General features: G+C 60.0%; 49 protein-coding genes, 1 tRNA gene and 3 pseudogenes (1 of these 53 running past the window's edge). 16 read left to right on the forward strand and 37 right to left on the reverse strand.

Annotated elements, in window-relative coordinates; translation table 11 throughout:
- Window positions 1-323, forward strand: a pseudogene (locus tag P0D89_RS01415) (hypothetical protein); the annotation flags it as partial.
- A gap of 329 nt (window positions 324-652) precedes the next feature.
- On the opposite strand, the gene P0D89_RS01420 reads toward P0D89_RS01415, so the two are convergent.
- The 6 genes and pseudogenes from P0D89_RS01420 to P0D89_RS01445 form a co-directional block, all read right to left on the reverse strand.
- Window positions 653-2,320 (reverse strand): DUF262 domain-containing protein, encoded by a 1,668-nt coding sequence (locus P0D89_RS01420; protein ID WP_408376043.1) that lies wholly within the window; start codon window positions 2,318-2,320, stop codon window positions 653-655.
- 257 nt (window positions 2,321-2,577) lie between these two features.
- Window positions 2,578-5,643, reverse strand: a complete 3,066-nt coding sequence (locus P0D89_RS01425) for a BPTD_3080 family restriction endonuclease (protein WP_408376044.1) — start codon at window positions 5,641-5,643, stop codon at window positions 2,578-2,580.
- A gap of 37 nt (window positions 5,644-5,680) precedes the next feature.
- Window positions 5,681-8,749, reverse strand: a complete 3,069-nt coding sequence (locus tag P0D89_RS01430) for a site-specific DNA-methyltransferase (protein ID WP_408376045.1) — start codon at window positions 8,747-8,749, stop codon at window positions 5,681-5,683.
- A gap of 155 nt (window positions 8,750-8,904) precedes the next feature.
- Window positions 8,905-9,477 (reverse strand): annotated as a pseudogene (locus P0D89_RS01435) (recombinase family protein); the annotation flags it as partial.
- Between the two features lie 430 nt (window positions 9,478-9,907).
- Entirely contained in the window at window positions 9,908-10,162 is a 255-nt protein-coding gene (locus tag P0D89_RS01440) for a helix-turn-helix domain-containing protein (RefSeq protein ID WP_408376046.1), read from the reverse strand.
- A 380-nt stretch (window positions 10,163-10,542) separates the two neighbouring features.
- Window positions 10,543-11,493 carry a hypothetical protein gene (locus P0D89_RS01445; RefSeq protein ID WP_408376047.1) on the reverse strand — a complete coding sequence of 317 codons (951 nt, stop codon included), beginning with the start codon at window positions 11,491-11,493 and terminating at the stop codon, window positions 10,543-10,545.
- A 479-nt stretch (window positions 11,494-11,972) separates the two neighbouring features.
- On the opposite strand from P0D89_RS01445, the gene P0D89_RS01450 reads away from it, so the two are divergent.
- The 4 genes and pseudogenes from P0D89_RS01450 to P0D89_RS01465 all read left to right on the forward strand — a co-directional run bounded on the left by P0D89_RS01450 (window position 11,973) and on the right by P0D89_RS01465 (window position 16,251).
- Window positions 11,973-12,530, forward strand: coding sequence for a DarT ssDNA thymidine ADP-ribosyltransferase family protein (locus P0D89_RS01450; RefSeq protein WP_408376048.1), 558 nt, complete (start codon window positions 11,973-11,975; stop codon window positions 12,528-12,530).
- Between the two features lie 169 nt (window positions 12,531-12,699).
- Window positions 12,700-13,861: pseudogene (locus P0D89_RS01455) on the forward strand (IS30 family transposase).
- 274 nt (window positions 13,862-14,135) lie between these two features.
- A complete protein-coding gene (locus P0D89_RS01460; protein ID WP_408376049.1) occupies window positions 14,136-15,179 on the forward strand; it encodes a Swt1 family HEPN domain-containing protein in 1,044 nt (347 codons plus the stop codon).
- Between the two features lie 160 nt (window positions 15,180-15,339).
- A complete protein-coding gene (locus P0D89_RS01465) occupies window positions 15,340-16,251 on the forward strand; it encodes a hypothetical protein (protein WP_408376050.1) in 912 nt (303 codons plus the stop codon).
- 709 nt (window positions 16,252-16,960) lie between these two features.
- Here the strand turns inward: P0D89_RS01465 and P0D89_RS01470 are convergent.
- The 12 genes from P0D89_RS01470 to P0D89_RS01525 all read right to left on the reverse strand — a co-directional run bounded on the left by P0D89_RS01470 (window position 16,961) and on the right by P0D89_RS01525 (window position 30,114).
- Complete coding sequence (locus P0D89_RS01470; RefSeq protein WP_408376051.1) at window positions 16,961-18,244, reverse strand: hypothetical protein; 1,284 nt, start codon at window positions 18,242-18,244, stop codon at window positions 16,961-16,963.
- Between the two features lie 238 nt (window positions 18,245-18,482).
- Window positions 18,483-18,818, reverse strand: a complete 336-nt coding sequence (locus P0D89_RS01475) for a site-specific integrase (RefSeq protein WP_408376052.1) — start codon at window positions 18,816-18,818, stop codon at window positions 18,483-18,485.
- Between the two features lie 233 nt (window positions 18,819-19,051).
- Window positions 19,052-21,277, reverse strand: a complete 2,226-nt coding sequence (locus P0D89_RS01480) for a hypothetical protein (protein WP_408376053.1) — start codon at window positions 21,275-21,277, stop codon at window positions 19,052-19,054.
- Between the two features lie 366 nt (window positions 21,278-21,643).
- Window positions 21,644-21,901: a hypothetical protein gene (locus tag P0D89_RS01485; protein WP_408376054.1), complete on the reverse strand. Its 258-nt coding sequence runs from the start codon at window positions 21,899-21,901 to the stop codon at window positions 21,644-21,646.
- A gap of 44 nt (window positions 21,902-21,945) precedes the next feature.
- Window positions 21,946-22,266, reverse strand: a complete 321-nt coding sequence (locus P0D89_RS01490; RefSeq protein WP_408376055.1) for a hypothetical protein — start codon at window positions 22,264-22,266, stop codon at window positions 21,946-21,948.
- A gap of 295 nt (window positions 22,267-22,561) precedes the next feature.
- Window positions 22,562-22,870, reverse strand: coding sequence for a hypothetical protein (locus tag P0D89_RS01495; RefSeq protein WP_408376056.1), 309 nt, complete (start codon window positions 22,868-22,870; stop codon window positions 22,562-22,564).
- 9 nt (window positions 22,871-22,879) lie between these two features.
- A complete protein-coding gene (locus tag P0D89_RS01500; RefSeq protein ID WP_408376057.1) occupies window positions 22,880-23,125 on the reverse strand; it encodes a hypothetical protein in 246 nt (81 codons plus the stop codon).
- Window positions 23,126-23,933: 808 nt separating this feature from the next.
- On the reverse strand, window positions 23,934-24,500 hold the full coding sequence (locus P0D89_RS01505; RefSeq protein ID WP_408376058.1) for a recombinase family protein: 567 nt from the start codon (window positions 24,498-24,500) through the stop codon (window positions 23,934-23,936).
- Window positions 24,501-26,002: 1,502 nt separating this feature from the next.
- Entirely contained in the window at window positions 26,003-26,341 is a 339-nt protein-coding gene (locus tag P0D89_RS01510; protein WP_408376059.1) for a hypothetical protein, read from the reverse strand.
- 145 nt (window positions 26,342-26,486) lie between these two features.
- Window positions 26,487-28,730, reverse strand: coding sequence for an AAA family ATPase (locus P0D89_RS01515; RefSeq protein WP_408376060.1), 2,244 nt, complete (start codon window positions 28,728-28,730; stop codon window positions 26,487-26,489).
- Between the two features lie 218 nt (window positions 28,731-28,948).
- Window positions 28,949-29,230, reverse strand: coding sequence for a helix-turn-helix transcriptional regulator (locus P0D89_RS01520; protein WP_408376061.1), 282 nt, complete (start codon window positions 29,228-29,230; stop codon window positions 28,949-28,951).
- Between the two features lie 149 nt (window positions 29,231-29,379).
- Entirely contained in the window at window positions 29,380-30,114 is a 735-nt protein-coding gene (locus P0D89_RS01525) for a hypothetical protein (protein ID WP_408376062.1), read from the reverse strand.
- Window positions 30,115-30,316: 202 nt separating this feature from the next.
- Between P0D89_RS01525 and P0D89_RS01530 the strand changes: the two genes are divergently transcribed.
- Entirely contained in the window at window positions 30,317-30,499 is a 183-nt protein-coding gene (locus P0D89_RS01530) for a hypothetical protein (RefSeq protein ID WP_408376063.1), read from the forward strand.
- A gap of 80 nt (window positions 30,500-30,579) precedes the next feature.
- On the opposite strand, the gene P0D89_RS01535 is transcribed toward P0D89_RS01530, so the two are convergent.
- The 7 genes from P0D89_RS01535 to P0D89_RS01565 form a co-directional block, all read right to left on the reverse strand.
- Entirely contained in the window at window positions 30,580-31,803 is a 1,224-nt protein-coding gene (locus P0D89_RS01535; protein WP_408376064.1) for a tyrosine-type recombinase/integrase, read from the reverse strand.
- Window positions 31,804-31,805: 2 nt separating this feature from the next.
- Window positions 31,806-32,240: an Arm DNA-binding domain-containing protein gene (locus P0D89_RS01540; RefSeq protein ID WP_408376065.1), complete on the reverse strand. Its 435-nt coding sequence runs from the start codon at window positions 32,238-32,240 to the stop codon at window positions 31,806-31,808.
- Window positions 32,241-32,429: 189 nt separating this feature from the next.
- Window positions 32,430-32,505: transfer RNA gene (locus tag P0D89_RS01545), tRNA-Ala, on the reverse strand.
- 64 nt (window positions 32,506-32,569) lie between these two features.
- Window positions 32,570-32,920 carry a c-type cytochrome gene (locus P0D89_RS01550; RefSeq protein WP_408356699.1) on the reverse strand — a complete coding sequence of 117 codons (351 nt, stop codon included), beginning with the start codon at window positions 32,918-32,920 and terminating at the stop codon, window positions 32,570-32,572.
- Window positions 32,917-33,708, reverse strand: a complete 792-nt coding sequence (locus P0D89_RS01555) for a BON domain-containing protein (RefSeq protein ID WP_408356697.1) — start codon at window positions 33,706-33,708, stop codon at window positions 32,917-32,919. The genes P0D89_RS01550 and P0D89_RS01555 overlap by 4 nt, the downstream gene beginning before the upstream one ends.
- 26 nt (window positions 33,709-33,734) lie before the next feature.
- Window positions 33,735-34,322 carry a phosphoheptose isomerase gene (locus P0D89_RS01560; protein WP_408356695.1) on the reverse strand — a complete coding sequence of 196 codons (588 nt, stop codon included), beginning with the start codon at window positions 34,320-34,322 and terminating at the stop codon, window positions 33,735-33,737.
- A 216-nt stretch (window positions 34,323-34,538) separates the two neighbouring features.
- Complete coding sequence (locus P0D89_RS01565; RefSeq protein ID WP_408356693.1) at window positions 34,539-34,982, reverse strand: YraN family protein; 444 nt, start codon at window positions 34,980-34,982, stop codon at window positions 34,539-34,541.
- 361 nt (window positions 34,983-35,343) lie between these two features.
- Between P0D89_RS01565 and rsmI the strand changes: the two genes are divergently transcribed.
- The gene (gene rsmI, locus P0D89_RS01570) at window positions 35,344-36,222 is read left to right on the forward strand and encodes a 16S rRNA (cytidine(1402)-2'-O)-methyltransferase (RefSeq protein WP_408356691.1); all 879 of its coding nucleotides are present in this window, start codon (window positions 35,344-35,346) and stop codon (window positions 36,220-36,222) included.
- 137 nt (window positions 36,223-36,359) lie between these two features.
- On the opposite strand, the gene P0D89_RS01575 is transcribed toward rsmI, so the two are convergent.
- Window positions 36,360-36,962, reverse strand: coding sequence for a septal ring lytic transglycosylase RlpA family protein (locus P0D89_RS01575; protein WP_408356689.1), 603 nt, complete (start codon window positions 36,960-36,962; stop codon window positions 36,360-36,362).
- A 636-nt stretch (window positions 36,963-37,598) separates the two neighbouring features.
- On the opposite strand from P0D89_RS01575, the gene P0D89_RS01580 reads away from it, so the two are divergent.
- The 3 genes from P0D89_RS01580 (at window position 37,599) to P0D89_RS01590 (ending at window position 39,418) form a co-directional block, all read left to right on the forward strand.
- On the forward strand, window positions 37,599-38,243 hold the full coding sequence (locus P0D89_RS01580) for an MBL fold metallo-hydrolase (RefSeq protein WP_408356687.1): 645 nt from the start codon (window positions 37,599-37,601) through the stop codon (window positions 38,241-38,243).
- Window positions 38,240-38,869 (forward strand): 3'-5' exonuclease family protein, encoded by a 630-nt coding sequence (locus tag P0D89_RS01585; RefSeq protein WP_408356685.1) that lies wholly within the window; start codon window positions 38,240-38,242, stop codon window positions 38,867-38,869. Before P0D89_RS01580 ends, P0D89_RS01585 begins: the two co-directional genes overlap by 4 nt.
- 90 nt (window positions 38,870-38,959) lie before the next feature.
- Entirely contained in the window at window positions 38,960-39,418 is a 459-nt protein-coding gene (locus P0D89_RS01590; RefSeq protein ID WP_012431468.1) for an Lrp/AsnC family transcriptional regulator, read from the forward strand.
- A gap of 126 nt (window positions 39,419-39,544) precedes the next feature.
- Here the strand turns inward: P0D89_RS01590 and P0D89_RS01595 are convergent, their stop codons facing one another.
- The 3 genes from P0D89_RS01595 to P0D89_RS01605 all read right to left on the reverse strand — a co-directional run bounded on the left by P0D89_RS01595 (window position 39,545) and on the right by P0D89_RS01605 (window position 42,450).
- Complete coding sequence (locus P0D89_RS01595; protein WP_408356683.1) at window positions 39,545-40,801, reverse strand: cation diffusion facilitator family transporter; 1,257 nt, start codon at window positions 40,799-40,801, stop codon at window positions 39,545-39,547.
- 290 nt (window positions 40,802-41,091) lie between these two features.
- Window positions 41,092-41,394: an H-NS histone family protein gene (locus P0D89_RS01600; RefSeq protein WP_408356681.1), complete on the reverse strand. Its 303-nt coding sequence runs from the start codon at window positions 41,392-41,394 to the stop codon at window positions 41,092-41,094.
- Window positions 41,395-41,787: 393 nt separating this feature from the next.
- Complete coding sequence (locus P0D89_RS01605; protein WP_408356679.1) at window positions 41,788-42,450, reverse strand: HugZ family pyridoxamine 5'-phosphate oxidase; 663 nt, start codon at window positions 42,448-42,450, stop codon at window positions 41,788-41,790.
- A 197-nt stretch (window positions 42,451-42,647) separates the two neighbouring features.
- On the opposite strand from P0D89_RS01605, the gene P0D89_RS01610 reads away from it, so the two are divergent.
- Entirely contained in the window at window positions 42,648-43,862 is a 1,215-nt protein-coding gene (locus P0D89_RS01610; protein WP_408356677.1) for an MFS transporter, read from the forward strand.
- A 561-nt stretch (window positions 43,863-44,423) separates the two neighbouring features.
- Here the strand turns inward: P0D89_RS01610 and P0D89_RS01615 are convergent.
- Complete coding sequence (locus P0D89_RS01615; RefSeq protein ID WP_408356675.1) at window positions 44,424-45,569, reverse strand: branched-chain amino acid ABC transporter substrate-binding protein; 1,146 nt, start codon at window positions 45,567-45,569, stop codon at window positions 44,424-44,426.
- A gap of 435 nt (window positions 45,570-46,004) precedes the next feature.
- Window positions 46,005-47,108 carry an NAD(P)H-dependent flavin oxidoreductase gene (locus tag P0D89_RS01620; protein WP_408356673.1) on the reverse strand — a complete coding sequence of 368 codons (1,104 nt, stop codon included), beginning with the start codon at window positions 47,106-47,108 and terminating at the stop codon, window positions 46,005-46,007.
- Between the two features lie 275 nt (window positions 47,109-47,383).
- On the opposite strand from P0D89_RS01620, the gene P0D89_RS01625 reads away from it, so the two are divergent.
- Both P0D89_RS01625 and P0D89_RS01630 read left to right on the forward strand, forming a co-directional pair.
- Complete coding sequence (locus P0D89_RS01625; protein WP_408356671.1) at window positions 47,384-48,082, forward strand: dienelactone hydrolase family protein; 699 nt, start codon at window positions 47,384-47,386, stop codon at window positions 48,080-48,082.
- A 260-nt stretch (window positions 48,083-48,342) separates the two neighbouring features.
- Entirely contained in the window at window positions 48,343-49,863 is a 1,521-nt protein-coding gene (locus P0D89_RS01630) for an amidase (RefSeq protein WP_408356669.1), read from the forward strand.
- 314 nt (window positions 49,864-50,177) lie between these two features.
- On the opposite strand, the gene P0D89_RS01635 is transcribed toward P0D89_RS01630, so the two are convergent.
- The 5 genes from P0D89_RS01635 to P0D89_RS01655 all read right to left on the reverse strand — a co-directional run bounded on the left by P0D89_RS01635 (window position 50,178) and on the right by P0D89_RS01655 (window position 53,732).
- Complete coding sequence (locus tag P0D89_RS01635; protein WP_408356667.1) at window positions 50,178-50,489, reverse strand: high-potential iron-sulfur protein; 312 nt, start codon at window positions 50,487-50,489, stop codon at window positions 50,178-50,180.
- Between the two features lie 133 nt (window positions 50,490-50,622).
- The gene (locus tag P0D89_RS01640) at window positions 50,623-51,729 is read right to left on the reverse strand and encodes an NAD(P)/FAD-dependent oxidoreductase (protein WP_408356665.1); all 1,107 of its coding nucleotides are present in this window, start codon (window positions 51,727-51,729) and stop codon (window positions 50,623-50,625) included.
- 334 nt (window positions 51,730-52,063) lie between these two features.
- On the reverse strand, window positions 52,064-52,195 hold the full coding sequence (locus P0D89_RS01645) for a hypothetical protein (protein ID WP_408356663.1): 132 nt from the start codon (window positions 52,193-52,195) through the stop codon (window positions 52,064-52,066).
- Between the two features lie 102 nt (window positions 52,196-52,297).
- Complete coding sequence (locus P0D89_RS01650) at window positions 52,298-52,501, reverse strand: hypothetical protein (protein WP_408356661.1); 204 nt, start codon at window positions 52,499-52,501, stop codon at window positions 52,298-52,300.
- A gap of 253 nt (window positions 52,502-52,754) precedes the next feature.
- The gene (locus tag P0D89_RS01655) at window positions 52,755-53,732 is read right to left on the reverse strand and encodes an AAA family ATPase (RefSeq protein WP_408356659.1); all 978 of its coding nucleotides are present in this window, start codon (window positions 53,730-53,732) and stop codon (window positions 52,755-52,757) included.
- A 265-nt stretch (window positions 53,733-53,997) separates the two neighbouring features.
- On the opposite strand from P0D89_RS01655, the gene P0D89_RS01660 reads away from it, so the two are divergent.
- Both P0D89_RS01660 and P0D89_RS01665 read left to right on the forward strand, forming a co-directional pair.
- Complete coding sequence (locus tag P0D89_RS01660; RefSeq protein ID WP_408356657.1) at window positions 53,998-54,501, forward strand: hypothetical protein; 504 nt, start codon at window positions 53,998-54,000, stop codon at window positions 54,499-54,501.
- Between the two features lie 86 nt (window positions 54,502-54,587).
- Window positions 54,588-55,385 (forward strand): endonuclease/exonuclease/phosphatase family protein, encoded by a 798-nt coding sequence (locus P0D89_RS01665; protein WP_408356655.1) that lies wholly within the window; start codon window positions 54,588-54,590, stop codon window positions 55,383-55,385.
- 124 nt (window positions 55,386-55,509) lie between these two features.
- Here the strand turns inward: P0D89_RS01665 and P0D89_RS01670 are convergent, their stop codons facing one another.
- The gene (locus tag P0D89_RS01670) at window positions 55,510-56,490 is read right to left on the reverse strand and encodes an aldose 1-epimerase (protein ID WP_408356768.1); all 981 of its coding nucleotides are present in this window, start codon (window positions 56,488-56,490) and stop codon (window positions 55,510-55,512) included.
- A 576-nt stretch (window positions 56,491-57,066) separates the two neighbouring features.
- On the opposite strand from P0D89_RS01670, the gene P0D89_RS01675 reads away from it, so the two are divergent.
- Window positions 57,067-57,671, forward strand: the 5' portion of a protein-coding gene (locus P0D89_RS01675; RefSeq protein WP_408356766.1) for a LacI family DNA-binding transcriptional regulator. 448 nt of this gene lie beyond the right edge of the window; the window shows 605 of its 1,053 coding nt (coding positions 1-605); it begins with the start codon at window positions 57,067-57,069; the stop codon falls past the right edge of the window.

The following is a 57,671-nucleotide window of genomic DNA, read 5'->3' on the forward strand; positions in this document are numbered from 1 at the left end:
GATTTCATCGCTTTCTCCACAAGGATGATTATCAACCTTATGGCGTCCGTTTTTCGGGGACCAGATCACATGGGCAGCAGTTGAATGAGGCGGTGGCGTTTTTTCGGGTTTTGGGTGGTGGCGGGATGGGGGTGGAAGGTTTGGCCGCGCGTGGGGAGGTGCCGCAGCGGGACGTTGCGGGAGTGCCGGCTCCGGGTCGACGGGTGGTGAAGGCGAAGGTTGCCGCGCCGGTGGCTGTTGGTGCGGCTGCCGCAGTTGCGGGTGCGGGTGCGGGTGCGGGTGCGGGTGCGGGTGCGGGTGCGGGTGGGATAAGTTTTGAGTGAAGGGGCTCGTGGCGGAGGCGCTGTGTTTGTTGAGGAGGCGCTGGGGGCTTTGGGGTAGATGAGCTCGCCTTGGTGACGTTGGCTTACCTGGCTAGAAACGCAAAAACCGGCTATGAGCCGGTTTTTGCGTTTGAAGAAATCGTGAGGAGGACTATCGAACTGCCCGAGCAAATGCCCGCGCACTATGACTTTCTTATTTCATTCGTCGAACGTTGCCCCCAAAGTTGCCCCCGCTAACAACCACTGCTGCCGCAGTGTTACCTCGATCAGGGGCAAATCTCATGGATACTGGCACCCACGCCTTCTTGCAGCCGTAAGCACTTGCACCCTCACTCGCGATTCCAGCGTAGCACGGCGCGCTCGGCCAAGTTCTTTCCGCGGACTTCAATCTCGAGCTCGCCCCATTTTGCTTCCGAAAGAAGCGCGCGACTCAACTCGAAGTGGGTGTTTTGAAGCATAGCCTTTTTTTCTTCAAACGGGCTGTTTGCAAGCTCCGAGTTGTATCCAGTCAGCGTCAAATTACCGATCGTGTCTAACCATTTTTCGTGGATGGTCTCGTGATCTGGACCAAGCTCCCGTTTCCATTCGGCTGACAAGGTCTGGGGCATAATATGCTCGATCGTTGCTGTGCTTGTATCAACGGGTTCTTTATGTTCGTGGGACTCTTCAAGAGCGACGAGCATGTAGCGAGCGATCCTGCGGCGTGGATAGATTCGCTGGACCAAAAGGGCTTCGGAGAATTCTTGATCGGTTGGCCAACGGCTTCCACGTGAACCCTGGGCCAATTTATCGCGCAACCAGAGATTTAGGTTGCTATCGGGGAGATTCAGGCAGAGCTCTAGAGTAATCTTGTTCAGCCCGTTGGTTGGAACACCGCAGATCAGACGGCGGACGTAGTACGATTCCAACATGTCCAGACAATGGATGAGTTCATCCGTCGTCAACGTCTCCTGCTCCAATCCTCGATATAGACGAACCAACAGCGGGTAGAAAACGGTTGAATCGAGCTCCTGAATTCCCATCAGCCTCTTCGCGATCCGTTCATTTTTTTCCTCAATCGGTTTGAGGAATTTCTCATAAGCGAGCGCCGCTAATTTCATTTCTCCGAGCTTCTTCCGCACGTCCCCCACGTCCTTGAGTTTCTCAAACTCTGCCTTAGACGCAGTGTATATATCACCCTTTCGGACGTTGCGTCCATGACGCATGCCAAAATGCCGGAGAAACTCAGTCATTGAAGAGTTTAAGCTCGTCTCCATTGGTCGCCATAAGTCCTCATAGGCCACCTCCTGCTCTCCACCAACTGAAGTCGAGTGCTGAAATCGCATCAAGGCATAGTTCCTGACCAGATCGGCCTGGTTCAATGGCTTGCCCTTATGGTTAAGGCTTTCGAAAATCAAATAGGGGTCGTCCGCTTCGCCCAAATTAATCATCACGGCTTGGAGCGATTGCTGAACGGTCTGAAGGACCTGAGAAGGCACTATGGGTTGCTCCTCGAGATCAACTCCCTTTAATTGCTTCACAAAATAGCGGTATGCCTGTACGACCCGTGACTCCTCGTGGGTCGATAAGTCCTTTTGGTGAATTAGCGCGTTATAGGCAATTCGGTCCGCCTGCGTCGGCACCAGCTTCAAGTCGTCCGGTGCTTGATAATGACGGTTAAGCAGCAAATCCCCAATGATTCCCGCGGTTGCTTGATCATCCGTAGTCGTGGCCACCGTACGGATCGCGGCGAGCAGAATAGACAACGTGGTCAACCGCTGCTGTCCATCGATCACAAGATGCTTGGTGACGCCCACGGGTACCGACTTTACCGGTACCGTCACGATAGCTCCCATAAAATGGGACGACCGGTCGCCCTCCTCGTATTGCGCCATCAGGTCATCCCACAGGATGTTCCAGTCCTTCGTTTCCCAAGAATAAGGGCGCTGGAAAAGAGGGATAATTCCTTGTTTCGAGCCGTCAAAGTACTGAATGATGTGAACCGGCGCTGCTTCCATGGCTTTTATTTAGCAAAGAGTTTTTGAGGATCGCGCAAAGGTGCGGTCGGTGGCTATTCACTGTCTATCGGCATCCCGCACACAAACCTTAAGGATTCCGCCGCGTTAGGCGTCGAGGGGCCTTTCCCACGACCGGTCCAGACTATCTCGATTGTCGTGGCTTCCGTCATCGCTTCGGAGTGGGTTGTCGTTAGAAGGTTTGTATTCGCTCGCAAACAGAAGAGTCTGCATTATTAATGGTCGGCGTCGTCAAGTCATTAGGAAGCTGGCACGAGCGAACAACCGTCGAGCACTTCCTTTATCTTCGCCCCTAGCTGTTGCGGGTCCCGACAAACGAGGAAAGACCAATGCCCCAACTGGCCCCAATGGTTGACAGCACTCACCCAGCGCCGTGCCGCCTGATGCTTGGCGCGATCCTTCTCTCGCTCTTCACCCTTAATTTCCAGCAACAGCGTTGTCCCGTTGATCAGCCGCACGATGAAATCAGGGAAATATGAATGGGCGATGCCGAGGTACTCATAGGGAATCGATAGTTCGAGGTGGTCGTTGCGCGCGTAGAAGGCGACAATGTTCTTTGCCTGCTCCAGTCTGAAGACCGCTGCCTGCTCCCATGAGTTGGTGTCTGCTACCACCTGGTTAATGTGGCTCCGAATTGCCGGCACGCAGGGACGTGTAGTCTTAAAATTCACCTCGCCGGTTGTGCCGATAGGCTTGTAGCGGTTCAGGCGCGGCATCAGCGGTGGTTCGCCATCGTCGGTATCGGGCTCGATCGCTGCCACCAGCCGCTCTACGATCCGCCGCACGTAGGTTTCGAGCCCGAGCTCACGGGGATCGCAGCCGCGAAAGTCCACCTTCTTTGTGACATATTCGTCGACGATTCGAAAGACCTGCGGGAACAGCTGATGACGACCTTGCAGGCGCAGCTTCGGTGTTGCCCCCTCAATGCCCTGTGTCAGCGCGCCGACAACGAGCCGAGCGATCTCGAACTTGATGGTTTGCAGATGGGTGCTGGCATAGTACGCCTCGCGATCCTGCGCCGCGGTGCTGAACCCCCCGGATACTGACGGATTGCCGACTTGGTAGCCGACCTGAGGTTTCACAAATACTGCGGTCGGGGTCGCGTCCGGCGCTAGCACCAGCTTCTCGATGGCATTGACTTTCGCCCGCACCGCATTCTTGCGTAGCGCGAACGCGTAGCCTTCCACAATGGGGAAGCGGATTTCGTAGTGCTTGCGCGCGTCCTCGGACCGCACATGGTTCTTCGGCTTGTCCTCCGGCGCCTTCGACGTAGTCGACCGTCCGCGGAATGGGATGACAGAAAAGGGCACGCCATAAATATCAACGTACTCTTCAGTGAACAGACCTGTCTCTGGGTCGATCGTGTAATCCATACGGCGCAGACCGCGGCCAACCACCTGCTCGCAAAGTAACTGGCTGCCGAAGGCGCGCAGGCCCAGAATATGGGTGACGTTGTTAGCATCCCACCCTTCAGTCAGCATCTGCACCGATACCACGCAGCGCACCTGTTCGCCAGGCTTGCCCGGTTTGCCTACCGTGTCGATGATGTGGCGCAACGCCACGGCCGCTTCCTTGCGCGAGGCCTTGGCATCGTCGGATTCGGCTTCCGCGAGGAGCTTGGAGTCGATGCGTAACGTGGGTCGGAAACCTTCGCGGTTCGAGAACAGCTCGGGGAACAGTTGGCCCGTGCCGAACACTGTCCTAGACTTCGCCTTCTTTCTCTTCTTGGAGGCCGCATCTTCTTCGTCGTCCTCCTCGTCCCCTTCATCGACGACCTCCACCGATTCTTCGCCAGAGATGTTCTTGTAGAACAGCTCAGCGATGTTGGTGTTATCGGCGACAATGATCATCACCGGCGGGACCTGCTCTTGGCCGGGCTTGGCTTCCTGCAGGTAGCTCGCGCGCTCCTTCCACTGGCTGGCAAGCGTGGTCAGCGCGTCCTGCGCTTCGCGCCACACCACCTCGGGCTTTGGTTTGCCGCCAGGTAGCTTCTCGCCAGGTTGAAGGTTTGAAACAATGGATTGCCACAGGCGAAAAAACTTCGGCTCTGGTCGACCCGTGGTATCGGAAACCGGCAACCGGGGAATCTTCACGATGCCGGATTCGATGGCATCCACCAGCCCGAAATCCGAGACGAGCCAAGGGAAAGGTGCACCCTCGATGTAGCCGCTACCGGCTAGGTAGAACGGCGTGGCCGAGAGGTCCACTACAAACTTGACTCCGCACGCGGTGTTAATCCGATCCAGTCCCGATACCCAGACTGTCGCCTCCTCGCGTTCAGACTTCTCCTCGGCTGAAAGCTTTTCGCCATCATCGACCGGCTTCGGGCGGTATGCGTGATGAGCTTCGTCGTTGAGCACCATAACTGGCGCACCGTCGTACAGATCCCCGAGTACGCGGCGAGCAAACGCGTCCGGGCTCTCCTCGCCCTTGTCCACTACAACGTAGCTCTTACCGCCTTCGGCGTGCGGGCTTTCCGGCGCAAACTTGTGCCAGTTGGTGATTAGCACCTTACCCTTCTGCAGTTCGGGAATCAGTTGGAAAGGAACAATGTCGAAGTTTCGGTAGTAGTTGTCCTCAATGTCCGTTCGCAGCACCTGCAGGCGCTCGAAGATCGTGAGGTTTGGGCATACCACAAGCGCCGCCTTGGGGAAACGGTCATCTCCGGGATTGCGACCGCGGTTGCAGAAGGCCCATGCGATCAGCATCGACATGACGACAGTTTTGCCACTGCCAGTGGCCATCTTGCAGCCGTAACGAATCAGCGCGGAAAGACCATTTTCATTTGGTATGTCCACTAGGGTCGGGAAGACCTTGGGCTCCCTCTCGAACACGAAGGAGGGCTGGCCGCCCGCCGTTAGAGTCCGATAATCCTCCAGTGAGAGCATTGCTTTGGCCCTGAAGCCCGCCGTGCCAGAAGCGAGTATCTCGTTCAGGTAGATGACCGTCTCGACGGCCTCACGCTGGCAAAAGAAAAGGCGCCGCGCCCGGTCCGATCTGGACCAGTGCGCCAGCAACTGCCGCGTCACTGGAGTCGCGTTCTGGTAATTCGTCTCGCGCCAGCGCCGCACATCCTCGCGCAGCAAATTTACCAACGGCAGATCGTCCCGTTCTTCCTCCGCGAGAAGCGACATCTGCGCCGAACCAGTACGCTGGGCCTTGAACCAGTAGGAAGCCGGGCGCCGCCCATTTTCTTCACGAGCTTCGCCGGTCCGAGTGTCATATACCCAATGCCGGGTGGGTTCCTCAAAGGGATTGCACAGGATCGGCTTGGCGACTGGCTGGATGGGGATTTCCTTCTCCACAGGACCCGGGGCATTCGTGTGTTTGCGCGCCATGGAATTAGTAGCCCCCCGCCATATCGTTCAACCGCATTACCCGCATGACTTCGTTTCCGCGCGGGTCGATAACCTTTACCGCTACTCGCATATGCGTGCCGGCAGCGAAAGGCAGTGACACCGTGCCAGACAGCGCCTCGAACGCTGACTCGTCCGCCACGAGCTTCAACGCCTTGGCCAGCTTTTCCCAAGCGTTTTTGTCCGGGAAGAACGCCTGAGTGATGCAGAACGTTCGTCCATCGAAGTCTGAGTCCACGAACCACGCCGCGACCTTGTCCACGTTGGTCGCGTTGAGGGTATTCTCTACCGGGTTGTATATGTCCACGCCTTCGAGGGTCACGGTGAACATACCGTCCGCATTCTTACCTAGCTGCACACGAGGGCTGCCGAATACCGTAAAGAGCTGTGCATTCGGGGCATCCTTCAGCAGGCTACCCATGTTCACATCTGGTCGGATGTGGGCGAGGTGGCAACGCACACGCGGGTTGGGGTCGTCCTGGATCGTCGCCTGCGCCGCCGCATCGAAGGACAAACCGGCGAACACCAGATTCTCGTAACCGCGTTTGGCGGCGTAGAACAGGGCGTTCTCTACCTGATATGCCGTCACAGGCCCGAACTCCGGCCCCACCGACACGGCCACCGTCTGGCTGTGGCCCTCGCCATCATGCCATTCGCCATCAGCGTGCAGGAACTCCTCGTTGCAGGGCGACAGACGCGCGAACTTCGCAACCTTGTTGTTGGGGAAACGCACGCCGTCCGCGGCGAGCAGGCGCAGCATCTTGTCGAGAAAGGCCTCAGTATTCTGTGGCGCTTCCGCCACGTCGAAGCTGTCCAGATCGCCTTCGTGTCCGTCGATGGGCGAGTCATCCATGAGACCCTGCTCGGCGGGCATGACGGCCTCCATCGTAAAGGGACCGGAAACGCGCACCACGTTCCGCTTTACCTTCGGCTTGTCGACGAGTTCTTCATTTTCGGCGTTAGCGGCAATGGCAGCGCTCACCTCGTCCATTTTCGCCCGCCACGCGGCGCGGTAGTCGGTCAAAACCGCCTGCAAGTCCTTCGGCCAGTCAGGGTCCACGTCGAAGGGCACTTCCCACTCGTACCAGCCGGCAAAGCTGGCATCCACCGTGAGCTTCACCTTGGCATCGCGGTTGGTCGGCGGCAGCAGCCAGCGTCGGCGGTCAGCCTCCGAAATCGCCTTTTTGCCCTCGGCCTTTTGCTTGGCGGCGAGTTTGGTGGCCAGCTTTTGCCGGGTACTAGTGCCAACCTTTGCGACAGCCGTATTTAGCGCCTTGAGCTTTTTGTCCAGCACCGACTGGTGCCGAGCGAAGAGGGCATCGAGTACCGTGTTCTGGACAATCGATTTCAACGTGATATGCGGCACCGTTTCACAATCGAGGGTCTTGGGTTCGCTGTTGCCATTCTTGAGCCACTGCCCATCGGGGTTACGCCGTCGATCGTCATCGTTCAGCGGGCGCAGCTCGAAGTAGTCAAACCTTGCTGTCATCAAACGCTGACGTGCGAGGGCGAGCGCCACGCGAGAGGTGTCCATCGTGATCCACCGCCGGCCCCACTGTTCGGCAACGTAGGCCGTAGTGCCGGAACCGCACGTAGGATCCAACACTAAGTCACCGGGATCGGTGGTCATCAGGACGCAACGTGCAATTACCTTGGGATTTGTTTGGACGACATAGATTTTGTCGGCGCCGTACCCTCCACTGGCCGTATCGGTCCACGCGTTCGAAATGGGGAAATACGGGAAGTCGTCCGTGAAGCGCCGGTAGGAGAGAGTCGTCCCGTAAAACTCGATGCGCTCGGCCCCTATCAGGCGGGGGAATCCGGCCGCCCCCGTCTTCCAACCGCCTTTACCTGGAACGAAATCGCGTCCTGCAAAGCCAACCGGCATCTGTGTCGTCTTGCTGCCCGAGGCAGAGGTAAGAGGTGATCGCCTGTAGACCTTACTTCCGGAAGCGAGCGGTACCTCGCCCGATTTCTCCTCCTCTTTCAGCTTCTGCGTAGCCCCATCGGCATTGACTTGGTAATCGTAATTGACCCACTCAAATCCCTCACGTGGCAGATACACTGGGCGAAATTTCACAGTTTCGCGATTTTTCGCCGCCCAGAGAAGGTAGTCATTTGTGTCACTCAGGAGATCGCCCGATTGGCCGGTCGTCTTGCGGAAACTGATCACTGCACAGAGGTTTTCTGCACCAAAAACCTCCTCCAATATTGCCCTCACTCGATGTAAGTTCTCATCCGAGATCTGTACGAAAATGCTGCCGCTATCAGTCAGCAATTCCTTCGCGACCATGAGCCGGTCGCGCAAGTAGGCTAGGTACGAGTGCACGCCAAGAGTCCAAGTGTCTCGGTAGGCCTTCACCATCTCAGGTTCGCGGGTGAGATCGGATTCCTTGTCCTTCACATCGCGCTTACCCACCTCGGACTGGAAGTTAGACGCAAACTTGATGCCGTAGGGCGGGTCCATGTAAATCATTTGTACCCTTCCGGCGAGGTTCTCGCGACGGGCGAGCGAAGCCATGCCCTGAAGACTGTCACCGAGGATCATGCGGTTCGCCCAGTCCACGTCGTGCTGATAGAACTGGACCGCCTCTCGATAACTGAGCTTCGGGTCAGCGAACAGTTCGCGCTGCACGTCTTGGCGAGCGGCAACTTTAACGATAGCTTGGGTAGCGATGCGCTCGTGGATATGAAGCGCGACCGGCTCCACCTCGAAAGCACGTTTCTCTCGCTTGCCCGCCCATTCAAGCCAAGGCTGGTAGGTACGCAGCGCCTCAGCAAGCTGCCCTGCTTCCTCGTCTGTCAACGCTCGCTTGCGCGCCGTGGCAACCAACTCGGGCAATTTGTCGGCGGTACCGTCGCTATCGAATCGCAGTACGGGCGTTCGATGCGGATCGTATGCGTACCGAATGCGCGCTTGGGGCTTGAGTTTTCCCTGTGCCGCCAAGCCTGCGGGAGGGACATTGGTTCGCTTCGCTCCGAACCGGTAATCGGCGATAGTTTCGCCTGGCTGCGCCGATTCAGTCACCTTCTTCTTCTTGCCTTGCAAGGCCATTTATTCTTCCTTGGCACAATGGAAATTCGTCGGATTTTACCGCCCCGCCTACTAAAGATACATGGGTATTTCGGTCGGCGCACCGACGAGTCTCACCGGCGTAACATTAACAAGCGTGTTCTTCAAGCGGGATTGAGCTAGTCCTCTTTGCACGGCTAAGCCCTATCCCGCACTCGCATGATGGTCTGCCGCGTTGTCTTGTAGTCGCGAGCGAGTTGCGACACCGATACACCTTGTGCGAGGCGCCCGCGGGCCTCAGCCTGTTGGGCTGGCGTAAGTGCGGGCTTGCGGCCCAATACCTTACCTTCTGCCTTCACGCGAGCCAATCCGCTTTGCGTCCTTTCGATCAGCAGGTCGCGTTCGAACTCCGCTACAGCGTTGAGGACGCCCATCGTCATCTTGCCTGCAGGGCTGGTCAGGTCTGCGCCACCCAACGCAAGGCAATGCACGCGTACGCCGATCTGCGCCAGTCGCTCCACGGTCTCCCGTACGTCCATCGCGTTGCGCCCAAGGCGGTCGAGCTTTGTCACGATCAGCACGTCGCCCGCTTCGAGTCTGTCGAGTAGCTTGATGAAGCCCGGACGTTGCGAAGCCGCTACGGATCCGCTGACGGATTCCTCCACGATGCGGCGTTTATCGAGGGCGAAGCCAGCAGCCTCAATTTCGCGGCGCTGATTCTCGGTCGTCTGGTCGTGTGTGCTGACGCGACAGTAAGCAAAGACTCTGGACGGCTCTCGACTCGGATACTATTGGGGCAGCAGCAAAGTTCGTAACTGCTTTAGTGCCTTTCGGCATTGCAGGACTCGCGGTCACGGCTATTGCACTCGTTGCGTTTCCGTTGGCGAAATCGTCATGGGGACGGTGGGGGGTCGTGTGTGCGATGATTGATCGCCGTCATCTTCGCCATCGACAAGTATGTCGTTAACGTGTACTGGGCTCGAATCGGGCTTCATGCGAACTGGGGTGGGGACGACATTGCATACACCGATGGCGAGTTCCCACGATACATCTCGCCCAAAGAAGGTCAACCGGTCTGCGACATCAATCACCTCGGTTCTATTGCCACGTGCTGGAACAACCGGCCAGCGACATCCGGAAAAGATTTGGGGCCGCTCGCTAGCCGAGGTGTATGTCTGCGCGCTCGCACAAAAGTGAGCCCTAGCTCTCACATCCGTCAGCAGCCTGCAAAACCTGTCCGGGTGGCACAAACACGCCGCGGCATACGCGCAAGAGGGTGTCGAACTCAAGCTTTGTTTTCCCCGATTCGATGTTCTCCCAGGCACTGGCGGGCTTGGCGAAGAAGTCTGCGAACTGCGCGCGGTGCATATTGCGTTGGACTCGCAACTCCCGGAGCAGGACGGCGCAGATGCTGAGGTACGTCGTAATTTTTGTTTCGTCGATGGGACCACGCAAGGACGCTCCATTCTCGTGGCCAGTCTTCGCGAAAGCGGCACAATCTCCGGTCGGGTTCGCGCGATGGGCGCCGCATATCGCATCAGCGCGGAACGGTGGTTGCAGTAACGATCGACCGGCTGGTTTGGAGCGCCCTGACTGGCCGCTTGAGGTCGAACTGCGCCGGACAACACACGCCGAGCGACGACGGCTCATTCACCCGTCCAGCATCGGGCCGTGATCGGCCAAGTCGGGACACTCGTTCGACGCGCCGTTCAGTCATTCAAAATGACTGCTCGACCCGGCAAGCGCTCATTCGATCGTCGAGAGCATGCAATGCGCATTGGCCGTGAAGGCCGCTCGATGTGCGGTCTCGCGACTACCACAGCAGTTTTCTTCGCCTATCCGAATAGGGGACGAGGTGTATACAGACTCCGCGCGGCACTGCTTGTCGCAATCAAGTCCACCTCGGGATAAACCTGCCTCAAAAACTTGCAGAAATTCGAGTGCATTGCCAGAAATGCCGGCATTTCCCGTTCCAACTCGGCGTAGGCGGCCACATCTTGCGGCTGTACAAAGTCCATCGGCATGGGAAAACGGATGGACATTCCATGAAGAGCTTCATCATATGGCGCTCTTCTGATCATGGCGGCTAAGTTTCTCAACGCGTCGATCCAAGTGTTAAGGACGCTGCTGAGATTGGCATCATTCAAATGGAATATTGGGCTAGTCACGACATCGTCGATATTATGTTGATGCTCAAGAAATGCCATTGCAACGTACTTAGGGGCGTAATCGAAGTATCGTTCAACTTCCACCAGGTCAACAACGTTCAGTAGTCGCGTGAGTTCTTTGATATCACGGTCGCGAGGCGTGGCAGCCGCAGTTACGACAGTGGGATAGAACTGCGGGTAGAGATTCTGAAGCGTCGCCTGATTTCGGCCAAGGTCGCGAGCGATGTCGCCCCAGAACAAAAGATCTATCGGGAACTTGTTAGTCTTTTGGCGCTCCGCTGACTTTGCTCGCACGTACTGCTGGATCGTTGCGTCAGTATCCGCTGTCGTCGCGATGTAAAGCGAATCGAGCGTAGGGGAAAATTTTTCAGCGTTGGCGATCTCAGTATCAATGGTTTTAGTCGAGACTCCTCCGACCGTGTTTTTGCATTGGATGCCCGCCAATCGACCAAGGTTATCGTTGCCGTAGACGTCTACTCCCTGCTGGGCTTGCCCGGGCCGGCCGTGCCGAGTTAGATTCGTAGGAGACCAGCGGTTTTCGCACGCCATCAGGCAGATCTTCTCGAACTCATCCCAGTCCGTCGGCTTTGGAAGGTGTACGGTTTGAATGGTTGGCATTTTCAGCAGGGTTGCTCAGTGAGTAAGTTTCCGTGCGAGAGTATATCTAGTTGCGAGCAAGGAACATGGACCACTTCGATTTACTTAGACACTCCTGCGTGGCGCCGTTCCGGCAACGTCGCGGTGTTCCTCGGGCGCGCCGACCGCGTTCACGTCTATACCGCACTGGCGGTCCACTGGCGGTCCAGCGGCGACCACCGGCGACCACCGTAGCGTGACTTCTGCCAGTCTCTGTCCAGTCGCGGGCGAACAGCGGCAAAGTCAAAAGAATTCGTGTCGAGCCAAGTCGGAGAATGACCGGTGCACACGCAAGCAGCCGTTAGCGTTACGCCCGCCCAACGGGCTCCATGGGGGCGACTTGAGTTGGTCGACTCGATCATTGGCTAGCGACGCAAGAAGAACATTCTCCCAGCGGCATCGTGTAGGCGAGGAGCCCGATCGGCGACATAATTGCCATATGCAAAACCACGAAGAAAATCATGGCAAAGCCACGGGAAGAATGGGGCGACTACAGGCTATTCGAGGCAATCAAATCCGATATGGGGGGAGCGCTGTATCATTTGACCGACTGGGCGCACGTCGATTCCATTAAGAAACATGGACTTCTGTCGCGCCGTGAAGCGGATGAGCGCGGAGTTTATCCAGTGCGGCCGGGCGGCAATGCCCTGACCCGAGCGCTCGATGCGCAACGGGATCTTCAAGACTATGTCTTCCTCGGGTTCCACGAGAACGGTCTGATGCCGAAAGATGGTGAACTTGACCGTCTGAGGGAACCTCTGATGGTGTATGTCGATCCGCAAATTGTTTGCTGGGAAGGCGTCAAGGTGTCGCTGGGTCGGTCAACTCGGTCAAATATCTTCGATGCCACACAGGCGTATTGGAAGATGGATTGGGAGATCTTCGAAAGGCCCGAGTTCAGGTCAGATTCTTCGTCTCAGATCCACGGCCCAGCTCGCTGGAAAGCGTTCTTCGATTACGAGGTTCTCGTTCCCAAATGCGTGCCGCCTGAATTCATCATCATTGGGAGCGATGAGTGACCTATCAACGGCGTCGTTTCAGGAACGCTGATGGGGGCCACGCCAATGAGTGCACCGCATCTTCGTGCGGACATAGGCGGCGATTCACCTCGAAGGTCCGAGAAGGGTGGCGGACTCAACCGGTGGATGCAACACACTGAAGACTGCGCAAGCAGTGGGAGTGTTGCAGATGAAACAGCGACGCCGGATTTATTACAGTGAGACGCAGAAGGCGCTGATGTGGGAAACGCTGGCAGAAAGGGGAATCTCTCCAGAAGATCGCCCAGCTCTTTGATCGGAACCACTCGTCTGTGCAACGGATTCTGGCTGAAACCGGCGGCATCCGGCCGGCCCAGCGACACCGCCCGCCCCTGGCGCTCACGCTGGCTGAGCGCGAAGAGATTTCACGGGCACTCGCTGTGGGCGATTCGATCCAGTCGATCGCAATGCGACTCTCACGGGCGCCTTCCACTATCTGCCGTGAGATCAAACGTAACAGCGGACCGGACGGCTACCGGGCAAGCCACGCCGACCAGCTTGCCTGGACCGGGCGTGTCGTCCCAAAGCCTGTAAACTGGTCGAGCACCGAACGCTGGCGCACATCGTGGCGGCCAAGCTCCAGCTGGAGTGGTCACCGCGGCAGATTGCCGGATGGCTCAGGCGTGCGTACCCAGACAACGAGGACTACCACGTGTCCCACGAGACCATCTATCGCAGTCTCTTCATCCAGGCCCGTGGCGCCTTGAAGAAGGAACTGCTGGAACACTTGCGGCGCACCCGGGCCATGCGCCGTTCGCGCCATCACACGCTGAAGACGGAGGATCACGGCAGGATTCGCGACACGGTATCGATCAGCGAACGCCCAGCTAGCGTTGAAGACCGCGCGGTACCCGGACACTGGGAAGGTGATCTGCTGTGCGGTAGCGGCAACAGTCAGATTGCGACACTCGTCGAACGCCAGACACGCTATGTCATGCTGGTCAAGATAGCCAGCAAGGACAGCGAGACAGTCATCAATGCACTCATCAGGCATGCCTGCAAGTTGCCGCAGGAGCTCTATAAAACGCTGACATGGGATCGGGGGAACAGAAATGGCCGGGCACAAACGCTTTACCGTAGCCACTGATATTCAGGTCTACTTCTGCGATCCCCAGCATCCATGGCAGCGCGGATCGAACGAAAATGCAAACGGGCTATTGAGGCAGTACTTCCCCAAAGGCACCGACCTGTCAGGGTATTCGCAGGCCAGACTCAATGCCGTGGCAAGACGATTGAACGAGCGTCCGAGAAAGACACTGGACTACGAGACGCCCGCCGAACGATTCCAGCAAACTATTGCATCCACCGGTTGAGTCCGCCGTCGCTTGCTGCCGGTCGCCGGGCTTGCGAGTTTCAGGCGGTGTATGTGGATTGCATGGGACTGCACCCGGCCAACTGCTGCCGTTCGCGAGTGCAAGTGGACAGACTTTTGAACGGCTGTTCCGCCCAGGCAACGGACCCTTCAGGAGTCGATTTGAAAACTGCCCACCATAGTCGCCACACGGCCCCCACTTCATAGTCAGGCTTCCGCGCCCCAACTGCTATCATCCTGTGCGTTTCAAGACCACGCGACTAGGGAAGGCTATTGTGACATCGGCAGAAGATTCGGACCGGCAAAAATTGTCCGATCAGGTTCAACGAGCATTGTCGGCGGGTTGGAGCACCAGCGGGATGCCAGCCGCAGCTTTGGCGCTGTACAGTCGCTGGTGGCAACTGGAGACTTGGTTGCGCTCGCTTGTCTATCTTGAACTTCGCAGCGCGAAAGGCTCAGCGTGGGCAGATGTGCTGCCGGTAACCTCTGCTGATCGTCAGCAGAAGGACGAGGAGTATCGTCATATGCGAACTCCCGATGCACAGGACCAGCTTGCCTACCTTGATGCGGGACCGTTACTGCAATTGACACTCGACCAATGGCTGCTTTTTCGTTTGTATCTACCGACCCAAAAAATCTGGGCAGGCAGAATCGAGGAGCTCAAGGCGATTCGAAATCGCATCGGTCACTGTCGTAAGCCACATGGTGACGACCTTGATCGCTTGGAGCAGACGCTTCGTGATCTCGATGGTGGCGCCTTTCTGGCAACTTCGTCGTTCAATGATCAATCGTGTCCGAATCAGGAATGGTCAGATTTGCTCGTCAGAGACTGGATTCATGAAGAACATTCCGCGGCGCATCTGATTGAACATGCAAGGAGGCAGTACGACACGAGCTTCAGGCTCTCGATCTCACGCCGTCCATGGGCGGTGCCTTTGGCACGAAATGAAGAGCAAGTTGGTTGCCGACCGGGTTATGTTTGGCACGCCTGTTGGTTTTTCAGAGGTGGGAGATCCTTCAATCTTTCAAAGTTCTGGCGAGACCTAGAGCTCAACAAAGATCTCGTCATGCTGGTATGCGCTGACACGCCTTCCAGTGTTCACGTGTCATTTTCGGCCCTGGAAGATCAGAGGCGGGTAAGCGACGTTATCGGTAGAAGTTTTGATGCGGCGCTGACGAATCTCGGCCATCACCCCCGCGAGGACGATTACGTCGAGTGGGCTCGGCGTTACTCAAACGTTGATCCGCGAGTGCATGCGGGAACGCCGTGGGCGGCCATTGAACGGTCGATGGAGGGCGTCAGCATATTTTCTGCATGAGCGAACGCTATCCATTTTCACGATCCCCCGACGGCCACGTTTCGGCGAGCTTGGAACTCTTGGAGAAACTTGCCGAAGGACAGCAACGGGTTGAGTGAACGGCTATAACTTGGTCGCGGAAAATTAGGCGACCGTCAACATAACGTTAGGCTACAGGTCCATGACTTCCTCGTCACAACCTCCGTTCTCGGCTCGAGCCAGAGGGCAGCACAGGCAGATCGACGCCGACTTTCCCCCTTCGGCGCGGAGCGGGCTGCTGCATTTGCTATTTGACCTCGTCGAGCGTCGATACCTGCCGGACTGGACGGTGGTTGCGCGCGAGTTGCATCGAATCGGCCGACTGTCCGTTGTCAAGTATGACTCTTCTAGTGTGCCGAGTCTGAAGCAAGCCAGAGCTGACGCGGAAGCCGCCCTTGACGGCCTTGGCTGGGAGAAGGTCTATGACTTCTGTGAACGCTTGTACGGCCATCTGCCTCAAGAAATCGGATACGAGGACAACTACGGCAACTACACCGTTCAAGTCTCTCGTGGCGATATGCAGACGTACATCGCGACGGAGCTTCAGCGACTTTTCCTCGAAGAGGATCTTGCATATGAGTTCACAGAGGGCACCGTCCGCAGACGCGGACGAAAGCACACAGTGGAGCTGGTGGCTAAGTCACAAGTTGTGCTTGGTGACTCCCGGCTCTTAAGTGCGCGGAAACACTTTGACAAATCTCTTCAGTTCTTTCGTCACCCAACGCGTCCTGACTATGAGAACGCGGTGAAGGAGGCTGTGTGTGCCGTAGAAGCTGCGGGCAAGGCCCTCTTTCCAATGGCGAAAGCCTCAACGTTAGGCGACCTCGTGAAGTGGCTTGGATCGACAACTGAAGTCTCAGTGCCCAAAGCTATCTGTCAGACACTTACTGGTGTTTATGCGTTTCGGAGCGGGGGTGAGGGGGTGGGGCATGGAGGGGCAAACGGTGGCAAGGCGACGCTAGAAGTCACCGAATATCTGTTGGCGGTGTGCGCTTCGCAGATTATTTACTTGGTTGATCTGGCGAACTCTATGGAAGTTGACGTCGCGTTCTAGTTCGACGCTAGCACGCCTTTGACCTCGGACAGTCTCTCCACTGCCACTTCTCGGTTGATCTCATACTCCAGTAACTTCTGCGCGCATCGGCTGGTTCTGGCCGACCACTGCACTCCAACACTCAGCCAGCGTCCGGACACTCCAACGCCCTCCGGTTTTCCAGTCAAACGAAAAGTGACCCAGTCTCATAGTTCCGCCTCCCTGCATCCGGGAAACTCGAACGGGCGAATGCCGCAAGAAGCGACCACCCATCCGGGCAGTCTCACTAATTCGGTAAATCCAGTCTCACGGAAAGCGCCCCAGTCTCACTAATTCGGTTTCCCTGCACAATTGCAGAGAAACGAAATTACTTGGACTGGACATCATTACAAATCAAAGACGTGCCAACGAATTCGGTCACACGAAAGATGACACAGAACCGAGTACATTGGACATGCAGGGTTCGTGACGCAAATTTGGTCGATTAGCCCAAGGTAAGATGGTCCGGCTAGCGCCGGTCGCGAAAGGCTGCGTGCGGCCATGAGATGTCGTTCGTCTTGAGGCCTTTTCGGGGCGCTCCAGCGGCGTCTTCGTATCTGCGGATTCAACCGGTGGATGCAACACTCCCACTGCTTGCGCCGTCTTAAGTGTGTTGCATCCACCGGTTGAATCCGCCATCCGAAAGCCGACGGTCGCCCGAACTTTACGACGCTGCGTACCTTGTCATTCATCAAGCGTTTTTGGTGTCGACATCGGGCGGCTCTTCACTGATGATCCCTATGCCTGACGACGACACGGTCAAGTTACCGCGCTCTGCGGTGTCGCGAATCAATTGATTTAGCAGATCTTGGCGGGTTCGGGCTTCGCGCGTTTTTTTCACATGTTCAAATATCCGGGCGCTTATCTCCCGGTTCAGAACGGCGTCACGCCTGACGAGAGCGTCTGCGATGCGTTGTATCAGTGAGAACGTACCGTCGAAAAGGATCGGGCTTCCGAAATCTTTCGCATTCGCGTCGCGTACAAACGAGTCACCAGCAATCCTGCGAAGACCGAATCGCCTCGGATCGACCTTTAAATTCCGCAACTCAGCAACATTGGCATCGTCAACTCCCGTCTGTGCACCGATGATTGCGTTGCCCAGTGTCGTGCCTAATTCATCGAGACCCAGACGCACTAGGTGCGCTCCATAGTGCGCCGCAACCACTTCGATTCCCCAGTTGTCAGGTACGGACTCGTTGACATCGGGGGCCTTGTGATTAAACCATCGCATTCGTACCGCGCGACCGGATTCGGAGACGAGAGAGGAGCGTAATGAAGTGACCGCCAAGAAGTGTGCAGTGAAGGGTGGCGGCGGACCGACGATCCCTGATGCCGGGGATAGCTGAGCGTTCATGGATTGAACCTTGAACTTCGAATATTCGCCGTAGCTTGACGTGTTGACAGGCCGGTCGCGCCCTTTGGACTCAAGCGTTGAGAATTCCCATGTTGTGCCGTTTTGTCTCGCGAGTACATAGTCGGGCATCAGTATGCCGCTCCAACTTCGTTGCACAGTGAAGGACTTGGGAACGAGACCATTGGCGGCAAACCATGCCACACCTGCGGGCGACTTATTGGGACGGCAGAACTCAAGAGGTACGAAAAAAGGATAGTCGGCAAAGTGTTCAGCGGCTGTCAACGCAAGGCCTGCGGAAATCGTCTCCGAGAAGATTCTTTTCCAGTTGCTCGGCACCTCATGTCTGAAACTTTTCTTGACGGTAAGCGTAAGCGCACCCGTCCCCGACGAAACGGAAAGGGCGCTACGGAAAAACCTTAGCAAGGCTGGAGGCAACAGAGGCGAAATAAAGTTGGGTTGGATGTCCAATGCTGCGCGTAACGCGATGTCACCAATCGATATCCCGAGACGACTGAGTGGTGCGCCCGGCGGCGTTGCACCTGGCCAAGCCACGGCGGGGGGAACGGGTGCCGGCAGCACTACAGCCGGAGCAGCGGGCAGATGGTAAAAAATCACGCTCATGGAATTACGACCATTTTGGAATTTTATTCATTTCCGCGTTGGACGCGAAATTATCTGGGCAGATCGGATCAAGAATGCTCAAACGACAGGCCGATTATTGCAGCATCTCGATTGCCAGCCTATGTTTCCATGGGTGTTTATGTAAACTGGTAGCGACCTTCAATCCTGTGTCTAAAGCATTGGTCAGCCGGCGCATGACCGCATTACCTCGGAACGCGACGCTCGGCCCGAGACACGATCACCGGCAGCCAGTGCACGGCGCCGCGCCATCGCGTACGCGTCGGCCCGCGGCAGTGGCGTCCTGCTGAACTGCCCTGTACCGCGCGCAGTCGTCCGAGCTGTCCAGATACGCGGCAGGTACGCTATCAGCTTTCAGCGTGTGGTGATAGTGCATCTCGTGGCGCTTGCCGTCCTTTTCGCGCAGGCGCACCGACAGCCGCTGGTACTGCCTATAAACGTCGTCGATGCGGATCGCGAGCGCCGCACCAATCCGCGCGAACGAAAACACCATCAGCGCAATCAGCGCGCGATCGCACAGGCCGATCGGCGTGCTGACGTCGACGCTGTCGCGCAACTTCGAAGGCGAGTTCTAGGTAGTGGCGTTCGGGCTGCCGCGGCAACCAGTCGGGCAGCCCAAAGAGTTCTTCCGCTAATACAGCCTGATGGATGACAGCTCGATCTGCACAAAAAAGATTCCGTACAGGCGGATAGTTCGCTCAACTAGTGGGGGTGTTCCACACGATTCGGTCGTATCTCTCTTGGGGGAACCCATATCCATGGAGCAGCTTGGAACACCCCACGCACGTATCACGTTGACATTACAAGCTTTGGCACGGCGAAAGCTCCCCTTTTGAACGACGCAGCGAGCTCGAATGACACTATGCCATCCACAATTGCGTATTTCCTCAGGAAGCCAATACGCACGAGTCCAGCGAACGCGCTCTCGAGTTCCGCGGCAAACTCCCACAGACGCCACACCACATACCTATTGCAGAGAATGGAGTAATCGCTGACATGTAGCGTGCATGAGACTTCGAATAGCAGCAGCATGTAGTGGAGCCAGAGTTGGAGGCCGTCGTTCTCGGGTATTTTTAATCTCGCAGCCAATGCCTCTTGCACCAAGACGTCGGGACCGAACGGCGTCAGCAGTTCCGTAGCCCATCGAACGTACCAGATCGCTGCCGCATCTTCGGTATCGGCCGAGTGGTCGAAAGCGGAAATGACTGGACTTGAAAGTGGGTCGCCTTTGCCACGTTCCGATGCGCTTAAGGAATGCAGAGAAAGCCGCACAATCGCCTCTCGCGCACGCCAAGCGTCCCGCCGCCGGTCCCATCCTAGGACGCCGAACAATGAATACGTCGCAATTGGTTGTGATTGGTCGGTTCTTATAGCTGCGCTGCAGGATAGAAGCGCAAGCAGCACGGTAAGATCATCGGCAACAATAGACGTCAGTGTCGACTGGTAGCCCTTTATATTGCCCCATATCACACGATCTATCAGGGCGTCGCACCCGACCGAAGTTTTTTCTGGCCATTCGACTCCTTTATCAAAAATGGCGGGGGAAACGCCCGAACTCATGGCTACATCTTGAATAAGATCTCCACGCTCCACCGCAAGAAACATCACCTTCGACAGTCTTTGCCGGCCTAAAGGCAGTTCGGGCGTGTATGCCAAGCCGGCCCAATATGTAACGGAATAGCCAGCAACACGGATTCGCTCTAACAAGTCGCGAACATGGTCGACAATGATTCCATCGCGGCCAACATACTCATCGAACCGCCGAGGAGATAGCAACCAATCGATGTCGAGTCGCGGATCGGACAAGGCATCTTCCGAAAATTGGACGCCAGGACGGGTCCATCCGAATCGACTCGCGACTGACTCAAGATTCTCAACCGTGACGGTGAGGCGACGAAAGTGCTTGTCTGCTGACTCAAATATCTCAGACTCTTTCACCCCAACCATGGCAGCAATGCGGTTCAAAACAACTGCGGCCGTTCGATGCGTTGTCCGCATGACACGCCATTCATCGTGTGTGATCGGAATAGCTTCAGCCAATTCGATCTGCGATATCCCCCTCTCCGCAGCAAACCTGTCGATCAAGTCCAAATTGAGCCCGACCTCCTCCGAAGATTCGATCATTTCGCGCCATCGGGCTTCTGCCAGCGTCCACGGAGCAATCTCCATCTTGCGATGCGATGACACGCAGCGCCTACGAAGTGTCTCAAGATGCGAAGCCGACAAAGCGATTAAATCACCGTTTCGCTTCGCAACCGACAACGTGACCGCACCATCTTCCGAAATTTGATCCGATCCCAACGCGCTTAGCGCTGCGCCGATTTTGGATTCTTGGCCGCGAGCAAGTAGCACCCCCTGACGCTCAAGAACTAACAGACACTCAGGCTGAACGCCGCTCTCTCTCGTCGCTATCACTCCATCGAGCCAACCTGCGCATCGCACCTCCAAGAATCGACGCGCTCGCTCAGCGATCTTCCGAAAACGCTTCGCATTTAGCGGCGAGGTTTCCGGTATGGCAAATGATGGATTGTCGAACGTAATGAGAAATTCGAGCCCGTGACGCGCTGAGTCTTGCACAATCAAGCCCAAAGACGATTCAGTGCATCTCACAACCGCATACGTTGGCACTTTCCTCTTCCATTTCATGTATTCGGCCAATGCATCGAAAAATCGATGCTCAGCTTCGGAAAAGCTTGAATGGTGGGAGGTCGTCAGTGAATCATAGTCAGCGTAGGTCGGCCAAGTGCAAACGCTCCATAACGAACGCTGCGTTTGTCGAACGGTCCCTCCACAGGCAATCCTCCGCATTGCAGCTACCGCGTGCGTGTGCTTAATCGGAATCCGCCGTGCTTGTAGCAAGCGCATCAGCAATCGCGGCGACGCACCGGCATCAAGCTGATTGCAGATATCTAGCGCGCGGAAAATTTCAAGTTTGTGTCCCGCTTTTGCCAAGAAGGCAACGCGCTGCTCCGCTTGCCATTGGCGCGAAGAAACGGGAAATCGAAGGTTTGGCATAACCGCTCCGAAATCGGAGGAGCTCTTATTGGGCGGCGTGCATTACCCAGCTCCTCGACATGGAAGCGAGAAAACGAAGGGAGTATCGTGAAGCGCTGCTTTTGCCAGACCTCGGTGAGGCGCACACGCTGACCCGTAGCAACTAACGCACCGCGAGCGTAACATTACTCTAGGTGGTTGTGTCAAGCTCCGGCTCACAAAAGTTGGGTCCGCGCTGATCCGGCAGCTTTCAATACCGTTTACCTTTCAGTCTGTTGCCCTATGGCTACACCAATGCTGTATTGGTTTCGAACGATTCGTTTGCGTCCCATCCGGTTTCTGACATGCGGTGGGCGCCCACCAATTGCTGCTTCCCGCGCGAGCCTGTCATGTAGCGTCCGGCGCCCCAGCCGGGTAATCGCGTGACGGCAAGCGAGCGCGGTCCGCGGCGCGAATGGCAAGCACGCGCTGCCGGCGCGCGATCATCAGATCCATCTGTGAAATTTCCATCCGCAACCGCGACGCTTCCACCTCCACCCGACTTACTGCCACGTCCAGTTCGCACATGCTTTCCACAACTCCCGCGACGTCAGCGCGCATTGCGATCAGCTCCGAAAGGATGAGACTCCAGTCTTCGTCTGTCATATTTGCTCCTTCCGCGTCACCGGCCTGTTGCCTAAATTGGTGAGCTACTCCGACGACGCCCAGCGGCACCAACGCGCCTTTCGCCACACGACTTCATAGTCCGCAATACGAGCAATGCCGCCGGGCGTGTGCAGACCGTCATGCGATGCAGCACGGGCGTCCAGCAAGCGCCGTCGCTGCGCAGTCATCATCGTGATTTGTGCGACTTCCTGTGAAACCGCCATCGCCAGTTTCATTTCAAATTCTACGAGGCGCATCTGCAACCGCGCCAGGCTGTCCTCCAGGCGGCTCATGCTGGCGAGCATATCGCTCTGGCTGGCCAGGATCTCGTCGAGCAGAATGCGAATCTGGTCGCTATCGTTCACGTTTCCTCCTGCAGTGCCGCCGCCGTCGCGCAGCGGGCCAGATGAACCCGCAGCAGATCACAGCACGGACCTTCACCCCATCTGCGCCTTCCCGATCCCGTAACGTTTATGGCACTCACACGATTCGTCGAACGAAAGCGACTTCGATATACAAACGGACGAAGAACCCAGCCTACTCAGTGCGAGGTGGTGACCATCCCATTACATGATTCATCGGAAGCGGGAGAGGCTGCTCGTGCATTTTATTAAGGCTTCTCAGAACGCGTACATCCGGTGACGGGAATCGTGATTTGGGTCAGTACTTGATGAACCCTCGCTGCCTTCTCTCTGCGTCGATCCGCTCCATTTCACCTTGCCAGTGCTTTTCCTGGTCGGCGTCCTCGGCGTTCATCGCGCGTAGCACGTTGGTCATCGCTTCTGTCTTGGCTCGCATCAGCTTCGCCTTGATTTGAAGCGTCTCAAAATCGCCATAGTCCACGGGTTTATAGACTCCACCTAGTACTGAGTGAACGTAGATTCTGTAGATCTCGTGGGCGATGATGGATGCGTGCTTGGGATCCATACCTTCGCCTTCCAGCGCGAGTGAAAATTGCAGCGTGTCCATCGAATATCCTTATCGCAATAGGGCTTGCCACTCGTGCGTGGCCTTGATGACAGCGTTGATAATCGTCGGCGCGCGCGTGTACATCAGCACGAGAAACATCAAGCCCACCAGGGCGCACATGGGCCAGACAAACCAGCGAATGAGTCGGTCCGTTTGTTTATCAGCCTCTTTGCGCCTGCGGTCTTCTTCCTCGTGTTGGCGTTCCCACCGCTCACGATCCTTACTTATCTGTGGCGCCAAGTCTGACTCGCCCATGTTTCTCCCGCTGTTCAAGCGGCAGCCAACTCGAACGGCGACTCGCCCGCGAGTGCGGCCTTGTTCCGCTATCGCAAATCATGCGCTTCGGCAGGTGACACCAGCATAGGGTACACCCATGGCGCAGAGCTTGAGGGGGGCCATTTTGATCGGTCGAAGGAGGATTGCACACGGGACACGCAGTCGACGCCATTGACCGCCTCCATCATCCTCTCGCTGCCGTATGATCCGTGCCTGCAAAAGACGCTTGTCCGCCGGCACGGGAATGATTGGAATACTGTCGCAGAGCCGCTTGGGTGTCAGCCGCTCGTAGCATGCGCAGAACTGAAACAAGCCGAGGTAGTGAAAGACGAGGGGGATCCCTTTAGCCGGCTGGACGCTAGCTGCCGGGCGTGTCTGGCTTCCAGATGAAGCCCGACTGCGACGTTTTCAATCTCGCGCTGTACGTCGCCGTCTTTTTGTCCCATATAGGTCCGCCGATCAACCTTTACGTTCGGTGCGCTCGCCCTTAACAGCCGAATTAGGGATTCAAAATTTTTCAGAATTTTTGTCGCTGTTTGCGTGCACGAATTTTATGGGACCCGCGCTGAGGTCAAAAGCGGGTATGCCGGGGGCGAAGACTGAAAGTCGCCCTGGGTGATCGGAGACTGGACAATGCATCGTCGGAGAGGCCGACGGCAACGGCGAGCAGCGCTGTTCTGTCGACTGCAGCATCGCGAGAATAACAATCGCGATCAAGGCAGCAACGGGCGCCACCGACGTTCGGTGTCCGATACGGCGTCGCGGCGCTCACTTGTGCAAGCGCGATTTATGGACGGCCCAGCGCGTTATAGATGGTCTGCCTTGCCACGCCGAAGTTCGCAGCCAGCTCAGCCTTGGACTCGCCCCTGGCAACCCGCTGCCGCACCTCAGCTATTTGGGCTTTGGTAAGTGATGGCTTACGTCCCTTGTACACATTGCCTTTCGCCTTCGCCAGCGCAATCCCCTCTCGTTGGCGTTCGCGGATGAGGGCGCGCTCGAACTGCGCAAAGCCGCCCAGCATCGTCATCATGAGGCGCGCCATTGGGTCGTCGCTGTTTCCACTGAAGGTGAGCCGTTCCTTCACGAACTCGACGCACACTCCTCCCGAAGTGAGTTCACGCACCATCCGCAATAGGTCCTCCGTGTTCCGTGCAAGCCGGTCCATGCTGTGGACAACCAGCGTATCGCCCTCGCGCACGTAGTCGTGTGCCATCTGTAGCTGTGGGCGCTGCGTGTCCTTGCCGCTGGCCTTGTCGGTGAACACCTTGTCAAGCGCAAGGCCGTCTAGCTGCCTCTCCGGGTTCTGATCGACCGTGCTCACCCGCACATAGCCGATCCTCTGCCCCTTGCTCATGATGGGCTTCCTTTAGATTGGTGTACCGCCGGTGTACCGCCTCGTGTCTCGACTGGGCTGTATAAGTAAGTTCTAGATTATGATGGACATACTGTCAAAGAATTCAAATCGACTTCAGTTGTACACGCAGAGGCGGCGTTTCGGCCAACGCGGATCGTCCATCTAAGGTGTACTTCAGATTGACACTGGGTGGACAATGGTATCCCGCCATACTTGCTGCCGTAGGCGACGAGGCATGAGGGCTCAGCGCAATTTTCTATCGCAAATGTCTCGACAAGAGTGAACTCTGGCTTAAAACGTTGCGCGCACGGATCGAAGCCCTCGAAAACTGCGATCAAATCATCGAACCTGGGATGCCAACCTGCGACCGTAACGGCGCGAGATTTGCCTTTGCCTGCTTTTGCCTGCGCGAACGGTTCGGCGAGCGACCGTACCTTTCGACGGACACAATCAAACGTCGTACCGCGTCGCTTTTTAGGTGATCCACCCCTCTCCCCTTTAGCAAGGGCAGGCTGCCGCTCGCGCTACCGGTTGTTTACTGCGTCGGTAAATTTGCATCGTCCGGCTTCTCATACACGACGCAGGTCACACGGCCGGCGCCCAGCATCGACACTGCCTCATCCCGCGAACGCCGCCGCTGTGGCCAGCGTCGAGTGATGCCGGGGACGAGCCCTTCGCTTTTAGCAATAACAGTAGTCGGTTCTACCACACCAATGTACGGGTAAACTCAGCCGAAAGACCAAACACACGCTTAGGACTACAACAAGTGCTGCCGACTATGATTTCGATCTCGTGTGCGCGCGCGATAGCTGTATACGAATACGACCACATAAGGGTAATGGGAGCGGGCCCGTCACCGCCATTGAGGCCTCGTGCGACGAGTGTCGGCGCATACGCGCGGAGAGAGCAGCGGTGCGAGCTCCATAATCAGTTGCCGGGCAAGCACCCCGCGAAACGCCACCCTCGCGTGTGCGCGCGATAGTTGTATTGGTTTCGAACGTGTGCAACTGCATAAAAATAAACTCGCGAATCGCTAGCCGACATGCCGTATCGGCTCGCCGCATCACGTGCCTAGGCGGAACTGATGGACCTCCATGCTGTCCGACGGGGCGCCGCTCTGGACCTGATATGCGAGCCCGGTGAAACGCCCCCATCGGCACCGCACGCCTTGGTGAGATAGCTGAGCCTCGCATAGCTCCCGAGGCTCACCGCTCCACCCAGGAAACAAGGCCCCCCGTCAGTGCCCTGAACCTAGACGAGATTGACCTCCACGCAACATAGCCCCCGCGATCGCAGCCCGAATGAAGATAGAACGGTGGAACGGCCCCCGCCAGTACCACGCGCCTACGAGGTTACTGAGTCTCGCAGCATCTCCCGAGGGGCGCAGCTCCAGTAACAAGATAGACCGAATGAATAGGAGCACCCGCCGGTACAGCGGGTCCCAGGCGGAATTGACCGTCGCACAGCCCCGGTCGCGTGACCACCGCTCAAAGGGAAGTACATTAGCGGAAGAACGGCATGCCACAGGCTGCCGCCTGGCGCAGGAATTCGTGCTCGCAGCGCGCCGTGGCAAAGTCTCCGGTGCGCTTGACCATGGCCCCGCCCCTTTCGACGTTCACAGCGTTGTGCCACGCGCCGCAGTGCCAGACGAGTTCCCCGAATTGGCGATCGCGGTGCAGCGACACCTTCGCCTCTGGATACGCAATTTTCGCGAGGTAGGCTGCCGTCTCTGCCTCTTCGGCGCTCGCAAAGCTTTTGGTGCTAATTTCAGCAACGCGGGTCCGCACGACCATCACCCATTGAGTTTCCGTCATTTTCGTATCCATCAAAAAGTGAAACATCTGCGCCGCGGGAGGAAGGCGGTCCAACGGCAACACACAAGTGGACGCAAAATGACGCACCCTTATAGGTGGGTGCGTCTTTTGCGTCTTTCGTCCTGAAACACAAAAAACGCAAATCCGTCTTTTTGGGTCTTTTGCGTCGCGCTCAGACGGCCCACAGCCAGTCGTCGTTGATGCCATAAATGCCACGCGCCGACATCGCCTCGATTGCGCGTTGGGCGTTCGTGTGCCGGCGCTTCGGCTCACATGCGAGTGTTGCGCTTCCGGCCCGCATGGCGGCTTCCAGCTCGACGCAGGGTCGACCGGGCGGTGCGCCGCCTTCGCCGACGTTCATCGACGCGCGCAGCAGTTCGTTGACGGCCTTATAGACAAGCTTCTGGTTCGGACCTTGAGGCTGCGGCCGGCGCGCTTCCTTCATTGCGCCGTCGGATTCCACCACACAGCTCGTGATGGCATCGCCATGGTCATCCTGGCCAAGCTCCACGTCGTGCAACACGAAGGGATGGGTGCCCCCATCCACGTCGTCCTTGCTCTTGGCCACCGACCATTCGCGGCGGCTGTCGGCGCGCGACACCTCGATGGCCGCGTCGAGCGCCGCATACAAGCTCGAATGGCCCCGCAACCCTCTCGTCGTGTCCTTGCCCGTGTGATGGACGAGCAGCACCAGCCCGCCAACCCACTTCTGCAGGCGCTTGGCAGCGGCGATGATGTTGCCCATGTCGACGGACGAGTTTTCATCGGCGCCGGGTGCGGCGCGGTTGAGCGTGTCGAGCACCACCAGCCCGCCCACCCCGCCTTCGTCTTGAATCGCGCTGGCGAGCGCGGCGAGGTCCTCACGGTCGCGCAAATCGAACGGCTCCGTCACAAAGCGCAGGCCATCCGGCAAGGGCTTTTCGTGGTGCTTGGCCCACGCGTTAATGCGCTTACCCATGCCGGCATCGCCTTCCAGGACGCAGTAGGTCACCGGGGATTGCGTGACGCGATGCCCAAACCACGTGGGCGCGCCAATCCCGATGGCTGCGGCCAAATCGAGCGCCAAGAAGGACTTGCCACTCCCGCTCGGCCCGTACAGCGCCGCCAGCCCCTCGCACGGCAATACGCCACGCACGAGCCATTGCATCGGGGGCGCCTTCGCCAGGTCGGCGGCAGTGCGTAACTGGTAGCGCGGACGCGAATGCTTTTGCGCGACTGTAACGCCATTGGCGCGATACGCCTTGCGTAAAGCATGGGGGTTTGCGCCTGCCTCCTGCGCCATCTGTATGAGCGTGCCGACCGCAGTTGTTCGTCCGTTCGGGCCCAACGCGCCGGCTCGCTCAAACTTCTCGGTAAAAGCCGTCCGGATGTCGCCCCCCTGATACTTCTCGGAGCGCTCCGAGGCCCGTATCCCAACCTCGATGGCCTCTTCTTCCTGCTGCGTGCCTTTGTACATTCCTGCCAGCCCGCAGATGACCTTGCTAAACCATTCAGGCTCTGGCATATCCATGTTGATATGGCGAAGCACGCAGCAATCAAACTCCTCTGGGTCATTCCACCCGTGATCCTGCTTCAATTGCAACGGATCGACCATTAGTGGACCACCATCTGTTCCACGGTGCGCGGCTGGCGCGATGCGGGCTTTGCTGATGCCAGCGTGGTCCGCATATGGCCGCGAACCTTTCACCAATGCGACCGGATTGAATCCATACTTGGCACCAACCATTTTCGATGTGTAGTGTAGATGCGCGGTGCCGAACGGCGAGGGGTCCACGCCTACGATGGACTTGACCCACGCATGCATGTCCGGCTTGGCATACGGCTCCGCGAGGATGAACCAGATATGTGCCTTGAACCGGTCGTGGTTCTGCGGCAACACCGAGCTAGCTGACAATTGCAATATGAAGTCAACGTCGTGATAGCCCTGCGGCAGATGTTGCTTTATCCAGTCGCGCGCGATCTCCACACGATCAGCTATCGGGCAGTAGCCCATGATGCCCATCGGATCGAACTGGGCGCGCGTCCAATCGTCCACGTCAAACATGGCGACACGGGTAAGCGCCTTTGTGTCAAAGTTTTGCCCTAGCTTTCGCAGCTCAAGGCATCCGTCACGTAAGCGTGTCGCAAGGCGGTCGTCTCCCAGTGCGTCTGCTTTGGCCCCTCTGTCCGGCTCGTTTGGCGCAAGCTCTACGCGCGGCGGCTCAGTGACGATGGCGCTGTGCGGATCGTCCGCGAGCTCAAGCAACAACGAAAACAATTCTTCCGGCGTGCCACAAGGGACCTGTCGCGCGGCAAACCACTTTGCGGCGCTGTGCGCTTTCACGCTGCCATCGAGCAGCAATTCTTTGGCAAGTTTTAGCAGACGTCCGGTCGTCGTCAGGACAGTGACCCCGAGGGACACAGGACGTTTGTCCATCACAGGCTGTACTTGAGTAAGCGGGTTCGCTACCATAACCTTGTTAAGTTAAGTTGTACTTAGTTCCACAGAGTCTGCTCAGAACAGACGGTCCAAGGTTTTCTTTTGCTGTGGGTCGCTAGGAGCGGGCGAAGAAGCCGGGTGTTTCTTCCGCGAACATCATGCCGGCGTGAACCGCGTGATCGCTTGGGGTGCTCATTGAGCGAGGGGCTGTTTCATTAGGGAGCCTCCGCCCGGTAGTTCACAGGGTCGCGGAAGAATTTGTGGAGTTCGGACGCCGGCCAGACCGTGCATCGACCGCCCATGCGGATCGGCGCCGGCGCCTTGCCTTCGAGCACCAGCTTGCGCCAGGTCTCACGACTGAACGGCAAAAACGCCGCGAATTGTTTGAATCGGAAAAGCCCCACGTCGGGAAGCGTGATCGGCATCTCCGCGGACGAAACGAAGCGTCCTGCCGGCTTCGTGCCTTCGCTGGTTGTTACGAGCGTTTGATTCGCCATGTTGTTCCTTGTCAAAGGTTGTGAAACATGGCTTCGGAATTTATAGATTGGTACCCGCTCGGAATAGGCGCGAAGGGTCGCGCCATTCTGCTGGAGAATGGGCGCGCCATTTCGGACAACCGCGCCGGATATGGCGCGGAAGGGTGCGACTATTTTTTGCGCCGCCCAGCGGGCAAATCGTTCGCACGCAGGATGGTGGCCATAGCTTCGGCCGTTCGCTCGGTAACTTTTTGTGTCACCAACCACTCCACCACATCCTTGTTCGTCGGCGCCGTGGAAGGGTCGGCCGGATCGTAAAGCGACCAGAATTTTTGGGCAGCAGCGTCCATCTGACGAAGCAGACGTGTATCGTGATCGCCCCAAGGCCATTTCGAAGGCACGGAGCGGGAAGCTGATGGGGAGTCCCAGTAGGGGTCGTACGGGGGGTTGTATTCTCCAAAGAATTCCACGAGCGCTGCGGGAAGACGCCACCGGTTCTTAGCAGCCCAGGCGACAAACTCCTCCACCATTATCGTTGCGTCGATCGTCGGGTTTTCGCTGGGGCCGGAGACGATAGCCAACGGCTTACCGATGCCCGCGTTCCGCGCGGCGACGAAGAGTCGGTCATTAAATGATTGCGATTCAGCAGGCGCGGTTCCGAACTCGGCGCCCCTGCCCCACTCGACCTTGTCCGGGTCGATGTTTTCAGAGAGCGACACCAACTCGCGAATCGTCGCTTCGGAGATGTGCGCCCATCTGTTCCAGTTCGGCCGGCGATCGGCTTCTGCAGCAGATGCCGTTCCTTTCGCCGTCGAGGTCGCAGCCGCCGCATCGCGTGCGTGCTCAGGGTTCGTACGGCAGTCCTCGCTACCCGGCTCGATGCCCACAGTCTGTCGGTCTTTCATTCCAGCCCTTAAGTGCTATTTCACTCGCGCGTCGAGTTTGCAAGCGCCTCGACTACTCCATGCCCGCACCGCCGCGCGCGGTCAAACCAGTGCGGGCGCAGCGGTGCTGCAAACGGCTGGAGTCGTCAGCGGGCGATTGTACTGTTTCGAAGCCAACGATGGATCAGCGGACAATGCCACCATGGCGACGGGATCGCGCCCAGTGAGCGAGATGTGGGGAGGCATCTTGCGCAAGGTGGCAGAAGAGAAAATCGCCAGCAGCATCCGACGACGACGCCTTTCCCGCGAAGGCATGCATACTGTTGAACAAACGTTAGCACTGGACGTGTCGCTGCGCGCGGTAGTGCTGATCGACGGATTCAACCCAACCGTGTTGAATCGCTAGCGCAAGCAGTAACTCAGCGTCGTGTAGGCTGTCTCAAGATGCTCCGCCTAATGTCCAGCGGTTGAGGCAGCGACGACGGTTCATGTCGAGTGCGCTTCTGCGACTGCTATCGGGTCGATCCGGGGTTCGGCCTTAAGCGAGTCGAGATAGTCCGCCCATGCCTGCATCATCCGGATACGGTCGTCAATGAACTTCGTCCTGTTGTAGGCAGTTCCGAGCGCGTCCGGCACCTTGTGAGCAAGCTGGTGCTCGATGACTTCGCCCGGAAAGCGCAGGTGCTCATGCAGGATTGTGCGCGCCATCGCCCGAAACCCGTGGCCCGTAATCTCTGTCTTGGTGTCGAATCCCATCCGCCGCAACGCCGCGTTCACTGCCGCGCCACTCATCGGTTTTTTGACATCCCGTCCAGGGAAAACGTAGGTGCGTTGACCGGTAAGGGCGTACAACTCGCGCAGGATCGCGACAGCCTGCGTGGCGAGCGGTACCAGATGCTGGGTCTTTGTCTTCGAAACCGTGTAGCGCCACTGCGCCTTATTGAGATCGAAGTGCGCCCACTCCGCGGTGCGGAGCTCCCCGGGCCGGACAAACAGCAGCGGCGCCAGCTGCAACGCGCACTGAACAACGAACGTGCCTTGGAACGCGTCGAGCGCGCGCAGCAGTCCAGCCACCTCGGAAGGCTCCGTAACGGATGGGAAGTGAGTATGGCGCGCCGCCGGCAGTGCGCCGCGCAGATCCGCGCTGACATCACGCTCGGCTCGCCCGGTAGCGATCGCGTAGCGGAAAACCTGACCACAGTTCTGGTGGACACGGTGCGCAGTATCAAGCGCTCCGCGGGCTTCTACCCGGCGCAGCACCGCGAGCACTTCTGGGGCGGCAATCTCGGCAATGGGGCGACCGCCGAGCCACGGAAACACATCCTTCTCAAGGCGTCCCATGACTTTTTCGGCGTGGGACTTTGCCCATCCCGATTGGTACTTCGCGAACCACTCACGGGCGACAGCTTCAAAGCTGTTGGCCGCACGCTCCGCCGACCCAGCCCGCTGGACTTTACGCTCGACGCCCGGGTCAACCCCATTCGCCAGCAGCTTGCGAGCGGCGTCCCGGCGCTCGCGTGCGTCCTTCAAGCCGACGTCAGGATACACGCCCATTGACAGGCTCTTCTCCTTACCCCCAAACCTGTACTTGAGCCGCCACCACTTACCCCCGGCGGGAGTAACGAGCAGATACAGCCCACGCTCGTCAAACAGCTTCTGCTGCTTGTCGGTGGGCTTTGCGTTGCGGACCTTCAGATCAGTAAGCGCCATGATTAACCCTTGGGAATGACGGCGCGCGTCGCATCCAGAAAGACACGAAGCTCGGCGGTTTCGGCGCCAGTCATGTTCATGCATCGTTTTCCCAGCCGCAATGACAGGGCTCCGTCGCTATCCAGTGTGAAGCGCATCGCCGCCTCCCTTCGATCCTGCTCGTCACGCTGTGCAATGCGCTCCTCCTTGCGCAGCTCCGCCGGATCGATGCCGGCAACCAGCAATTTGCGCGCTTCGTCGCGCCGCTTGCGCGCCTCGCTTACAGTCACATCTGGAAATACGCCCAGCGCCAACCGCTTTTCTCTGCCCCCTACCCGATACTTGACCCGCCAATACTTGCCCCCGGACGGATGAATCTCGAGAATCAAGCCCCGACTGTCGTACAGCCGCCAGATCTTCGCGCGCGGGCCCGCGGCGCGGATCGCCGCGTCCGTCAAAGGAGTCCGGGCAGTTCTGGCCATTTGGGGGTAGCAGGTCCGGTAAGCATGGGGGCGACCACCATAGCTACCCCGGTTTGGGGGTTGTAGTCACTGGGATAATCTTGTGGAAGTTTGCAACAAAAAACCCCGTGAGGCTAGGCCTGACGGGGTTTTCTGGTAAAACTTTGGTGTTGCTTGGAATCGACTTGGTGGAGAGGAGGAGGATCGAACTCCCGACCTTCGCATTGCGAACGCGACGCTCTCCCAGCTGAGCTACCCCCCCAACGTGCGAACAATTCTAGCACAGCCGTTTTCTATTTTGCCAAGCCCGCGACGGCGGGAAAACATCACTTCGAAGGCGCCCCCGCCAACACCCAATCCACCACCGCTCGAACATCCGCATCGCTCATGGACTGATGCGCCGGCATCGGAATCATGCCCCACACGCCGGAGCCGCCATCCTTAACCTTGCGCACGAGTTTCGCCGGCGCCTGCGCATCGCCCTTGTACTTCGCGGCGATCTGTTGAAACGACGGACCGACCAGTTTGCGGTCCACCGCATGACATCCCATACACGCATTCGCATTCGCGACCGTGCGTCCGCGCGGCGCATCGGCGGCGCGCGCAGCCGTCGCACCGAAGCTCGCTAACACGCCAATCAGCACCGCAGAAGTCACGACCGCAACACCACACTTCATGGCACCGCCTTCGGATTACCCGGACGCACCGAACTAGAGTTGTTAACCGGCGCGGGAGCCTGCTGTTCAAGCGGCCGCGCGCTCACCGACGAATCCGGAATCGCGCCGACCGTCGGCTCGCCTGCATCCGGCTGCGAAGCCACGACCGGCGCGGTAGCCGCCGCCGTGGCCGCGGCCGCTGCTTCCTGCGGCTGAATGTACTGGAACACCTTCACGACCTGGACCACACCCGGCACACGGCTCGCGACATCGGCGCCGCGATTGCCTTCGTCCATCGTCACGAGCCCCATCAGGTACACCGAGCCCCGCTCGGCCACCACCTTGAAGTTGTTCGCTGAAATGTTCTTCTCGGCGATCAGCGCGGTCTTCACACGCGTTTCAAGATAAGTGTCGTTGGTACGTGACGAAAACGAGCTGGCCGGCATGATCGCCAGTTCGTTGACGATCGTATTGACGTTGTTCAAGCCTCGCACGATGCTCTCGGCGCGCTGCTTCGACACGTCCCCCGCCACCTCGCCGGTCAGCAACACGCGGCGGTTGAATACCGCCACGTTGACGTGCGCGTTATCCGGCAAATTCTGGCTGATCTGCGACAACGCCTTCACCTGCAACTCGCGATCTTCGGTCTGCGCACCAAGCGTGCGCCGGTCGGTCGCCATCAGCGCGCCCCCGCCCGCCGCGCCGGCGACGGCGAGAAAGCAGCCCTGCAACGTCGCCGACAGCCCCGCCGCGAACCCAATCACCAGCACGGTTCTCACCAGTGTCTTCTTGACGCGGAATACGCTCATCAACTAGCTCTCCTTCGGAATCAGTCTCAGTCTTCGCCCAGCAACATGGCATCGATGCCGTCGCATAGACAATGGATGGTCAGCAAGTGCACTTCCTGAATACGCGCGGTGCGCTCGGACGGCACGCACACGTGGATGTCGGTATCGCTCAATACTTCCTGCATGCGTCCGCCGCCCTTGCCGGTCAGCGCGACTACGATCATCTCGCGCTCATGCGCGGCTTCGATCGCGGCGAGCACATTCGCGGAATTGCCGGACGTGGTGATCGCGAGCAGCACGTCGCCCGGTTGACCGAGCGCCCATACCTGCTTCGAGTAAATCTGCTCGAACGAATAGTCGTTGGCGATAGCGGTGAGCACGGACGTGTCGGTGCTTAGCGCGATCGCCGGCAAGCCCGGCCGCTCGCGCTCGAAGCGGCCGATCAGTTCGGCGGCGAAATGCTGCGCATCGGCCGCCGAGCCGCCGTTGCCGCAAGCAAGAATGCGATTGCCGTTTGCCAGCGCGGCGAACATCGTGTCGATCGCAGCGGCGATCGGCATCGACAGGGTTTCGAGGGCTTCGAGTTTGACTGCCGCACTGTCGCGGAAGTGTTGTTGAATGCGTTCGACTGACATCGAGTCTCTATCTTCTACCGCGAATGGACCGCACTGCGCAGCCCTGTTGTGAAGTCGTATTGCAAAGTCGCGCCACGCCGATGAACGCTGCCGGCAACGCCGTGCGTAAGCGCAAAATCATCGTGAAATGCGCGGCTTCCTGAGTTGTCGGCGTGGCCCAACGGCTCGCGCGCGAGCGCAAGTTTATCGTACTCACACCCTTCTCCGCGCATCGCGTCAGACTTCGTCGGCGCGAAACGCATCGCGCAACCAGACGAGCCGGCCGCCGTCGAATGCAATCACGTCGAAACGGCACGCGGGCTGATCTCCCGAAGCGCCAGTGCGAGTTGCCAGATAGTGCTGTGCCGCGCGCACGATGCGTTGCTTCTTTTGCCAACCGATGCTCGCGGCCGCGCCCCCGTAGCGACGCTGCGCGCGGGCACGGACTTCGACGAATACCAGCGCGCCGTCGCGCTCGCGCATCACGAGGTCGATCTCGCCGCCCCGGCACGACACGTTATGCGCAACGAAATGCAAACGTTGGCGCTGAAGAAACTCGCGCGCGCGCAACTCGAAAGCCGCGCCGACGAGTTTGGACCCGGCGGGTCGGGAAAAGTTGTGGAGTGGACCGGCACGCTTTGGTGGGGCAGTTTTCGGTGGCGTACCCGGCGCCGTCTCCAATGTAGTTCTCGGCGCGCCCGTCGATGCTATCCGACGCTCGGTTGTGATCGACGCCGTCCGCCGCGCAATCCCGTGTGCCGTTCCCGGCGCTGTCCGCAGCGAAGTCTCCGGCGCAGTTCTCGGTTCACTCTTCAGCGCTGCCCTACACTCATTTGTTATTGGTGCCGCCCCCTGCATCGTGTCCATCGCGCTCCGCGGCGCGGTCTTCTGCGCGGTCCTCGACTCAGTTGTCATTAGCGTCGCCCCCGCCGCAATCCCCGCTGCAGACCGGCACACCTCCGCCGTCTCACCGCCGCCCAGGCTGCGCAATCCCGCATGGCACAATGGCGGCCTCATTCCGTCTGTTTGCGTCTTCTGCCTCATGACTTCTCTCTCCGAACTCGCGCAAGGGCAGCAGTACCCCGCCGCCGCGCTGTATGTGGTGGCCACGCCGATCGGCAATATCGCCGACGTTACGCTGCGCGCGTTGCATGTGCTCGGACTCGTGGATCGGATCGCCGCCGAAGACACCCGCAACACCGGTCAATTGCTCACGCGCTACGGCATCTCGAAGCCGCTCGTCGCCGTGCATCAACACAACGAGCGAGCCGCGGCACTGCGGCTGATCGAGCATCTGCAGGCAGGCGAGCGCGTGGCCTACGTGTCCGATGCGGGTACACCCGGCATCTCGGACCCCGGCGCAAAACTCGTCGACGCCGTCCGCGAAGCCGGTTTCCCAGTCATCCCGCTGCCCGGTGCGAGCGCGCTCACAACCGCGTTGAGTGCGGCCGGCGACTGGGCCGCGACGTTCTCGTTCCTCGGCTTCCTGCCGCCGAAGGCAAAGGCCCGCGCCGCGACGTTGCAGTCGCTCGCAGAACATCCACACGCGATGGTGTTTTACGAAGCGCCGCATCGCATCGTCGAAACGGTGCAGGCACTTGCCGACGCGTTCGGCGGCGAGCGCAAGCTGCTGATCGCACGGGAATTGACGAAGTTACATGAAGCGCTGCATCGCGGCACCCTGGCCGAAGGGCCAACGTGGCTCGCCGCCGATCCGAACCGGCAACGCGGCGAATTCGTACTGGTGGTGGAAGGTGTGTCGACGGAAGCCGCCGGCGAACAGGATCACGACGCGTTGCTGCGCATCCTGCTGGAAGAGTTGACAGTGAGCAGCGCGGCGAAAGTGGCGGCAGCCATCACCGGCGCGTCGCGCAATGCGCTGTACGCGCGCGCGTTGGCGCTGAAGGCGGATGAAGAATAAAACAGAGGGATAAAAGAAAAGGGCCGCGGCAGTTTCGACTGCGCGGCCCTTCGTTTTTCTGCAGACACGACATGCATGATCGCCGTGCTGCGCGGCGCCACCAGCGCCCCCTGGGCGGCGCACCGGCTGCCACTACATCACTTCTCGGCGCTCGAACCCGAGTTGGACGCCAGTGTTTCGTTCATCTCGGCGCGTGCTTCCTGCTGCGTCAGACCGTCGATCTGGACCCGCGCCGTCCCGATATGGCGCATGTCGAGCGCAGTCGCGGCCGCCGCCGACAGGTCGATCACGCGACCGCGCGCGTACGGACCACGGTCGTTGATACGCACGATGACCGAGCGCGAAGTGGCAGGATTGGTCACGCGCACATACGAGCCGAGCGGCAGCGTACGATGCGCGGCCGTCAGCGCGTGCATGTCATAACGCTCGCCGTTAGCGGTACGGCGGCCATGAAAGAAACGACCGTACCACGATGCGCGACCCGTCTGATGAAAGTCCGACACGTCCGTGCCGTCATCAGTCAGAGGCTTTGCGTCGGCCAACGGAGTGCCTTGGGCGGTCGGCTCTGATGCCGGCGCGCTACCGTAGGATTGCGGTCCGAAAGAGCCCGTTTGCGCTGATTTCGTGCTGCGCGGCACGTCGTTTGCAGACGTGTCGCTGGCGCCCGGAGGCGTGGCGCAACCGGCCAGCACAAAAAAGGCAAAAAGAGTCCCCAGACTGCGGGATAACCGAGTTTTCATAAGACGTGCAATCAAATTGTCGAGCCGCATCACGCGAAGTTTGAGCGTGTTGCCTGCGACTCCGGCGGCAATGGACGACAACGCGCCGCGCAGACGAGCGCAGTACGTCAAAGCCCGGATGCGACTTACTCAGCCGCTACCGCACGGTTAATTTTCACGTCTGGCGCAACCTGTCCCCGGCAGCCTGACCAGACCCCACATGCCGCCATCGAACGTGGCAAACACGTTCTTGCGCGCGCAACTCAGCGCGCAGGAACGGCGGCGTAGGCCCCACCCAGCGTCACGGCAGTTAAGTCCGTTGCAGGCGCGCGGCGCCTGGCTGGGCAAGACGTGTGCATCGAACGCATCGATGCTTGATGGCCGTCGACAACCGCAACAGCCCATACTTGAATGGCGATCCGCGGACCCATTTTTGATGGGGACGCATCGCCGTGTGACATGCACAGTTTCCTGTGCATTGAGTCCATTATACCTAAAACAAAATTTTGAGATGGCAAGCACCTGAAAACCTTGATGAATCTTCACGTTTGCCGCAAAAATGGGCAGACGAATACCCGCTGCGTTGGGCGTCCAAGCCTCGGTGACGAGCGGCGCGAGGCCGGTACAATCAACGTTTTTCCAGCGGCGCCGTCATCCATGAAAGTCACTTTGATCCCCGTCACGCCGTTCCAACAGAACAGCTCGCTACTCGTTTGCGAGGCGACCGGGCGCGCGGCCGTCGTCGATCCCGGCGGCGACCTCGATGTCATCCAGGGCGAAATCGCGCGTCTGAAAGTGACGGTCGAAAAGGTCTTCCTGACTCATGGCCACATCGATCATTGCGCGGGTGCGAAGACGCTGGCCACGCACTATGGCGTGCCGATCGAAGGCCCTCATCCCGACGAGCGCTTCTGGCTCGACAAGCTGCCGGATCAAAGCACGCGCTTCGGCTTCCCGGCCGCCGACGCCTTCGAGCCCGACCGCTGGCTGCAGGACGGCGACGCCGTGCGCTTCGGTGACGAAACGCTAGAGGTTTATCACTGCCCAGGGCACACGCCCGGTCACGTGGTATTTTTCAGCCGCGCCCACCGGCTCGCGCTGGTGGGCGACGTGCTGTTTGCCGGCTCGATCGGCCGCACGGATTTTCCGCGCGGCAATCACGCCGACCTGGTGCGCTCGATTCGCGAAAAGCTCTGGCCGCTCGGCGACGACGTCACCTTCGTGCCGGGCCACGGTCCCACTTCGACATTCGGCGCAGAACGCCGTACCAATCCCTATGTCGCCGACGGGGTGCAAGCATGAGCAGCGAAATCTACGTCAGCACCGATGTGGAAGCGGATGGTCCGATTCCCGGCCCGCATTCCATGCTGAGTTTCGCCTCCGCCGCGTACACCGAAGACAAGCGGCTGATCGCCACTTTCTCGGCCAATCTCGAACTGCTCGACGGCGCCCAGCCGCATCCCGTGCAGGAAGCGTGGTGGAAGACCCAGCCCGACGCCTGGGCCGCCTGCCGCAAGGACTTGCAGAGTCCCGAGGCCGCGCTGACGGCCTATGTCGACTGGGTCGAGGCGCTGCCGGGCAAGCCGGTGTTCGTTGCGATGCCGGCCGGCTTCGACTTCACCTATATGTTCTGGTACATGATGCGGTTTGTCGGCCGTTGCCCGTTTTCCTGGTCGGCCCTCGATATCAAGACGCTGGCTTTCGCGATGACCGGTCTGCCGTATCGCAAGAACATCAAGCCGCGCTTTCCCAAGCACTGGTTCGACGATCACCCGCACACGCATGTCGCGCTGGACGACGCGATCGAACAGGGCGCGCTTTTCTGCAACATGCTCAAGGAGTTGCGCGCGAGTCAGGCGACCCTGCTCGTGGCCGCCAAAGAAGGGGACGACTCAGGACAAAACACCACCGAGGAACCGGCAAATTAGGCGATCTCCCTCGCGTAAGCCGTTTTACATTGCGTTTCGTTTTCGCGCCCTCTACCATGCGTTGATACGGCGACGCAAACGGAGGCGCAGTTGACACTCGATACGTTCTCACAAAAGATCCTGCGCCTGCTGCAGCTGGACGCACGCCGCTCCGTGCAAGAGATTTCCGATCAGGTCGGTTTGTCGAGCACGCCATGCTGGCGGCGCATCAAGGACATGGAACAATCGGGGGTTATCCAGCGCTACACGGCGCTGCTCGATCGGGAAAAGCTCGGGCTGCACGTGTGTGCGCTCGCGCATATCCACCTGACGCGCCACACCGAGGGCGGCGTCGAACAGTTCGAGCGGGAAATCGCCACCTGCCCCGAAGTCACCGAGTGCTACAGCACGACCGGCGAATCCGACTACATCCTCAAGATCGTCGCACCCGACATCAAGGCGTACGACAGCTTCCTGCACGAACGCATCTTCAAGATTCCGGCCGTCGCGCAGGTGCGCACGAGCGTCGTGCTGCGCGAAATCAAATTCGATACACAATTGCCGCTGTGATGGGAGCGGGGCAAGCTGGCGCGCTCTTCTGCGGAGTGTTTGAGTGCCGGGTTGAAGCTGTTGAAGCTGTTGAAGCTGTTGAAGCTGTTGAAGCTGTTGAAGCTGTTGAAGCTGTTGGAGCGCAAATCAGGCAGCGCTGTGCGGTTCCGCAGCTTTGACGTGAGTGCTTGCCGTACCGCCTTTCGGCGGTGTCGCTGCGCCGGCGACGCCAGATTCGGCCGTGGACACATTCACTTCCCGCAGCACCTCCACCTTGCGGGCGCCCAGGCGGCGCTTGAGCGCTTCCAGATCGACATGCGCAGGCATCGACGCGCTGCCGGCGTCCTGACCGCCGGAAGGCGCCGCCGGCAACACCATCTGCACGTCGAGTCCGGTGCTCAGGTAGTGAATGTTGACCGCCGTGGCTTTTATCCCGCCGCCCGCCAACGCCGCGTTGACCTCCGCGACCACCCGTTCCCGGCTCGGCAGATCGACGGGCGGGTGCGCCACCGCATCGTTCTCGGGATCGACGTGGATCAGCGCGTCGAGTACGCGGCTGTCGGTTAATACGCGCAGCCGCGCCGACTCAGCAATGTAATGCCCCTCCGACACGGAGATCAGCGGATCGACCAGGATGTGGGCGTCGACAAGCGCAAAGTCGCCCATCTTGCGTGTGCGCAATTCATGCACGTCCCGTACGCCGTGCGTCGCAAGCAGTAGCGCGCGCATGTCGGCGGTAGCAGCTTCGTCGAGCGCGCGGTCGGACAGATCCTGCAGCGCGTCCCAGCCGAACATCCAGCCCATGCGCGCCACCATGAAACCCACGATCGCCGCGGCGATAGGATCAAGCAGACGCACGCCGGCAAGACTGCCGACCACGCCGATTGCGACCACCAATGACGACGCCGCATCAGACCGCGCATGCCACGCATTCGCAATCAGCATGGCGGAGCGCACACGCTGCGCTTCACGCAGCATGTAGCGGAAAAGGCTTTCTTTGGAAATCAATACCAGTACGGCAACGGCGAGCGCGCTCGCGTGGACGGCGGGAATGCTTTGCAAATTGGCGAGCCGCGTTCCGGCGCGCCATAACATTCCGACGCCAACCGCAATTAGCAATGCGCCCAGAAATAATGAAGCAACCGTTTCATAACGGCTATGTCCGTAATTGTGATCCGCATCGGGCTTCGCGCCGCTCTTCCGATTGGCAATCAGCACGACAAAATCGGAAATCAGATCCGCAAGCGAATGGATACCGTCGGCGACGAGTGCCTGCGAATGGGCAAACACACCGACGACGATTTGCAGCGCCATCAACACGCTATTGAGGACAATACTCACAAACGTGCTTTTGCGCGCGACGCGGTGTTTTTCGGCGGATTGGGCTGCGGCGGCGGTAGGCATCTCAGAGTCGGGATCAAAAGTTCAATCCTCATATTCTAGCTGGCAGACTTCAGGCCAGGCTGCGGAAATACCAAAAAATCCTTTTAAATCAGCCGGTTATCTAAACGAAAAGCATTCGTGTTTCAACTACACGGAGCGCATAGGGCGAAACACCGGCGCCGCGAAAACAAAAAACCGCGCCCTTGAACGGTACGCGGTTTCCGTTGGCTACAGCAGCGCGCCATAAGCGCAGCTGAGTGATGCAATTCGTATGACTTGCAGGTCGCAAGCGTAAGCGCTGGCCGCAGGTATTACTTCTGGATCAGGAATTTTTCGCGATCGAGACCCGCGATCCACCGCGGCGGCTTGCCACGGCCCGACCAGGTGCTGCCGCTATCCGGGTCGCGATACTTCGGCGCAACGCCGGCGCGCGGACGAGCGGCTTTCACGTTCTTGGCTGCGCGGCCACCGCCGAGTTCGGTGAGCGAGATGCCGTAGTCGGCCATTTTCTGCTTGATCTCATTCAACACTTCTGCGTATTCACGCGACTTCGCTTCTTCGATCTGCTTTTCGAGCTTCTCGCGCTGCGCGAGTAGTTCCTTGTAGGAAGACATAGGTTCCCTTATGGTTTGGATTAAATGACTGCCGGTCTTAGGCCGACTTGCCCTTTGAAGGTGATCATGCCTCGGAATTTGATGGCGAGATTAACACAAAATAGAAAGTCCGCAAAAGCGCTCCCAAAAAATTAATTCGAAACCATTTCAAAAACTTTCCGTCGGACACTGAGTCCCGTGCCTTCCTTTCAAATACCTAATTTCGTATTTTGCTGAAAAGCCGGGCCAGTGCGGCATTTATGAAATTAATTATCAAAAAATGAAATTTTGGATAGCGATCCGGCATCAACATTTCATGCCATGAAAGCTTGAACCGGAACCACCGGAATGTATTGGGCCGCATGCGTCATCCTGCTATTGGCGCATGAATGTTTCCCCCCAATACCGGTAAAACTAGTTGGTGTGCCGTTGCATGCAAACTTCGAGTGCCGCATGCAAGGATTCGATATTAGGCTTTGCGCCATCGAAGGCGAACCGCTCGCGCACGCCATCCAGTTTCAGGTCCGCGCCATAGCGGTCGATGCCGAGCAGTTGAAGTCCGCCCGCATTGACGCGAGAGCGGCTGAATTCTTCAATGAGCGCATTCTCTTCATCGAAGCCGAGCGGCGATAGCGGATCGAGTTCCGCGCCACCCAGCCATCCCATTGCGCCAAAGCCGCCGATATACCGCAATCGCTCGAGCCGCATGGTCCAGAAAGTGAAGTCGCCGAGAACGAGGTAGCGCTCCGCATCCGGGTGATAGCGCAAGTAGCGCCGCACGACTTCCGGCGTCGGGTCGACCGGTTCAAACGCGCCCAGCAGTGTGACACGTTGGCCGCTCAGCACGTCGCCGTCGGGTGCGTCGACCACCAGAAAACCCGCGCGCGGGTCGGCGTGCAGGTTGTGGGTGTGCTCGGCGAGCCGGCTCACCAGAATCGTCGGGTGATGCTGCGGGTCCGGCGCGAACGGCAGCATCGACGGATAAGGAAAGCCTTCCGGCTGGCGCGCGTGTGTGGCGAGCGTGCCGACCGCGGCGGTGTGCAGCAAGTGCAGCGGAGCGTGAGCGGGGATGTTCAAGAGCGCATACCTCGGTGGATGAGCGGTGAATGCCGAAAAGACGGACCAGGCGAACCGGCCCGCCGCCTGTCGCATTCAAAAAGAATAATCGTCAGTATCCGGCATCGGCTTTCCAAGCATAAGACAGCATGCTTCGCTAGAATCGAAAATCCGCTTTCGACGTGCTTTCTCACGCGGTAGCCCTCCACGAGACCTCAGTGCCCGACCACCAAACCTCCGAATTCGCCGTCCTTCCCGCCGCTCATCGTGACCTGTCCGACACCGCGCGGCAGCGGGCACGCTTCGCCACGATGGCCGTGTTCTTCATCGCGGGCATGATGTACGCGTCCTGGGGGGTGCATGTGCCGACGGTGCGCGACCGCTTCCAGTTGAACGCAGCCATGCTCTCGTTCGCGCTGCTGGCCGTGGCCGGCGGTTCGATCGGCGCGATGGCGGCAAATGCCTCGTGGATCGCGCGGGTCGGCACACGCCGCGCCTGCCTGACGGGCGGCCTCGTGATGGCCGTGTGCGCGGCGCTGATTCTGGTCGTGCCGGCATACTGGATGTTGCTGGTCGTGCTGGCCATCTTCGGCGCGGGCATGGCCACGCTCGACGTTGCGATGAATGCCGAAGCCAGCGCCGTCGAGAAGGCGCTCGGCAAGCCGATCATGTCGTCGTTGCACGGTATGTTCAGCATCGGCGGGATGTTCGGGGCGGCGGCCGGCGGCGCGTTGCTGTCGCGCGGCATGGCGCCGGCGCTGCATCTGGCGCTCGCCGCGGCGGCTAGCGCGCTGGTCCTCGTGATGGCCTGCCCGTCCGTCTTGCCGCACGTGCCGCACGCCGAGCACCCGGACTCCGCCACGCCGCGCGCGAGCCGCTGGCGCTCGCCGGCGCTGTGGGCGCTCGGCACGATGGCGCTGGTCGCGCTGATCGCGGAAGGCGCGATGTACGACTGGGCTACCGTCTATATGCGCGACGTCGTGCTGGCCTCTCCCGCGCTCGCCAGCGCGGCCTACGCGGCGTTTTCGGGCGGCATGGCGGCGGCGCGTTTTGCCGGCGACGCGGTGCGCGCCCGCTTCGGCGCGCCGCAACTCGTGATGATGAGCGCGACACTTGCCTGCGCCGGCATGGTCGACGCGCTGCTGCTGCCGAATTCGGTCGCCGCGCTCGTGGGCTTCGCGCTGATCGGGCTTGGCCTCGCGAACATGATGCCGGTGCTGTTCGCGGCGGCCGCGAACGTGAAGGGCATCCACGCGGCCGAGGGACTCGCGCACGTCGCGGGGCTGGCGTACTTCGGGCTGCTGCTCGGGCCGGTGATCATCGGCGCGGTGACGCAGCTGACCAATCTGACGATCGGCTTGTCGGTGGTCGCGGTGTGTTGCGCATTGATCGCCGCCGTCGGGCCGAAGGTGCTGCGGCGTTTGAAGATCTGAGGCCTGGGTGTGCGGCGGGTGCGTCGGCGCATTTGACGCCGGGCGAAAGTCCGCTGCGTTACGTTACGTTACACGCAGGCTGTGAGCCGATGCGTTCGGCGACACATCACTGACCCGACGCTCCGATTTCTTTTCTGGACCACAACCGATTGATCAAAAAAACAGACGCGCCGGTGATTACGAGCGACCAGTTACCAAAGTAGTACTGCTCAAAGGCCACTTCGCGGGATTAGCCCGCGCGCGCTTCGATCACTCCGCTTGTCGCGCCTTCACTTCTACTCCCGCAAACGATTGCGCAAGCGCACCGCTCCACGAAAATAAGGACTCGCGAGCACTGCAACGCACCGTACCGCATCGAGCAGCAGAGCGTCGAATAATCCAGTGCCGCCAGTCGTCGACAGAACCGCTCGCGACGGTTTCGGCAATCCTCATACCGAGCCCCTCGCCCCGCAGTCCCCTATCCCCGCGCCCAAAAGAAAAGGCACGCGAACTGTGCGGCCCGCGTGCCTTCTTAACCTGCTAATCGAAGCCAGCGCTTGCGCTGCCCTCGATCGCTCGGATTTACATCTTCACTACGTCGAGCAGCGTCTTCTTGCCCGACTTGTAGTTGTACAGCGAGATCACGCCGTGTTGAAGGTCGCCCTTCGAGTCGAACGTGGTTTCACCGATCACACCCTTGTAGTCGGTGCTCGGCATCGCTGCCAGGATCTTCGCCGGATCGGTCGAGTTCGCGCGCTTCATCGCGTCGACGATGATGTACACAGCGTCATACGTGAACGGAGCGTAGATCTGGATCGGCTGACCGAAACGCTTCTGATACTTGGCGAGGAACGCTGCGCCGCCGGACATCTTTTCGAGCGCCATACCGGCTTCCGAGCAGACGATGTTGTCGGTTGCGTCGCCGGCCAGATCCGACAGCTTGTCGGTACAGACGCCGTCACCCGCCAGCACCTTCGCGCGCAGGCCGAGCTGCTTGGCTTGCTTCGCGAACGGGCCGCCGGTGGCGTCCATGCCGCCGTACATGATCGCATCCGGGTTTTCGCCCTTGATCTTCGTCAGAATCGCGCGGAAGTCGACAGCCTTGTCGTTCGTCGCGTCATGCGACATCACGTTCAGGCCCAGCGACTTGGCGGTCTTTTCGAATTCGTTCGCGAGACCCTGGCCATAAGCGGTCGAATCGTCGACGATCGCGACGCTCTTCACTTTCATGCCCTTCGCTGCATAGTTGGCCAGTGCCGGACCCTGTTGCGCGTCGGTCGCAACGACGCGGTACGTCGTTTTGAAACCTTGTTGCGTGTAAGCCGGGTTCGTTGCCGACGGCGAAATCTGCACGATGCCTGCATCGCTATAGATCTTCGACGCCGGAATCGACGTGCCCGAGTTCAAGTGACCGACGACTGCGACGACCTTGTCGTCGACCAGTTTCTGGGCGACTTGAGTTGCCGTGCGCGGGTCGGCCGCATCGTCTTGCGGATCGAGTTGCAGCGTTATTTTCTGGCCAGCGATCGTGAGGCCCTTGGCGTTGATTTCTTCAACTGCCAGGCGCGCGCCGTTTTCGTTGTCTTTGCCCAGGTGAGCGATCCCGCCGGTCAACGGCGCGACGTGACCGATCTTGACGACCGTGTCGGCCGCGGCCGATGTTGCCAACGTTGCGAACAGCATCGCCGCAGCGCTGATCGGCAACAGCTTTTGAATTTTGATGTTCATGTAAGTCTCCAGTTTCGATCCCAAAAACAACGTAATCGCCCTGTGCCCCCGCGTCCCCAACACGTATCGCTCAGTCCCGTGGACGATCACGCCGGTTGCATCCGTTCATGCACTTGGCCAGCACGTTTGCCGGACTGTTTGTGGCAGGCGGCAAACCGTACTTGCGCGCAAGTGTAGGTGATCAAATTAATTTGTGGGACTTTTTTGGGAAAGTGGGATGAACACCAATAGCGTTTATCCCTGCAAGGCCGGTTCCGGCGGGATTGACTGGCTGGAAAGCGCCGACCCATGCGGGTTTCCGCTAGGTGAGGCTTTGTTCTAGAAAGTGCGGTTCGACACTTTTCGCGGGTAAAACCATTAGTGATTCGAACCGCCTTGTGCTGAATAGCGGGCGCGTCGCAACGGCTTGGAAGACGAGCCCGTGGTGATGCCGATTCAGCGTTCGAGCGCGGCGATCCGTGCCGTCGCGGCACGCCATTCCTGCTCGATTTGCGCGACTAGTTCGTCCGCGCCCAGACCTTCACGACGTGCACGGCCCAAGGGTGCACCCTGGCCAGACCACAGAGAAAGATAATCGCCGTTCTGCGCGCGGCTCGCGCTTTGACGCAGTTCCTGCGTCAAAGCATTTTGCACGGGATACGGCGCGATCTTGTCCATCGTTTCGCTCAGGCGCCGCATCAACGGATTGCGGATGCCGCGCGCGTGGCGGCCGGTGATCGCGCGCGTGACCGAGGTCGACGTGTCGGACATGGTGCGCACGCGGGTTTTCCATGCCTGCGGTACAGCGCTTTCGCGACAGGTGAGAAACGCGGTGCCCATCACCGCGGCTTGCGCGCCGAGCGCGAGTGCGGCGACGACGCCGCGACCGTCCATGATGCCGCCGGCGGCAAGCACCGGCAGCCCGGTCGCGTCGACGAGTTGCGGCACGAGCGCCATCGTTCCAATCAGCGCATCCTCGAATGCGCCAATGAAAGTGCCGCGATGCGCACCCGCCTCCGCGCCTTGCGCGGCGATCGAATCGGCGCCAGCATCGCGCCAGGCGACGCCTTCGGCAACGTGCGTCGCGGTGCCTATTACATATAGGCCATTCGCATGCAGCCGGGCGACATCGTCGGCCGGAAGCAGTCCGAACGTGAAGCTCACGACCGGCACGCGCAATTCGATCAGCATCTCCAGTTGCGCGCGGAAATCCGGCGCATAACGCGCGAGCGGCTGTCCCGGCGGCAAACCGAGATCGGCCCGCAGCGGATCGATCGCTTCGAGCGCGCGACGCACGGTGACATCGTCCGGCGCGGCCGGTTCGAGCACGAACAGATTCACGCCGAATGGACGATCGGTCTGCGCGCGAATCGCCGCGACTTCACTGGCGATCTTTTCCGGCGACAACGCCGCGCCCGCCAGAAAACCCAGCCCGCCCGCATTCGACACCGCCGCCACCATCTCCGGCGTGGTCGCGCCGCCGGCCATCGGCGCCTGCACGACGGGCACCCGCATTTCAAACCGCTGCGCGAACGGCGTCACAAAACTGACTTCAGTCATGATCGTTTCCTTTTCCAGCGATACGCTCGCACATAGGCAAGCCGACACGACCGACTGTACCGGCGCGTGCCGCAGCGGAAAAATGAATTATCGAGATTGTTTCAATCGCCTTACGAGAATAGTGGCGCGCGACACCGCTCGCGAAGCGGCGCCGAGCCTCACTGCAAGCCGTATCTTTTGATGGCAAACTAACCGCCCGCTTCAGGCACTTCCGGCCTCTGGCATTTCGTTAAGACCGAGCGCGCGCGGCGTCGCGCGGGTCAATGGAGAACAACATGAGCACGACTTCCCGATGGATCGACATCCCCGCCGGCAACGACAGTTTCGGCGGCTACCTGGCGCTGCCCAAAGGCGGCAAGGGTCCGGCCATCATCATCATTCAGGAAATCTTCGGCGTGAACGGGCATATCCGCTCGGTCGCGGATCAGTACGCGCAAGACGGCTATGTCGCGCTCGCGCCGGACGTGTTCTGGCGCGTGCAGCCGCGCGTCGAATTGACGTATGACGGCGCGGATCGCAACAAGGGCATCGAGCTGATGCAAAAGACCAACGTCGATCAGGCCGTCTCCGACATCGGCGCAGCCGCGGCGGCATTGCGCACGATGCCGGAAGTCACCGGCAAGGTCGCGGCGATCGGCTACTGCTTCGGCGGCCGGCTCGCGTATCTGGCAGCGGCGCAGGGCTCGGTCGACGGCGCGGTCGCTTACTATGGCGGCGGGATCCAGAATCAGCTCGACCAGGCCGCGAACGTCAAGGTGCCGATGCAGTTCCACTACGGCGAACTCGACGCGCACATTCCGGTGTCGGATGTCGGCCAGATTCAGGAGCGCTTCGCGGGCCGCAGCGACGTCGAATTCCACATTTACCCGAACGCCGATCACGGCTTCAACTGCTCGGAGCGTGCGTCGTATAACCAGCGTGCATCCGCGCTCGCGCATGGCCGCACGCTGACCTTCCTCGGCGAGCGTCTGTAACTCACCGCTGTTGTGCGATTCAGCAATCCGCTTCAGTAACCTGCGCTTCCAATTCGCGCATATAAATCGGCGTTTTCGAATCCGCGTGAGTCACGCTTGCGTGCAACTCGGTTACTCTCTCGAAAGACGGCGTGTCGCTGACACGCCGTCTTTTTCCATGCGTGACGACCAACCGGGGCGACGGGAAGCCCAGCCAAGCGGGTTCATTGCATGCATACGCCACCGGCAGAACCACACTCGATAGTGAGGACCCATCCGTCGTGCATTCAGACTATCTCGCCCATGACGCCATCGGCCTCGCCGAACTGGTGCGCACCGGCCAGGCCAGCGCGCGCGAATTGCTCGACATTGCGATCTCGCGCACCGAGGCGGTCAATCCCGCGATCAATGCAATCGTCCTGAAGGACTACGACGCAGCGCGTCAGCGCGCGTCGCACGACGACGCGAACCGGACAAAAAATGGCGCGAACGGATCGGAGAGCACGAGCGCGCAAGCTGCACTGGCGGGCGTGCCCTATCTGATCAAGGACCTCGGCGCGCCGGTCGCCGGACTTCGCATGGCAATGGGCAGCCGCCACTACCGCCACTTCATTCCCGACCAGGATGCACCGGTGGTCACGCTCGCGAAGGCCGCCGGCCTCAACATCTTCGCCAAGACGAGCACCTCCGAACTCGGCCAGATGCCTTATACGGAGCCCGAACTATTCGGCGCGTGCCGCAATCCGTGGAATCTCGACCACACGCCGGGCGGCTCTAGCGGCGGCGCGGCGGCGGCCGTTGCCGCCGGCATCGTGCCGCTCGCGCACGCGTCGGACGGCGGCGGCTCGATCCGCATTCCGGCTTCGTGCTGCGGACTGTTCGGCCTCAAACCTTCGCGCGGACGCGTACCGCGTGCGACGCCCGCCAGCGCCGGCGAGCTCGGTATCGATCACGCGATCTCGCGCAGCGTGCGCGACAGCGCGTTGCTGCTCGATCTGCTGGGCGGCAATGCCGAGCGACCGCTCGGCGCGCCGGGCACCTTTCTGGCCGCGAGCCGCGAGCCGTGCAAGCCGCTGAACATCGCCTATGTGACCGAGGCGATGCTGGCACCGACGCTGTCCCCCGACGCGCGCGCCGCGCTCGACGACGCCGCGCAGCTCGCCATCTCGCTCGGCCATAACATTGAGCCGGTGTCGCTCGGCATCGATTTCGCGGCGGTCCGCCATGCGTTTCTCACGCTGTGGTCTGTGACCGCCGAGGACCTGGTGCTGAACGCCGAGCGCATCACAGGCCACAAACCGTTGCGCGGCGAATTCGAAATTTCGACGTGGGCGATGGCGCATGTCGGCCGTAAACTCGGCGAGCGCGGCCTGCCCGCCGCGCTCGAAGAACAGCGTCGTATCACCGAACGCCTCACCGATCTGCTGCAACGCTACGACGCGATCTTGTGCGCGACGCTTGCCGCGCCGCCGATCAAGATCGGCGAGATGCAGCCCACCTCGACAGAGCGCATGCAGATGCGCGCGGTTACCGCGATGCCGCTCGAATCGCTGATGAAGAAGCTGCTGACCGAAGCATCGAACAAGGCGTTTGCGTGGGCGGGATGCACTGAGTTGTTCAACCTGAGCGGCCAGCCGGCAATGTCGGTGCCGCTTTACTGGAATACGCGTGGGCTGCCGGTCGGCGTGCAATTCGCCGCGCGTGCCGGCGGCGAAGCGACGCTGTTACGGCTGGCGGCGCAACTGGAGACGGCGCGGCCATGGTTCGACAAGCGGCCGCCGTTGATGAAGGCGCGCAGTTAGCAGGAGCGGCGCCGTGTGCACTCATCACGCGATAGTCGCGAAAGAGCGGCGCACACAGCGCGGGCTTGACGCGCGAGCAAAGTCGCTTCAGACGCCGTGGCGCATGAGCCTATGTGAGAGAGAGCAGCGCGCTGGCCAGCCTGCTTGATCGCCTCGGCGCATACGCACAAAAAGCGCTCAAGCTGTTTCCCGCGCTGCGAAAAGGCGCCTGCCGCACGCAGCGGAAGACGCCTCGACAATCGGACATCGATGGAGCGCGGCCATCACGCGGCGCATCCCGCGCGACGTTGTTCGTGCACCGCGCTTGAGCGTATTCAACTCTTCTTGTTATATGCGCTGCACCAGCCCTTACTCGAGACCTGCTTGCCCGCGAACATCGGGCAGCCCGCATAGGCGTCGGTCGGCTTGCCCTGGTAGAAGCTGCAATTGCCGCAGTCCTGACCCGGGGCATATTTGGCGAACTTCGCCTTGTCGACTTTGCTCGCGTCTTCCTTATAGCCGAGCGCTTGCGCGGTCGGATCGGATTCGGCGACTTTAGGTGCATCGGCGAAAGCCTGGCGCGACAGCGCGAACGTGGACGCCACACCGATACTGGTGATCAAAAACGTACGACGGGAAGATTTCATGGGGACTCACTCCGTTTATATGAACGACTCGCCGTTCTGATAACAGCGGTCCCCAAGCATAGCAATGAAGCCGTCGCGCGTGACGACCCAAATGATAGAGATAACCGAATCGGTAAACCCGCGCTCGACGGCGTCAAGCGCGCCCGCTCAATTCGCACACACGCTGCGCGATCGCCAGCGACGCCGTCAAACCCGGCGACTCGATGCCGAACAGATTGACGAGCCCGCGCACGCCGTGCGCAGCCGGCCCTTGAATCACGAAGTCGGCGGCGGGTTCGCCAGGGCCCGAAAGCTTCGGACGGATGCCCGCATACGCGGGCTGCAAGGCGTCGTCGGGAAGCGCGGGCCAGTACGTGCGAATCGCCGCATAAAACGATTCCGCGCGACGCGGATCGACATCGTAGTTGATCGTGTCGACCCATTCGACATCCGGACCGAAGCGCGCCTGGCCGCCCAGATCAATGGTCAGATGCACGCCGAGCCCGGCCTCGTTCGGCATCGGATAGATCAGGCGGCTGAACGGCGCGCGCCCCGAGATGCTGAAGTAGTTGCCGCGCGCCAGATAGAGCGGCGGCACGTGACGCGCGTCGAGTCCGCGAATCTTGCGGGCCAGCGCGTTCGCATGCAGCCCCGCGCTGTTGATCACGCACGCGGCGCTGATCGTGGTCGGCGCATCGCCGCCGACCGTGATGACGAAGCGTCCATTGCTCGCTTCGATCGCCTTGACCGGCGCATGAAACGCGCACACCGCACCGTCGCGTTCCGCGTCGCCCTGAAGCGACAGCATCAACTGATGGCTATCGACGATACCCGTCTGCGGCGAGAACACCGCCTCGACACATTCGAGCGCCGGTTCGAGCGCTTGCGCCTGGTCGCCGTTGATACGCATCAGGTCGAGCACACCGTTGTCGCGCCCCTTGGCCATGATGCTTTCAAGCTGCGGAATCTGGTGGCGCGAAGTCGCAACCAGCAACTTGCCACAACGCGAATGCGGGACGTTGTGCTCGGCGCAATAGTCATAGAGCATCTCGCGGCCGCGCACGCAGAGCGCTGCTTTCAACGAACCGCGCGGATAGTAGATGCCCGCGTGAATCACTTCGCTGTTGCGCGAGCTGGTGCCCACGCCGATCGCTTCGGCGGCTTCCAGCACGATCACCTCGCGCCCGCGCGCCGCCAGCGCGCGCGCCACCGCGAGCCCAATCACGCCGGCGCCGATCACTACACATTCGATTTGGTCCATGTCCCTTGACGCGGCCGACATCGCCGCGCGCTGCCTCGTTCACCGATAGAGAGAAAGACAGGGTGCGGCTCTCGTGCGCCGCACACCGCTCGTTGTCGAACGTACCTGCCGTTTCGCAACCGCCACGCAAATTGTACGATGCCGCACAGATAGAAATGCCCGCACGTCGGAACGACTGCGGGCATTCGGTCTTGAGCGCGGCTCAAACGTAGCGGCCGGACTGATTCAGTGTACGCCGTCGAAGATCGGAGCGCTTACTTCTTCGCACATGCGATGGACTCGATGAACTCGCCAGCCGGTTCGGCTCACTTGGCAAACCAGCGAGCGCTGGAGCTTAGTTCTGCGTGCTCAGCGCGCGGTGATGCACAGCTTCGACCAGGTCAGTCTTCACTTGCGCGGTCGGCGCCGTATAGCCGCCGACCGCAAGTTGCTGCGCGTCAGCCGGTGCATTCGGGTTCAGATTCAACTGACCGCTGGCACGCGCTTCAGCCAGTTCGGCCTACACGTCAGCGCGCGTCTTGGGACCGTTGTCGGGCGTGGCGCTGACGCTGCCGGCGGAAATCGGCGCTTACGGATTCTGCTTCAGTTCACCGGCTGCGCGGGCGCCCACCACGTCGCCCTGCACTTGCTGCACTTGCGCGCGGGTCACGCCGCTCGGCTGCGTGTACGTTTCGACTTCCGGGCGATACGAAGTCGCCGGACCATACCCGCTCGCGAAAGCCGGTGCGGCAGTGGCAGCGGAGAAAAGCAAAGCGAAGGAAGCGGTTCTCATGTTGGTATCCAATAGTCGTTGAGGTCGGATTTGTACCTGCTGAGTGATCGCGGCTTTAGTTGCGCAGCGGTCTCGTTGGGTCTCAGTGTATTCCGCCACTATCGAAAAACCAGACCGATTGGAGCCAACTTAGCATCTCAAAAATAGCAACAATTGCTGTGGCATTCACCGCGATTCCAGAATGGATTGGCCATTTTTGACAGCAAAAAGCCGCCCAAAGGCGGCTTTCATGTAGAAAAACGGGCAAAAACACTCAAAAACCGATCGGTTTTCGACGAGTTCCATGGTCCAGACGAATATCGCCCGCTTCGATCCGATCGCGCCCATCAATCCGCGCAGCACCGAAGCCGTTCAGAATCGCGCGGCGCATCTCACGTGGCGAAGCCAGCTTCAGCGCATCGAGCGCGCCGTCGCCGAGCACCTCGGGAAAACGCAGGCCCCAACCGTGCGCCGAGCGGATCTCGTCGTAGATCGCTTGCGCGATGCGCCGGGCCCCGTCGCGATCGGGCGGCGGAATCTCGTACACGTTCATCCGGTTCAGGATCGGCTCCGGAATCGAGCGCTCGTCGTTCGCCGTCGCGATCCAGATCACGTTCCCCGCGTTGATCGGAATCTCGGCGAATTCATCGATGAAACTCTGCGCGGTGTCGTGTTCGAGCAGCGCGTACAGCGCGCCGAGCGGATCGTATTGCGAATCGCCGGTGGCCTTGTCGATTTCGTCGACGGCGATCACCGGGTTCGCATAGCTGCCGTTCACGAGCGCATCGAATACCTTGCCCGGCTTCGCGTTTTTCCATTGCGATGACGCGCCCGACAGAATCCATCCTGCCGTCAACGAACTCATCGCCACGTATTGGTAAGCGGTGCCGAGCAGACGCGCCAACTGTTTCGCGAAATGCGTCTTGCCGATGCCGGGATCGCCGAGCAGCAGAATCGGCATCAGTTCCAGCCGGTCCTCGGTCTCCAGACACAGTGCGACCTGCTTGCGAATGTCGTCGAGCGGCACGGAAAAGTTGGGCAGCGCGTCGATCAGATCGTCGATCGACGGCATCCGGTTTGGCTTCACGCAAAAGCGCAGATTGCCCGTCTTCAGCATCTTTTCGTACGTTGCGCGCAGCGCCTCGTTCGCGCCTTCGCCGAGATCGTTCAGCGCGGTTTCGACCTGATCGAGGTCGTACACCCGGCTGAAAGACGCCACGGCGATTTCCTGTTTGACCATTGCTGTTGTCATCGCTCACCCCGTCTGGCTGGCCTTGCTGCGGCGGCGCCTGGTAGGCGCCGTTTCAAGTCCAGTGTAACGACGACATATTCCCGTGCAAGCCAGCAGTCGCGTGGCTCTGCTGCTAACAACGGTTGCTTTCGACGCCTGTCGGCCCTATCTGCATTGCATTGTTGCTGAACCAGGCCCTGATTGAAGTGTCAGAAAAGCGTTGCAGCCATCGGGGGTAAGATGGCTCTCTGACCATTCGGGCCGAGGTAGCGCCGGAGATCCTTCTATGTGGAAAACCAGTATCGTGGCCGTGCTGCTTGGCACTTCGTTGCTTGCAAACGCACAACAACAGCCGGCGCAGCAGGTCGTGCAATGGCAGTTGCAGGTGATGCGCGACGGACAGCAGATCGATTCGTTCGACGGCACCACCACGGTCGGCCAGGCGCGCACGGATACGCATCACAAGACGGTGCAGCATAACGTCGGCTGTAAAGACCAGCCGGCCGGCAGCCTCGATCTGTCGCGCACGCTGACGGTCTCGCCGCTGCGAGCCGATGCGACCGGGATCACGCTGTCGATCGACACGCAGGAGACGCTCGAGGACGACGCCGCGCGGCAAACCGACATCGGCTGCAAGCTCCCGCCGCAGCCGCGCCAGGTGAACGCGAGCCATCCGGGTCTGATGGTGACGCCGGGTCAATGGGCGAGCTGGACGATCGTCGACAAGGATCCGAACCTGGTCTACCGCGTGCGTGCGAGTCTCGCGGACGGCGCCAGCAATGCAAATTGACACTTGATACGAGCGACACGCGAACGGATAGCCGAACAACGCGCGCACAACCGAAGCCTTCATACAGAACACGTGGATAACGCGGCATGCGAAACCCAGAAGAATTGATCCGCGAGAACCTCGCGCCGAACGATTTCGTCGCGGTGAGCTGGAACCTTCACAAAGGCCGCACACCGCTCGGCTTCCAGGCCTGGCAGGCAATGCAGCGCTGGGTCCAGTCGACTCACGCGGACGCCTATTTCCTGCAGGAAGCGATGGCGCGGCGCATGCCGTCGCCGGTGCTGGCGAGCAGTTTCGGCGCCCCGATCGACGATCCGCTGAACGACGTGTGGCACTGCCAGGCCACGGAAATCGCGCGTGCGCTCGAACTCGAAGTGGCGCTCGGCCCGAACGTGTTCAAGCCGTCATGGCGGCACGGCAATGCGATTTTGTCGCCGCATCCGCTCGATCTCGGTGGACGCTGGGACATCTCCGCGCATCGCTTTGAAAAGCGCGGCTTGCTGGTGGCGAGGGCGACCTTCGGCGGTCATTCGGTCACGCTGTTGTGCGCGCATCTTGCACTCACGCGGCCAGCGCGCTTGCGGCAGATGAACTGGATCGCGCACTGGATCGCGAAAGAAGCGCCGGATGGTCCGTTGGTGCTGGCCGGCGACTTCAACGACTGGCGCAACGATTCGGTGCCGCTGTTTCGCGAACATGGTCTGCACGAGGTGGCGACGCTGCTCGGCGAGTCGGGCCGCACGTTCCCTGCTTTCTCGCCGGCGCTTGCGCTCGACAAGATGTTCGTCCGCGGCATGCGGCCGATCGAATGGATTCAGCCGACGCAGGAAACCGCGTGGCTGTCGGATCATTTGCCGTATATGGCGCGCTTGCGGGTGGAGTGAGTGGGTGGCGGGTTCGGATTTGAAGGGGCGGCGTGGCCGCCCTTTTGTTTTTTGCTGAATGCTAGCGCGTGCACGCTTGCGCTCCTGCACACATCAGCGCGTCACCGTGGACCTCGCGCCGCAATCAGCCGCGCTGCGGCGTCCACCTCAACGTCGCGGCGATCTCCTCCCCGGGCGCCAACACGCAGCCGCCCACCTGCTCACGCATGCCGACCGCGTTGAAGCAGTCCGTAGTGTTCGTCACCGGTTCCACGCATAGCTGCGCATCGTTGGCCGGCGCGAACACCACCAGGTGATCGAACGGGGCGTCGGCGTTCATCGTCAAGCGGCGGTGTTCGTCGGGCCACGCAATGGTCGCCTCGCGCGTCCATCTGGCGAAGTTGTTGTCGAGATCGAACGCATCGGGCGACATGCCTTCACGCAATGCGTCGACTGCCGGATGCGGGCCGAGATGCGTCGGCAGCACGTCGGCGTCGGCATGCCACATCGCTTGCACCTGGGCATACACGCGGGTTTGCGTGGTGCGCGGATAGTACGGGTGATGCCCCATGCCGAACGGCATCGGCCGCCGCGCTAAATTTTGCGCGGACAGCGTGACGCACAACGCGCCACCGCTCAGCTCGATCCGCTGTTGCGCCCGATAGTGAAACGGCCAGTCGCCCGGCACTCGCGGATCGGGCTCATGCTCGAAGTGCAAGTCCACCCAACTTTCGCTACGCGATCCCACCTGCCAGGGATGCCGCCACGCATTGCCATGCAGCGCGTGCGCGAAGCGCGAGTCGTTGCCGGCGAGGTCGACGGTGCCGCCGCCAAATTCGAAACGCGCGTCGCGAATCCGGTTGCAGTACGGAAACAGCGGGAAGCTCGCCATCCGCAGCGGATCGCGCTGCTCGAATGCCGCGTGCGTTGCCGGCCGCAGCCAATGCAGCGGACCATCGGGCGTGATCTCGTAAAAGGCCGCGAGCGCTCCGCCCACATCGGGCGCGACCACCACCCGCAGCACGCCCGCCGTCAGCGTGACAAGCGTGGCAGCGATTGCGGGATCATCGAGCCACGCGAGTTCGGTGGCCGGCGGTCGGATCGGATTCAAGGAAACGTCGCGCATAGTCAGAAAAGGCATGGCCTCGGGCGGATGGCGGCATGAACGCGCATCGGTGTCTCCTGTGTCGACTGGAGTTAGCGCTTTAGCGTGTCGATCCGGAGTTGGCGCTTTAGCGCCTACTCCGGTCCCATGCTTCAGCACTTACTCCAGTCCCATGAAAGTCAATTTCGTCGACCGGAGTTAGCGCTTTAGCGTGTCGATCCGGGGTTGGCGCTTTGGCGTGTCGATCCGGAGTTGGCCCTTTAGCGCCTACTCCGGTCCCATGTTTCAGCACTTACTCCGGTCCCCTGAAAGTTAATTTCTGTGCCGCGCACAGCGCGCGGCCGGCGGAGCGTCAAAGTCCGCGGGACCGAGAATCGCACGACAAAGCGGATCGGTCAATATTATTAGTAATAAATGTGCCGTAATGGCCCGCTCAGCAGGATCATCGGCAGCTCCCAAATGGCGGGTTTGCGTGCGTTGCCGGGGGCATATTATTAGTGGTACCGTCAGCACCAAGATGCCCCAGGCATGCTCCCGCTTTTGCGCCGCCGCAGCGCGGCCGACCCAATGAAAAAATCAACTCAACGCCGTCCGACCATGACCGACATCGCCAAGCTCACCGGCGTGTCGCAATCGACTGTCTCGCTGGTGCTGAACAACGCGACCGGCGCGAAGTTCTCCGAGACCACCCGCAACAAGGTGCTGAAGGCCGCGCACGATCTCGGGTACCGGCTGTCGCTGCGCGAGCCGCTTGCCGCTTCGACCGACGAACGCAATCTGATCGTCTACCTGGCCGACGAGATCTCCACCAGCCCGCATCCGGTCGTCAACATCGACGGCGCGCGCGACGCGGCCTATGCAAGCGGCAAGATGCTGGCGGTCTATTCGACGCACGGCAACGCCGATATCGAAAAGCAGGTGCTGGACACGATCCTTACGAATCCGCATGTGTTCGGCCTGATTTACGCGACCGTCTACACGCGCAAGGTGACGCTGCCGGCCGCGCTCTCGCAGGTGCCGACGGTGCTGTTGAACTGCTACACCGGCGAAACCGGGTTTTCGTCGGTGGTGCCGGCGGAAGTCGCCGGCGGTCATCTCGCTACCGACTATCTGCTGCAAGCCGGCCATCGGCGGATCGGCTATATCAACGGCGAGCCGTGGCAGGACGCGTCGAAAGATCGCCTCAAGGGCTACCGCACCGC

It is taken from the genome of Paraburkholderia sp. RL18-085-BIA-A, assembly GCF_046027075.1.
GTDB lineage: Bacteria > Pseudomonadota > Gammaproteobacteria > Burkholderiales > Burkholderiaceae > Paraburkholderia.

Bases quoted from the DNA above. Each gene is read 5' to 3' on its own strand.
- P0D89_RS01420 (WP_408376043.1), bottom strand. From the start codon at position 2,320: ATGGAAGCAGCGCCGGTTCACATCATTCAGTACTTTGACGGCTCGAAA.
- P0D89_RS01430 (WP_408376045.1), bottom strand. From the start codon at position 8,749: ATGGCCTTGCAAGGCAAGAAGAAGAAGGTGACTGAATCGGCGCAGCCA.
- P0D89_RS01445 (WP_408376047.1), bottom strand. From the start codon at position 11,493: ATGCCAACCATTCAAACCGTACACCTTCCAAAGCCGACGGACTGGGAT.
- P0D89_RS01450 (WP_408376048.1), top strand. From the start codon at position 11,973: ATGGCAAAGCCACGGGAAGAATGGGGCGACTACAGGCTATTCGAGGCA.
- P0D89_RS01465 (WP_408376050.1), top strand. From the start codon at position 15,340: ATGACTTCCTCGTCACAACCTCCGTTCTCGGCTCGAGCCAGAGGGCAG.
- P0D89_RS01470 (WP_408376051.1), bottom strand. From the start codon at position 18,244: ATGAGCGTGATTTTTTACCATCTGCCCGCTGCTCCGGCTGTAGTGCTG.
- P0D89_RS01480 (WP_408376053.1), bottom strand. From the start codon at position 21,277: ATGCCAAACCTTCGATTTCCCGTTTCTTCGCGCCAATGGCAAGCGGAG.
- P0D89_RS01485 (WP_408376054.1), bottom strand. From the start codon at position 21,901: ATGACAGACGAAGACTGGAGTCTCATCCTTTCGGAGCTGATCGCAATG.
- P0D89_RS01495 (WP_408376056.1), bottom strand. From the start codon at position 22,870: ATGGACACGCTGCAATTTTCACTCGCGCTGGAAGGCGAAGGTATGGAT.
- P0D89_RS01500 (WP_408376057.1), bottom strand. From the start codon at position 23,125: ATGGGCGAGTCAGACTTGGCGCCACAGATAAGTAAGGATCGTGAGCGG.
- P0D89_RS01505 (WP_408376058.1), bottom strand. From the start codon at position 24,500: ATGAGCAAGGGGCAGAGGATCGGCTATGTGCGGGTGAGCACGGTCGAT.
- P0D89_RS01510 (WP_408376059.1), bottom strand. From the start codon at position 26,341: ATGTTTCACTTTTTGATGGATACGAAAATGACGGAAACTCAATGGGTG.
- P0D89_RS01515 (WP_408376060.1), bottom strand. From the start codon at position 28,730: ATGGACAAACGTCCTGTGTCCCTCGGGGTCACTGTCCTGACGACGACC.
- P0D89_RS01520 (WP_408376061.1), bottom strand. From the start codon at position 29,230: ATGGCGAATCAAACGCTCGTAACAACCAGCGAAGGCACGAAGCCGGCA.
- P0D89_RS01525 (WP_408376062.1), bottom strand. From the start codon at position 30,114: ATGAAAGACCGACAGACTGTGGGCATCGAGCCGGGTAGCGAGGACTGC.
- P0D89_RS01535 (WP_408376064.1), bottom strand. From the start codon at position 31,803: ATGGCGCTTACTGATCTGAAGGTCCGCAACGCAAAGCCCACCGACAAG.
- P0D89_RS01550 (WP_408356699.1), bottom strand. From the start codon at position 32,920: ATGAAGTGTGGTGTTGCGGTCGTGACTTCTGCGGTGCTGATTGGCGTG.
- P0D89_RS01555 (WP_408356697.1), bottom strand. From the start codon at position 33,708: ATGAGCGTATTCCGCGTCAAGAAGACACTGGTGAGAACCGTGCTGGTG.
- P0D89_RS01560 (WP_408356695.1), bottom strand. From the start codon at position 34,322: ATGTCAGTCGAACGCATTCAACAACACTTCCGCGACAGTGCGGCAGTC.
- rsmI (WP_408356691.1), top strand. From the start codon at position 35,344: ATGACTTCTCTCTCCGAACTCGCGCAAGGGCAGCAGTACCCCGCCGCC.
- P0D89_RS01575 (WP_408356689.1), bottom strand. From the start codon at position 36,962: ATGAAAACTCGGTTATCCCGCAGTCTGGGGACTCTTTTTGCCTTTTTT.
- P0D89_RS01580 (WP_408356687.1), top strand. From the start codon at position 37,599: ATGAAAGTCACTTTGATCCCCGTCACGCCGTTCCAACAGAACAGCTCG.
- P0D89_RS01585 (WP_408356685.1), top strand. From the start codon at position 38,240: ATGAGCAGCGAAATCTACGTCAGCACCGATGTGGAAGCGGATGGTCCG.
- P0D89_RS01595 (WP_408356683.1), bottom strand. From the start codon at position 40,801: ATGCCTACCGCCGCCGCAGCCCAATCCGCCGAAAAACACCGCGTCGCG.
- P0D89_RS01600 (WP_408356681.1), bottom strand. From the start codon at position 41,394: ATGTCTTCCTACAAGGAACTACTCGCGCAGCGCGAGAAGCTCGAAAAG.
- P0D89_RS01615 (WP_408356675.1), bottom strand. From the start codon at position 45,569: ATGAACATCAAAATTCAAAAGCTGTTGCCGATCAGCGCTGCGGCGATG.
- P0D89_RS01620 (WP_408356673.1), bottom strand. From the start codon at position 47,108: ATGACTGAAGTCAGTTTTGTGACGCCGTTCGCGCAGCGGTTTGAAATG.
- P0D89_RS01625 (WP_408356671.1), top strand. From the start codon at position 47,384: ATGAGCACGACTTCCCGATGGATCGACATCCCCGCCGGCAACGACAGT.
- P0D89_RS01635 (WP_408356667.1), bottom strand. From the start codon at position 50,489: ATGAAATCTTCCCGTCGTACGTTTTTGATCACCAGTATCGGTGTGGCG.
- P0D89_RS01640 (WP_408356665.1), bottom strand. From the start codon at position 51,729: ATGGACCAAATCGAATGTGTAGTGATCGGCGCCGGCGTGATTGGGCTC.
- P0D89_RS01650 (WP_408356661.1), bottom strand. From the start codon at position 52,501: ATGAGAACCGCTTCCTTCGCTTTGCTTTTCTCCGCTGCCACTGCCGCA.
- P0D89_RS01655 (WP_408356659.1), bottom strand. From the start codon at position 53,732: ATGACAACAGCAATGGTCAAACAGGAAATCGCCGTGGCGTCTTTCAGC.
- P0D89_RS01660 (WP_408356657.1), top strand. From the start codon at position 53,998: ATGTGGAAAACCAGTATCGTGGCCGTGCTGCTTGGCACTTCGTTGCTT.
- P0D89_RS01665 (WP_408356655.1), top strand. From the start codon at position 54,588: ATGCGAAACCCAGAAGAATTGATCCGCGAGAACCTCGCGCCGAACGAT.
- P0D89_RS01670 (WP_408356768.1), bottom strand. From the start codon at position 56,490: ATGCGCGACGTTTCCTTGAATCCGATCCGACCGCCGGCCACCGAACTC.